Annotated in this window: 52 protein-coding genes (2 of these 52 running past the window's edge); 29 read left to right on the forward strand and 23 right to left on the reverse strand. The window is 70.7% G+C overall.

Features of this window, described 5'->3' with window-relative positions; genetic code table 11:
• The 4 genes from ASD35_RS10365 to ASD35_RS10380 all read left to right on the forward strand — a co-directional run.
• A protein-coding gene (locus ASD35_RS10365; RefSeq protein WP_056874989.1) for a TetR/AcrR family transcriptional regulator crosses the window boundary here: on the forward strand, positions 1–432 show its 3' portion. The gene continues 213 nt to the left of window position 1, outside the view; 432 of the gene's 645 nt are visible here — the last part of the coding sequence; the start codon falls outside the window, past its left edge; it ends in the stop codon at positions 430–432.
• A gap of 198 nt (positions 433–630) precedes the next feature.
• Positions 631–3228 (forward strand): TonB-dependent receptor, encoded by a 2598-nt coding sequence (locus tag ASD35_RS10370; protein WP_162254444.1) that lies wholly within the window; start codon positions 631–633, stop codon positions 3226–3228.
• Positions 3225–6617, forward strand: coding sequence for a response regulator (locus ASD35_RS10375; RefSeq protein ID WP_157275486.1), 3393 nt, complete (start codon positions 3225–3227; stop codon positions 6615–6617). The genes ASD35_RS10370 and ASD35_RS10375 overlap by 4 nt, the downstream gene beginning before the upstream one ends.
• Before the next feature lie 400 nt (positions 6618–7017).
• A complete protein-coding gene (locus tag ASD35_RS10380) occupies positions 7018–7281 on the forward strand; it encodes a hypothetical protein (protein WP_157275487.1) in 264 nt (87 codons plus the stop codon).
• Positions 7282–7313: 32 nt separating this feature from the next.
• Here ASD35_RS10380 and ASD35_RS10385 read toward each other — a convergent pair whose 3' ends face one another.
• Positions 7314–7784 (reverse strand): hypothetical protein, encoded by a 471-nt coding sequence (locus ASD35_RS10385; RefSeq protein ID WP_056874852.1) that lies wholly within the window; start codon positions 7782–7784, stop codon positions 7314–7316.
• Positions 7785–7863: 79 nt separating this feature from the next.
• Here ASD35_RS10385 and ASD35_RS10390 point away from each other — a divergent pair, with 79 nt between their 5' ends.
• From ASD35_RS10390 to ASD35_RS10400, 3 genes are read left to right on the forward strand one after another with little or no spacing between them, the layout of a single operon-like run.
• Complete coding sequence (locus ASD35_RS10390) at positions 7864–9168, forward strand: SDR family oxidoreductase (RefSeq protein WP_056874853.1); 1305 nt, start codon at positions 7864–7866, stop codon at positions 9166–9168.
• A complete protein-coding gene (locus tag ASD35_RS10395) occupies positions 9156–9620 on the forward strand; it encodes a DUF2269 domain-containing protein (protein WP_056874854.1) in 465 nt (154 codons plus the stop codon). The genes ASD35_RS10390 and ASD35_RS10395 overlap by 13 nt, the downstream gene beginning before the upstream one ends.
• Before the next feature lies 1 nt (position 9621).
• Entirely contained in the window at positions 9622–10191 is a 570-nt protein-coding gene (locus ASD35_RS10400) for a hypothetical protein (protein WP_056874855.1), read from the forward strand.
• On the opposite strand, the gene ASD35_RS10405 is transcribed toward ASD35_RS10400, so the two are convergent.
• From ASD35_RS10405 to ASD35_RS10415, 3 genes are all read right to left on the reverse strand, one after another.
• Entirely contained in the window at positions 10174–10689 is a 516-nt protein-coding gene (locus ASD35_RS10405; protein WP_056874856.1) for a DUF2231 domain-containing protein, read from the reverse strand. The two genes, ASD35_RS10400 and ASD35_RS10405, sit on opposite strands and share 18 nt — an antisense overlap.
• 109 nt (positions 10690–10798) lie before the next feature.
• Positions 10799–12544: an ABC transporter ATP-binding protein/permease gene (locus ASD35_RS10410; RefSeq protein ID WP_056874857.1), complete on the reverse strand. Its 1746-nt coding sequence runs from the start codon at positions 12542–12544 to the stop codon at positions 10799–10801.
• 110 nt (positions 12545–12654) lie between these two features.
• Entirely contained in the window at positions 12655–13149 is a 495-nt protein-coding gene (locus ASD35_RS10415; RefSeq protein WP_056874858.1) for a hypothetical protein, read from the reverse strand.
• Between the two features lie 231 nt (positions 13150–13380).
• Between ASD35_RS10415 and ASD35_RS10420 the strand changes: the two genes are divergently transcribed.
• Positions 13381–14160: a Crp/Fnr family transcriptional regulator gene (locus ASD35_RS10420; RefSeq protein ID WP_235538307.1), complete on the forward strand. Its 780-nt coding sequence runs from the start codon at positions 13381–13383 to the stop codon at positions 14158–14160.
• A gap of 54 nt (positions 14161–14214) precedes the next feature.
• On the opposite strand, the gene ASD35_RS10425 is transcribed toward ASD35_RS10420, so the two are convergent.
• Positions 14215–16269: a PAS domain S-box protein gene (locus ASD35_RS10425; protein WP_056874859.1), complete on the reverse strand. Its 2055-nt coding sequence runs from the start codon at positions 16267–16269 to the stop codon at positions 14215–14217.
• Between the two features lies 1 nt (position 16270).
• Positions 16271–17011: a winged helix-turn-helix domain-containing protein gene (locus tag ASD35_RS10430; RefSeq protein WP_056874860.1), complete on the reverse strand. Its 741-nt coding sequence runs from the start codon at positions 17009–17011 to the stop codon at positions 16271–16273.
• Between the two features lie 173 nt (positions 17012–17184).
• On the opposite strand from ASD35_RS10430, the gene ASD35_RS10435 reads away from it, so the two are divergent.
• Genes ASD35_RS10435 through ASD35_RS10445 form a run of 3 tightly spaced genes read left to right on the forward strand, consistent with a single transcriptional unit; the run spans position 17185 to position 21127 of the window.
• Positions 17185–19458 (forward strand): bifunctional diguanylate cyclase/phosphodiesterase, encoded by a 2274-nt coding sequence (locus tag ASD35_RS10435; protein WP_056874861.1) that lies wholly within the window; start codon positions 17185–17187, stop codon positions 19456–19458.
• A 60-nt stretch (positions 19459–19518) separates the two neighbouring features.
• The gene (locus ASD35_RS10440) at positions 19519–20295 is read left to right on the forward strand and encodes a class I SAM-dependent methyltransferase (RefSeq protein WP_056874862.1); all 777 of its coding nucleotides are present in this window, start codon (positions 19519–19521) and stop codon (positions 20293–20295) included.
• Between the two features lie 22 nt (positions 20296–20317).
• Positions 20318–21127, forward strand: a complete 810-nt coding sequence (locus tag ASD35_RS10445; protein ID WP_056874863.1) for a DUF2520 domain-containing protein — start codon at positions 20318–20320, stop codon at positions 21125–21127.
• Here ASD35_RS10445 and ASD35_RS10450 read toward each other — a convergent pair.
• Positions 21124–21945, reverse strand: a complete 822-nt coding sequence (locus ASD35_RS10450) for a zinc-dependent peptidase (RefSeq protein ID WP_056874864.1) — start codon at positions 21943–21945, stop codon at positions 21124–21126. The two genes, ASD35_RS10445 and ASD35_RS10450, sit on opposite strands and share 4 nt — an antisense overlap.
• Before the next feature lie 189 nt (positions 21946–22134).
• On the opposite strand from ASD35_RS10450, the gene ASD35_RS10455 reads away from it, so the two are divergent.
• The 3 genes from ASD35_RS10455 (at position 22135) to ASD35_RS10460 (ending at position 23954) form a co-directional block, all read left to right on the forward strand.
• The gene (locus tag ASD35_RS10455; RefSeq protein WP_056874865.1) at positions 22135–23310 is read left to right on the forward strand and encodes a YbfB/YjiJ family MFS transporter; all 1176 of its coding nucleotides are present in this window, start codon (positions 22135–22137) and stop codon (positions 23308–23310) included.
• 126 nt (positions 23311–23436) lie between these two features.
• The gene (locus ASD35_RS27720; RefSeq protein ID WP_164488630.1) at positions 23437–23613 is read left to right on the forward strand and encodes a hypothetical protein; all 177 of its coding nucleotides are present in this window, start codon (positions 23437–23439) and stop codon (positions 23611–23613) included.
• Entirely contained in the window at positions 23610–23954 is a 345-nt protein-coding gene (locus ASD35_RS10460) for a YXWGXW repeat-containing protein (RefSeq protein ID WP_082580075.1), read from the forward strand. Before ASD35_RS27720 ends, ASD35_RS10460 begins: the two co-directional genes overlap by 4 nt.
• On the opposite strand, the gene ASD35_RS10465 is transcribed toward ASD35_RS10460, so the two are convergent.
• The 3 genes from ASD35_RS10465 to ylqF all read right to left on the reverse strand — a co-directional run bounded on the left by ASD35_RS10465 (position 23951) and on the right by ylqF (position 27569).
• A complete protein-coding gene (locus tag ASD35_RS10465; protein ID WP_056874867.1) occupies positions 23951–25156 on the reverse strand; it encodes an acetyl-CoA C-acetyltransferase in 1206 nt (401 codons plus the stop codon). The genes ASD35_RS10460 and ASD35_RS10465 overlap by 4 nt on opposite strands.
• Entirely contained in the window at positions 25153–26550 is a 1398-nt protein-coding gene (locus ASD35_RS10470) for a wax ester/triacylglycerol synthase domain-containing protein (protein ID WP_056874868.1), read from the reverse strand. The genes ASD35_RS10465 and ASD35_RS10470 overlap by 4 nt, the downstream gene beginning before the upstream one ends.
• Positions 26551–26615: 65 nt before the next feature.
• Positions 26616–27569 (reverse strand): ribosome biogenesis GTPase YlqF, encoded by a 954-nt coding sequence (ylqF, locus tag ASD35_RS10475; protein WP_056874869.1) that lies wholly within the window; start codon positions 27567–27569, stop codon positions 26616–26618.
• Between the two features lie 125 nt (positions 27570–27694).
• On the opposite strand from ylqF, the gene ASD35_RS10480 reads away from it, so the two are divergent.
• Positions 27695–28069, forward strand: a complete 375-nt coding sequence (locus ASD35_RS10480; RefSeq protein ID WP_157275488.1) for a cold-shock protein — start codon at positions 27695–27697, stop codon at positions 28067–28069.
• Between the two features lie 4 nt (positions 28070–28073).
• Here the strand turns inward: ASD35_RS10480 and ASD35_RS10485 are convergent, their stop codons facing one another.
• The 5 genes from ASD35_RS10485 to ASD35_RS10505 form a co-directional block, all read right to left on the reverse strand.
• Positions 28074–28391 (reverse strand): energy transducer TonB, encoded by a 318-nt coding sequence (locus tag ASD35_RS10485; protein WP_056874871.1) that lies wholly within the window; start codon positions 28389–28391, stop codon positions 28074–28076.
• Between the two features lie 29 nt (positions 28392–28420).
• Positions 28421–29968: a methyl-accepting chemotaxis protein gene (locus tag ASD35_RS10490; protein ID WP_056874872.1), complete on the reverse strand. Its 1548-nt coding sequence runs from the start codon at positions 29966–29968 to the stop codon at positions 28421–28423.
• Positions 29969–30146: 178 nt separating this feature from the next.
• Positions 30147–31439: a c-type cytochrome gene (locus ASD35_RS10495; RefSeq protein WP_056874873.1), complete on the reverse strand. Its 1293-nt coding sequence runs from the start codon at positions 31437–31439 to the stop codon at positions 30147–30149.
• Positions 31436–32128 (reverse strand): c-type cytochrome, encoded by a 693-nt coding sequence (locus tag ASD35_RS10500; protein WP_056874874.1) that lies wholly within the window; start codon positions 32126–32128, stop codon positions 31436–31438. The genes ASD35_RS10495 and ASD35_RS10500 overlap by 4 nt, the downstream gene beginning before the upstream one ends.
• Positions 32125–32802, reverse strand: a complete 678-nt coding sequence (locus tag ASD35_RS10505) for a YggS family pyridoxal phosphate-dependent enzyme (RefSeq protein WP_056874875.1) — start codon at positions 32800–32802, stop codon at positions 32125–32127. Before ASD35_RS10505 ends, ASD35_RS10500 begins: the two co-directional genes overlap by 4 nt.
• Positions 32803–32829: 27 nt before the next feature.
• On the opposite strand from ASD35_RS10505, the gene ASD35_RS10510 reads away from it, so the two are divergent.
• The 3 genes from ASD35_RS10510 to ASD35_RS10520 all read left to right on the forward strand — a co-directional run bounded on the left by ASD35_RS10510 (position 32830) and on the right by ASD35_RS10520 (position 35980).
• Positions 32830–33873 carry a type IV pilus twitching motility protein PilT gene (locus ASD35_RS10510; RefSeq protein WP_056874876.1) on the forward strand — a complete coding sequence of 348 codons (1044 nt, stop codon included), beginning with the start codon at positions 32830–32832 and terminating at the stop codon, positions 33871–33873.
• 77 nt (positions 33874–33950) lie between these two features.
• Positions 33951–35087: a PilT/PilU family type 4a pilus ATPase gene (locus tag ASD35_RS10515; protein WP_056874877.1), complete on the forward strand. Its 1137-nt coding sequence runs from the start codon at positions 33951–33953 to the stop codon at positions 35085–35087.
• 2 nt (positions 35088–35089) lie between these two features.
• Positions 35090–35980, forward strand: a complete 891-nt coding sequence (locus ASD35_RS10520) for an NAD(P)-dependent oxidoreductase (protein WP_056874878.1) — start codon at positions 35090–35092, stop codon at positions 35978–35980.
• 65 nt (positions 35981–36045) lie between these two features.
• Here ASD35_RS10520 and ASD35_RS10525 read toward each other — a convergent pair whose 3' ends face one another.
• From ASD35_RS10525 to ASD35_RS10535, 3 genes are all read right to left on the reverse strand, one after another.
• Positions 36046–36654 carry a BON domain-containing protein gene (locus tag ASD35_RS10525; RefSeq protein WP_056874879.1) on the reverse strand — a complete coding sequence of 203 codons (609 nt, stop codon included), beginning with the start codon at positions 36652–36654 and terminating at the stop codon, positions 36046–36048.
• Positions 36655–36673: 19 nt separating this feature from the next.
• A complete protein-coding gene (locus ASD35_RS10530) occupies positions 36674–37252 on the reverse strand; it encodes an SIS domain-containing protein (protein WP_056874880.1) in 579 nt (192 codons plus the stop codon).
• Positions 37253–37429: 177 nt separating this feature from the next.
• Positions 37430–37822, reverse strand: a complete 393-nt coding sequence (locus tag ASD35_RS10535; protein WP_056874881.1) for a YraN family protein — start codon at positions 37820–37822, stop codon at positions 37430–37432.
• Between ASD35_RS10535 and rsmI the strand changes: the two genes are divergently transcribed.
• On the forward strand, positions 37815–38735 hold the full coding sequence (gene rsmI / locus ASD35_RS10540; RefSeq protein WP_056874882.1) for a 16S rRNA (cytidine(1402)-2'-O)-methyltransferase: 921 nt from the start codon (positions 37815–37817) through the stop codon (positions 38733–38735). The genes ASD35_RS10535 and rsmI overlap by 8 nt on opposite strands.
• Here the strand turns inward: rsmI and ASD35_RS10545 are convergent.
• Positions 38713–39885, reverse strand: coding sequence for a sorbosone dehydrogenase family protein (locus tag ASD35_RS10545; RefSeq protein ID WP_056874883.1), 1173 nt, complete (start codon positions 39883–39885; stop codon positions 38713–38715). The genes rsmI and ASD35_RS10545 overlap by 23 nt on opposite strands.
• A gap of 181 nt (positions 39886–40066) precedes the next feature.
• On the opposite strand from ASD35_RS10545, the gene tldD reads away from it, so the two are divergent.
• Both tldD and ASD35_RS10555 read left to right on the forward strand, forming a co-directional pair.
• Positions 40067–41530, forward strand: a complete 1464-nt coding sequence (tldD, locus tag ASD35_RS10550; protein WP_056874884.1) for a metalloprotease TldD — start codon at positions 40067–40069, stop codon at positions 41528–41530.
• A 276-nt stretch (positions 41531–41806) separates the two neighbouring features.
• Positions 41807–42946 carry a 3-deoxy-7-phosphoheptulonate synthase gene (locus ASD35_RS10555; protein WP_056874885.1) on the forward strand — a complete coding sequence of 380 codons (1140 nt, stop codon included), beginning with the start codon at positions 41807–41809 and terminating at the stop codon, positions 42944–42946.
• Here the strand turns inward: ASD35_RS10555 and ASD35_RS10560 are convergent.
• A complete protein-coding gene (locus ASD35_RS10560; protein WP_056874886.1) occupies positions 42936–43946 on the reverse strand; it encodes an NAD(P)-dependent alcohol dehydrogenase in 1011 nt (336 codons plus the stop codon). The two genes, ASD35_RS10555 and ASD35_RS10560, sit on opposite strands and share 11 nt — an antisense overlap.
• 96 nt (positions 43947–44042) lie before the next feature.
• Here ASD35_RS10560 and ASD35_RS10565 point away from each other — a divergent pair, with 96 nt between their 5' ends.
• From ASD35_RS10565 to ASD35_RS10575, 3 genes are all read left to right on the forward strand, one after another.
• Positions 44043–44978 carry a LysR family transcriptional regulator gene (locus ASD35_RS10565; protein WP_056874887.1) on the forward strand — a complete coding sequence of 312 codons (936 nt, stop codon included), beginning with the start codon at positions 44043–44045 and terminating at the stop codon, positions 44976–44978.
• Positions 44979–45060: 82 nt separating this feature from the next.
• The gene (gene htpG / locus ASD35_RS10570; RefSeq protein ID WP_056874888.1) at positions 45061–46944 is read left to right on the forward strand and encodes a molecular chaperone HtpG; all 1884 of its coding nucleotides are present in this window, start codon (positions 45061–45063) and stop codon (positions 46942–46944) included.
• Complete coding sequence (locus ASD35_RS10575) at positions 46941–47180, forward strand: DUF167 domain-containing protein (protein ID WP_056874889.1); 240 nt, start codon at positions 46941–46943, stop codon at positions 47178–47180. The genes htpG and ASD35_RS10575 overlap by 4 nt, the downstream gene beginning before the upstream one ends.
• Here ASD35_RS10575 and ASD35_RS10580 read toward each other — a convergent pair.
• On the reverse strand, positions 47177–48235 hold the full coding sequence (locus ASD35_RS10580; RefSeq protein ID WP_235538308.1) for a PHB depolymerase family esterase: 1059 nt from the start codon (positions 48233–48235) through the stop codon (positions 47177–47179). The genes ASD35_RS10575 and ASD35_RS10580 overlap by 4 nt on opposite strands.
• A gap of 17 nt (positions 48236–48252) precedes the next feature.
• Positions 48253–48675 (reverse strand): hypothetical protein, encoded by a 423-nt coding sequence (locus tag ASD35_RS10585; protein ID WP_056874991.1) that lies wholly within the window; start codon positions 48673–48675, stop codon positions 48253–48255.
• 238 nt (positions 48676–48913) lie between these two features.
• Here ASD35_RS10585 and ASD35_RS27570 point away from each other — a divergent pair, with 238 nt between their 5' ends.
• Positions 48914–49474, forward strand: a complete 561-nt coding sequence (locus tag ASD35_RS27570) for a GNAT family N-acetyltransferase (protein WP_162254445.1) — start codon at positions 48914–48916, stop codon at positions 49472–49474.
• Between the two features lie 4 nt (positions 49475–49478).
• Here the strand turns inward: ASD35_RS27570 and ASD35_RS10595 are convergent, their stop codons facing one another.
• Complete coding sequence (locus ASD35_RS10595) at positions 49479–50198, reverse strand: Crp/Fnr family transcriptional regulator (RefSeq protein WP_056874892.1); 720 nt, start codon at positions 50196–50198, stop codon at positions 49479–49481.
• 50 nt (positions 50199–50248) lie between these two features.
• Here ASD35_RS10595 and ASD35_RS10600 point away from each other — a divergent pair, with 50 nt between their 5' ends.
• The 4 genes from ASD35_RS10600 to ASD35_RS10615 form a co-directional block, all read left to right on the forward strand.
• Positions 50249–52261 carry a long-chain fatty acid--CoA ligase gene (locus ASD35_RS10600; protein ID WP_082580076.1) on the forward strand — a complete coding sequence of 671 codons (2013 nt, stop codon included), beginning with the start codon at positions 50249–50251 and terminating at the stop codon, positions 52259–52261.
• Entirely contained in the window at positions 52258–53037 is a 780-nt protein-coding gene (locus tag ASD35_RS10605; RefSeq protein WP_056874894.1) for an ABC transporter ATP-binding protein, read from the forward strand. Before ASD35_RS10600 ends, ASD35_RS10605 begins: the two co-directional genes overlap by 4 nt.
• The gene (locus tag ASD35_RS10610) at positions 53037–53966 is read left to right on the forward strand and encodes a branched-chain amino acid ABC transporter permease (RefSeq protein WP_056874895.1); all 930 of its coding nucleotides are present in this window, start codon (positions 53037–53039) and stop codon (positions 53964–53966) included. The genes ASD35_RS10605 and ASD35_RS10610 overlap by 1 nt, the downstream gene beginning before the upstream one ends.
• A gap of 113 nt (positions 53967–54079) precedes the next feature.
• Positions 54080–54306, forward strand: partial view of a branched-chain amino acid ABC transporter permease gene (locus ASD35_RS10615; RefSeq protein ID WP_056874896.1) — the 5' end (the start) only. Its footprint extends 838 nt past the window's final position; 227 of the gene's 1065 nt are visible here — the first part of the coding sequence; the start codon lies at positions 54080–54082; its stop codon lies beyond the right edge, outside the window.

The following is a 54306-nucleotide window of genomic DNA, read 5'->3' on the forward strand; positions in this document are numbered from 1 at the left end:
GCCGCACTGCTGCTCGAGCTGGCGTTGCGCGGCTTCGATCAGTTGGGCCAAGAGTTGCAAGCGGCGATAACTCCTCGGCCGCGGTCCGCGCGCAAGGAGTTCCTGGCAGTCGGCGGCGCGTACATCGCCTTCGGCGTGGCCAACCCAGCGCTGTACCGCCTCATGTTCAGCGGCGACGCGGGCGACCCCCGCGTCGCGCACCTCAGCGAGCGCGCCTTGTCGGCGCTGGGGGTGTTGCTGGACATGCTGACGCGCGGCCAGGCGTCCGGCGCCTTCAGGCGACGGCCCTTGCAGGGCCAGGCCGCGGCCTGCTGGGCGCAGGTGCACGGCATCACTATGCTCAGCATCGAGGGCCTTCTCATGCCCGAGAAGGTTGGAACCACGCCGGCCCAGGATGCGCTGGAGACGCTGCTCGACGGCGTCCTGGCCTGAGCCGGCTGCGTCCGATGGGCCTGCCCGTGTTGACTCATGCTCTTCCCTAGCAGCGCCCATCCGGGCCGGACCGAACTGGTCGCAAATCTGATCTGCGGGGATCAAAAATGATCGAGCCGGCACTGTCGAGATCGCAAGATTCGGGATAAAAGACGGCGAAGCGCCACCTCCGAGGCGCCAGAACAGATGGAGGGCCTCATGAAGCAGCTCGCCCTGATCGTTCCGACCGCCGTCGCCCTGCTGGCGCCGACCACACCATCCGCGCAAAGGCTGGAGCCGGTGGTCGTCACCGGCACCCGTGCCAGCGTCGAATCCGCGGCGGAACGCAAGCGCCGCAGCGACGACATCGTCGACGCCATCCTGGCCGAGGAGATCAACCGCCTGCCCGATCTCAGCGTGGCCGATGCGGTGCAGCGCATCACCGGCGTGCAGATCACGCGCGACCGGGGGGAAGCGTCCGTCGCGTCGGTGCGCGGGCTGGTGCAGGTCGAGACCACGCTGAACGGTCGCGAGTTGTTCACCGCGGGCTTCGGCCGCGCGCTGGACTATGCCGACGTGCCCAGCGACATGCTGGCCGGCATCGACGTCTACAAGAGTTCGGCGGCCTCGCGCATCGAGGGCGGGCTGGGCGGCACGGTGGATCTGCGCACCCGCCAGCCGTTCGATTTCCGCGCGCCCACGCTGGCGCTGTCGGCGCGTTACCTGCGCGGTGACCTCGTCGACAAGGGCGCCGGGCAGTTCTCGCTGCTGTATGGCGGCCGCACGGCCGTGCTGGCAGGCGAGGCCGCCGCGCTCGTGAACCTGGTGCTTCAAGACCGCGCCTACCGCGAGGACCTGAAGGGCACCAGCGCGCCGATGCGCTGCAGCGCCCGCGCAACCTCGGGTTGCCGGCTCGACCTGGTGCCGGGCGAGGACACCGTCGTCCCCGGTGGCACGAGCGAGAGCGCCAGCCTCGGCCGCCGCCGGCGCAGCGCGGCCAGCGTGATGCTCGGTTGGCGGCCCGGCGCGGCGTTGGACCTCTATGCCGAGGCCCACCTCGCGGAGCTGCGCACCACGCAGCACACGCAGCAGGTCAACACCGGGCCGAACTTCGCGGCCGGCAGCGGCTTCGACCCGGCGAGCGTGGTGCTCTTCCCGGGCACGCACGACGTGCAGCGCATCACCTGGACGAACACGCCGGTCTCCATCCTCGGCTTTGCGCGCGACACCATCGACCGCACGCGCCAGCTCGCCGCCGGCGGCGCGTGGACGGCGGGCGACCTGCGCGTGAGCGCCGACCTCAGCCACACCCGCAGCCTCAACCGGCTGTTCTTCTCCGGCCCGACGCTGGCCGGCACGGCGGCGCGCTTCACGCACGACCTGTCGGGCTTGGCGCCAGCCACCTCGGTCGAAGGCACCGACCTGGCCGACCCGGCGAAGCTGCGCTACGTGTCGCTGGCCTACCGGGTGCGCCCGCTGCGCGGCAGCCTGCTCGCCGGCCGCGTCGATGCCGAATGGCAGCTGGACGGCGGTGTGCTGGAGCGCGTGGCCATCGGCTGGCGGCATGCGCGCCGGCATGCCGACAACGCGGACAACCTGATCTTCGGCGACATCGCCGTGCCGGGCGCTTCGGCCGCGGTCCCACCAGGCCGGACTGCCATCTACCCCTACGCGCCCTTCCTGGACGCCCGCGCAGGGAGCATCGTCGGCTACCTCACCGACACGCTGGCCGATGCCCGCGACCCGGTCGCGCTGCGCCAGGCCTTCGGCATCACGGCGGCGCTGCCCACGGCGGGCGGGCCGCTGGGCGTGTGGCGTATCCATGAAGCTACCGAGGCTGCCTACGCCGAGGCGGGCTGGCGGCTGCCCGCGCTGGCGCTCGACGGCCAGGCCGGCCTGCGCCTGGTGCGCACGCGCGCCACGCTGTCGGGCAACCAGAGCGTGCCTTCGGGCGGCAGCATCGCGCCGCTGGACATCGACACGACGACGACCGACTGGCTGCCCAACGCCAGCCTGCGCTGGCGCGCGGGCGGGCCGTGGCAGCTGCGGGCCGCGGCGTCGCGCACCCTCACCCGGCCGGACTTCAACCTGCTGTCGCCGTCCATCACGCTCACGCCCAACAGCACCAACCCGCAGCTCAACCAGGGCACGGCGGGCAACCCGGCGCTGCGGCCGCTGCGGGCGACCAATGCCGACCTGGCCGCGGAAGGTCACTTCGGTGCCGGCCACGCCGCCGCGCTGACGCTGTTCTGGAAGCGGGTGGACGGCTTCATCGCCACGCTCAGCCAGGCCGAGACCCACGACGGCCAAGTCTACCAGGTGAGCCGCCCCTACAACGCCGACACCGGCCGCATCCGCGGGGCCGAGCTGTCGTACCAGCGCTTCCTCGACTTCCTGCCGGGCGCCTGGCGCGGCCTGGGGCTGCAGGCCAACGCCACCTTCGTCGACAGCAGCACCTACGACCGCACGCTGCGTGCCAACGTGCCGATGCAGAACCTGTCGCGCCGCAGCGCCAACCTCGTGGGCCTGTACGAGCAGGGCGCCTGGTCGGCCCGGCTGGCGTGGAACTGGCGCAGCAGCTTCCCCAGCGGTGCAACGAGCGTGGTGGGGCTGGGCGCCTTGCAGACCACCACGCACGCCTACGGCTGGCTCGATGCCTCGCTGCGCTGGCGCGTCTCGGAGCAGCTGACCTGGTCGCTGGACGGCGGCAACCTGCTCGGCACGCTGCGCCGCTCCTATTTCGGCGTCGAGACGCGGCCGCAGAATGCCTGGGTCAACGACCGCCAGATAGGCACCAGCCTGAGCCTCAAGATATGACGCCAACCGGGATTCGATGGCGGGCAGTGCTCGCGGCGGGCCTGCTCCTGCTGGGTGCGGCGGCGGCGGCCCCCATCGATGACTGGCGGCAGCGCGCCGTCGCCGTGCGCAAGCTGGCTGACAACGACGCCATGGCTGCCTACACGCAGGCCCAGCGCCTGCAAGCCGAACTGCCGGCGGACGCGCCGCCCGCCGACCGCACGCGCGTGCTGAACCTGCTGGCGCGCATCGAGGTGCATCTGGCCCGCACCACCGAGGCCATGGCCCATGCGGAAGAGGCTTTGCGCGAGGCCACCGCCGCCGGCGACCGGGCCGCCCAGGCCGAGGCCAACATGAACATCGGCCTGGCGGCCGTGAACCGCAACGACGTCGGTCGGCTGGTGGAAGTGACCTCGCAGACCGTGGCGGCCCTCGAAGGCGTCGACCGGGCGGACCTGCTGGCCGAAGCGCTGTTCCGCGGCGCGCTGGTGTACCGCCGCGTCGGCCGGCTCGAAGAGGCGGTGACGATGGCGCTGCAGGCGCTGGACGCGGCACAGCGCTCCGGCGACCCGCTGGTGATGGCCTATGCCCGCCACGGCCTGGCGATCTCGTACATGCAGAGCGGGCGCCTGGACGAAGCGATGCCGCAGCTGCAGGAGATGCTGCGCCAGGCCAAGGCGGCGGGTTCCCGGCTGCAGCAGGGCTATGCGCTGATGGCGTTGTTCGAGGCGGCCTACCAGCAGGGCAAGCGCGCGGAGGCCTACCCGTATCTCGATGAAGCCATTGCTGCCTTCACCGCCATCGGGTCGCCGACCGGGCTGGGCATCGCCGTCAACACGCAGGCGGAGTACGCGCTGAAGGAGGGGCGGTTGCAGGAAGCGCGGGCCGCCAATGAGCGGGGGCGGGAGATCCTCAAGATCACGCAGTTGCCGGCCGGCTGGTTCTTCTCCGCCCTGCAGCGCAGCAAGATCGAGCAGCAACTGGGCCACCCGGCCGAGGCGCTCGCGGAGGCCGATGATGCCTACCGCCGTGCCCTGGCGCTCGGGCAGCCGCTGCACCAGGCGCTGGCGACGCGCCGGCTGGCCGAACTGGCGGCCGCCGCGGGCGACCCGACGCGCGCCTACCGCCTGGTGGTCGAATCCGCGGACCTGCAGGCCAAGGCCACTGCCGAGCGCAGTGCCGATCGCCTGCTGCAGGCCGCGCAGCACCGCCGCGACGAGGCGCGGCGGCTGGAGCTGGCCGAGTTGCAGCGCCGCGGCGAGCAGCAGGCGGCCGAGTTGCAGGCGCGCGGCCTGCAGGAGCGCTGGCTGTGGACCGTGCTGGCCGGCAGCCTGCTGGCGCTGGGCGGCGCGGTGTTCTTCCTGCTGCGGCTGCGCCGCTCGCGCGCCGAAGTGCGCACGCTGGCCGACACGCTGGAGCAGCGCGTGCGCGAACGCACCGAGCAGCTGGAACGCGCGCAGCATGCCGCCGAGGCGGCCACGCGTGCCAAGAGCGAGTTCCTGGCGAACATGAGCCACGAGATCCGTACGCCGATGAACGCCATCCTCGGCATGTCCTATCTGGCGCTGCAGAGCGGGCTGGACGCCAAGCAGCGCAACTATGTCGACAAGGTGCACCGCGCCGCCGAGTCGCTGCTGGTCGTCATCAACGACATCCTCGACTTCTCGAAGATCGAGGCCGGCAAGCTGGAGATCGAGTCCATCCCGTTCCAGCTGGCCGACGTCTTTGACCAACTGGCCAACCTGCTGGGCATGCCGGCCGAGGAAAAGGGGCTGGAGCTGCTGTTCGCGCTGCCGCCGGGCCTGCCCACCGGGCTCGTGGGCGACCCGTCGCGGCTGGGGCAGATCCTGCTGAATCTGGGCAACAACGCCGTCAAGTTCACCGAGCGTGGCGAAGTGACGATGGCGGTCACGGTCGCTGAGCGCGGTGCGGAGCGGGTGGTGCTGCGCTTCGAGGTGCGCGACACCGGCATCGGCCTGAGCCCCGAGGCCTGCAAGCGGCTGTTCCAGCCTTTCACGCAGGCCGACGCGTCGACCAGCCGCCGCTTCGGCGGCACCGGCCTGGGCCTGGCCATCTGCCGCCACCTGGTGGAGCGCATGGGCGGCACGATAGGCGTGGACAGCGAGCCGCGCCGTGGCAGCTGCTTCAACTTCACGCTGCCGTTCAGCCTGCAGCCGGGCCTGCAGCCGGCCGCGCAGCCCACCGAGCTGCGCGGCACGCGGCTGCTCATCGTCGACGACCACCCGGCGGCGCGCGAGCTGCTGAGCACGCTGGTGGCGTCGCTGGGCCTGAATGCCGAAATGGCGGCGGATGGCGAGGCGGCGTTGGCCGCGGTGGCCAGTGCCGATGCGGCCGACCGCCCATTCAGGCTGGTGCTGCTCGACTGGCGCATGCCCGGCATGGACGGCATCGAATGCCTGGCGCGGCTGACCCAGGGCAGCTCCGGCCGGCACGCGCCGCCGACGGTGCTGATGGTCACCGCCTTCGGCCGCGAGCAGGCCGAGCGCCAGCTGCAGGCGCGCGGGCTGCAGGTGGCGGCGCTGCTGCCCAAGCCGGTCACGCCGTCGGCGCTGCTCGACGCCTGCATCACCGCGCTGGGCCAGCGTGCCACGCTGCCGCGCCGCAGCGAGCAGCGCCTGGAGCTGCTGCAGGCACGCCAGGCCAGCCTGGGCGGCGCCCGCGTGCTGCTGGTCGAGGACAACGCCATCAACCAGGAGCTGGCCTGCTCGCTGCTGGAGCGCGCGGGCGTCGTCGTCACCGTCGCGGCCAATGGCCGGGAGGCGCTCGCCGCGCTCGACCGCGACAGCTTCGACGCCGTGCTGATGGACTGCCAGATGCCGGTGATGGACGGCTACGAGGCCACGCGGGCGCTGCGGCAGCGCCCCGCGCTGCAGGGCCTGCCGGTGATCGCCATGACCGCCAACGCGATGGCAGGCGACCGCGAGAAGGTGCTGGCGGTGGGCATGAACGACCATGTCGCCAAGCCGTTCCAGGTGGACGAACTGTTCGCGACCCTCGCGCGCTGGGTCGGCGCCAAGCCGGGCCGGCCCGCTGGGCTGGTGGCGATGCCGTCGGAGCTGGACACGCGGGCGGGCCTGGAGGCGGTCAACGGCAACGAGATGCTGTACCGGCGGCTGCTGGGCATGTTCCGCGAGCGCGAGGCCGATTTCGAGACCCGCGTGCGCGAGGCCTGCGCGCGGGGTGATGGCGCGGGCGCGCTGCGCTGCGCACACGACCTCAAGAGCGTCGCGGGCACGCTGGGCATGCCGGCGCTGCAGCAGGCGGCCGGCGCGCTGGAGGCGGCGTGCGGCCAGGGCGCCGACGCCGCGGCCATCGAGCCGCTGCTGGCGGACGTCAGCCGGCAGCTGGCCGTCTTGATGCACGCATTACCGGAGACGGCCGCGGCTTGAGATCGCCGCCGGGCGCCGGGCGAGGCCGTCCGACGCCAAGCCCGCACGCCTCCGACAGGCTCCGCGCGTCGGCGTGCTTCGCCTGATCCAGGAGCCCAACCAGCGCTCCCTCGGGCGGGATGTCGGCCCGCGGCCGTGCAAAGAAAAGGCCCGATACCTCGGTACCGGGCCTTCTGTCGGTCTGCCAATAGAGCAGCTGCTTCAGCTGCAACTCTGGCTCGCGACGATTCAAATCTAGGCGAGCGACCGCGAGGCCGTCCCTTCACCAAGGCCACGCCGTCCCGTAGGCGATGTCCTATGTTTCGACCGCTGAAGCCGCGGCCCCGGCTTTTCCGGCATGGGGCGGGTGTGATGTTTGCCCCCAGTGGCGCAGGCCGCGAGGCTGCAAAAGGAGACAAACATGAACCTTGTTCTGTGGTGCATCACAGGCACGTTGATCGCCGTGCTGTCCAGCTTCCGCACGACGACGCTCGGACGCCTGCGCCTGCTGGTCGAGGTCGCCTTCAGTGGCCTGGGTGCGGTGGTGGGCGGCATGCTGGCGGTGCCGCGCGAGCACTGGCTGTCCGCCGACACGCATTGGCCCGGCATCGCCGCCGCGATCATCGGGGCGGTGATGCTGCTGGGCGTGGCGAACCTGCGCGCGATGCGCAGCCAGATGCCCTGAGCCCGGAGCCGACAGCCGGGGGGCAGGGCCCCTTAGCGGCGGCGCAGCGCGGCCAGCCCGGCTAGCGCGAGGCCCGCGCCGAAGGCGGTGTAGACCATCACGAGGCTGCGGTTGGACAGGCGCCGCTCGAACCCCGGCGTCAGCCGTTCGGGCACGCAGGCCAGGTCGACGACCGCGGCCACCGCGCTGACGGCGACGGCGTCGGCCACCGCATGCGCCGGTGTCGCCGCGCCGCGGCGGGCGCGCAGGCGCTCGTAGAAGCCGCACCACAGCAGCGCCGCGGCGAAATGCACAGCCGTGCCGGCCAATGTGTAGCGGGCCGACACGCCGTCCTGGCGCAGCGCCTTGCGCGCCCACAGCCAGTGGCTGATGGCGTTCACCGGTGCGGCGGCGCTGCCGGTCTCGGCGCGGCCGCGCCAAGCCAGCACGGCGGCCGACAGGCTGCTGGACAACAGGTCGCTGACCAGCAGCCGGCCGGCCAGATGGGAAAGCAGTGGTTTCATCGCGGTTCCGGTGCAGGGTCTGGATACGCCGCTGTCGGCAAGCGCCGTTCCACGGCATGCGCTTTGCCTGCTGGCGGGCATGAAGATCCTGCTGACGGGTGCGACCGGCTTCATCGGCGGCCGGCTGCTGCGCGAGCTGCTGGCCGCTGGCCATCGCGTCGTCTGCGCGGGGCGCCGCCCGCCGCCCCTCGAGCATGCGCGCTGCAGCTGGCTCAAGCTGGAGTTCACGGCCACGCCGGCCGACGTGTGGGTGGTGCACCTGGAGGACATCGACGCGGTGGTCAACGCGGTGGGCGTCTTCCGCGAGTGCGGCCGCGCGGCCAGCTTCGCCGCGGTGCACGTGCGCGGGCCGCAGGCACTGTTCGACGCCTGCGTCAGCGCGGGCGTGGTGCGCGTCGTGCAGGTGTCGGCGCTGGGCGCCGATGCACGCGCGCAGACGCCCTTCCTGCTCACCAAACACGAGGCCGATCGCCACCTGCTCTCGCTGCCGCTGGATGCCTGCGTGGCGCAGCCGTCGCTGGTCTTCGGGCCGGGCGGGGCCAGCTCGCAGCGCTTTCTCGCACTGGCCAGCCTGCCCGTCGTGCCACTGCCCGCGGGCGGCGGGCAGCGCATCCAACCCATCCACGTGGACGACGCGGCCGAGGCGCTGCGCAGCCTCGTCGAGGCACCGGCGGGCCAGTGGCGCGGGCGCCGCGTGGCCCTCGTCGGCCCGCGGCCGCTGACGCTGCGCGACTACCTGCTGGCGCTGCGCGGCGCGCTGGGCCTGCGCCAGCGCGTGCCGCTGCTGTCGGTGCCGGCCGCACTGGTGGGTTTGGCGGCGCGCCTGGGCGACTGGCGGCGCGACGCGCTGCTGGACCGCGCGGCCTCGGCCATGCTGGCGCGTGGCAACACCGCCGACCCCGCGCCGCTGGCGCGCCTGCTGGGCCGCATGCCGCGTGCGCCGGCTGACTTCATCGCCCCCGACCACCGCGCCGCGCAGCGCGTGCTGGCGCAGCTGGGCTGGCTGCAGCCGCTGCTGCGCGGGTCGCTCGCGGTGGTGTGGCTGGCCAGCGCGGTCGTCTCGGTGGCGGTCTTTCCGCGGGCGCAGAGCTTGGAGCTGCTGGCGCGCTCCGGCGTGCCGGCCGAGCTGCTGGCACCGGCGTTGTGGGGCGCGGCCGGGCTGGACCTGCTGCTGGGCCTGCTGACGCTGGCGCCGCTGCGCTCGCGCCGCTGGCTGTGGGCGGCGCAGATCGGGCTGATCCTGTTCTACAGCGCCGTCATCGCGCTGCGCCTGCCGGAGTTCTGGCTGCATCCGTATGCTCCCATGGTCAAGAACCTGCCGATGCTGGCGCTGCTGATGCTGCTGTGGGTGCTGGAGCCGCGGAGGCCCGCATGGAGTACCTGATCGTCAAGTGGCTGCACGTGCTGTCCTCGACGCTGCTGTTCGGCACCGGCATCGGCTCGGCCTGGTACCTGCTCTTCACCAGCGTGACGCGCCAGCCGGCGGCCACCGCCATCGTCGTGCGGCGCGTCGTCTGGGCCGACTGGTGCTTCACGGCCACCACCATGGTGTTCCAGCCGCTCAGCGGTGCCTACCTGGCCCATCTGGCCGGCATGCCGCTGTCGACGCGCTGGATCGCCTGGTCCTTCGCGCTGTACGCGTTGGCCGGCCTGTGCTGGCTGCCGGTGGTGGGGCTGCAGATGCGCATGCGCGACCTTGCCGAAGCCGCCACCGCCGCGGGCGAGCCGTTGCCGGCGCGGTACTTCCGGCTGCTGAAGGTCTGGACGGTGCTGGGCGTGCCGGCCTTCCTCGCGCTGGTGGCGGTGTTCTGGCTGATGGTGGCCAAGCCGGCGTGACATGAACGACAGCGCCGCCATCGTCCAGGGCCTGCTGGCCTTCGTCTGGGCTCCGCTGCTGGTGCTGGCCGGCGTGCTGGACTGGGCCTGCCACCGGCGGCTGCGCATCGAGCACACGTCGGGGCTGCGCGAATCGCTGCTGCACCTGCTGATGCTGGCGCTGCTCGGCACGGCCATCCTGGGCGGGCTGTTCCTGGCGCCGACGGCCGGGCTGTTCGCGCTGGTGCTGGCGGCGCTGCTGTTGCACGAGGCCGCCTACGCGACCGACTTGCAGGTGGCGCTCGCAAGCCGCCGCATCCCGGCGCTGGAGCAGTGGGTGCATGGCTTCCAGCATCTGCTCCCCTGGGCAGGTCTCGCGGGCCTGCTCGCACTGGCACCGGGGCAGACGCTGGCGCTGATCGGCCAGTCGAGCGAGGCGCCGGACTGGGCACTGCGGCTGAAGTCGCCGCTGCCGCCCTGGCCCTACACGATCGCGCTGCTGGCAGCGGCGCTGTTGTTCAACGGGCTGCCCTTCCTCGCGGAAGCGTGGCGCAGCGCCCGCGCTGCGGCACGGTCAGCGGATGGTGCGTGAGCCGCCGCTGGCCAGCGGGCGCGCGTCGCGGTGGCTGAGCGAGCTCGGCGCATCCAGGTGCGCGCCGTCGGAGACGCCCACGCCCAGCCGGTCGACCAGCTCGCCGCCGAGCCAGGCCGTCACCAGCGACAGGCCGGCGCCGCCGAAGGACAGCACCAGTGCCAGCGCGGGCGGCGCGCCGGGGTCTGCGCTGCGCAGCCAGGCGCTGGCGGCGAACAACGCCAGCACGACGACATTGCCCGTCGCGTGCATGGCGCCCACCGACTTGGCGCGCGTGCCGGCCGGGATGGCCAGCCAGTCGATGGTGCCGAAGGGCGCGGCCACCAGCCCGGCCACGACGCCGGCCAGGATGAGGTAGTAGGCGACCACGGCCATCAGGCTGAAGTTCATGCCCAGGGCCAGCAGGTCGAAGACCACCGAGGCGCCGAGCAGGCCGAGCGGGAACACGACCAGCATCTGGTGCACCGGATGGCCGAGAAGTCGGGCTTTGCTTTCCATGGAGATCCCCAGTTGAACCGGCCAGGGCGCCGGCCTGAACCAGCGGCAAGAACGGCACCCGGCGGCACCCGTGTGCCGACTGCAAATCTGACGCGCCCCGCGGCAAGGATTACGTGTTCTTCAGCTTGGACGGCGGGTTGGCGGCCGCCGGCTTGCCGTCCGCGGGCGCGTCGGCCGGCGCGGCCGGCGGCGTCTTGGAGAGTTTCCAGCGCCCGCCGCCGGTGAGCTGCAGCACGCGGCGGTGGAAGCCCGCGACGGCGGCGCGGTGGGCGATGCTGATCAGCGTCGTGCCGCGCTGGGCCAGGCGCTCGTACAGGCGCTTCTGGTTGGCATCGTCCAGCGCGCTGGTGGCCTCGTCGAGGATGGCCACGCGTGGCGCATGCACCAGCAGCCGCGCGAAGGCCAGGCGCTGCTGCTCGCCGCCGCTGAGCAGCTTCTCCCAGTCCTCGCTGCGGTCCAGGCCGGCGTCGCCCTCGGCGAGGTGGCGCAGCTGCACCTCGTCCAGCACCTTCAGCAGCGCCGCGTCGTCCTTGTCGGTGTGGGTGCTGGGGTAGATGAGCTGGCTGCGCAGCGAGCCGGTCTGCAGGTAGGGGCGCTGCGGCAGGAAGAACACGTCATCCTGCGGCGGGTGCTCGATCCTGCCGCCACCCTGCGTCCACAACCCGGCGATGGCGCGCAGCAGCGAACTCTTGCCGCAGCCGCTGGCGCCCGTGATCAGCAGCGATTCACCGGCCGGCACGCTCAGCGACAGGTCCCGCACCAGCACCCGCTCGCTGTCGGGCGCCTTCACGGTCAGCTTGGACAGCTTGAGGTCCTGCGCCGGCTGCAGCTCGATGCCCGGCTCGGGCGGCGCTTCCTCCAGCTTGGCGGCCATGACGTGCAGGCGGTCGATGCCGGCGACGAAGCGCGACAGGCTCTCGAAGTTGTCGACGATCAGCGACACCGCGCTGAGCACCGCCGCGAAGGCGCCGCCGGCCTGCACCGCCTTGCCCACTTCCAGCTCGCCCGACAGCACCTGGCCGGCCAGCACGACGAAGGGCACCAGCAGGCTCAACTGGCTGAAGGAGCGCTGGAACAGGTTCAGCATGAACTGCGCGCGGATCATCTTCTTGGTGTTGAGCAGCGCCGCGCGCAGGCGCTGGTCGAGCTGGTGGCGCTCCTGCTTCTCGCCGCGGTAGAAGGCGATGGACTCGGCGTTCTCCCGCAGCCGCATCAGCCGGAAGCGGAAGTCCGCCTCGCGCTTGAGCTGCCAGAAGTTCAGCCGGATCAGCGGCCGCCCGAACAGCAGCATGGACAGCCCAGTCCCCACCAGCGCGTAGACGATCAGGAAGGCCACCAGCATCTTCGACAGCGACCACAGCACGGCACTGAAGGCCACCAGCTGCATGGCCGAGCCGAGGAGGATGAGCAGGAAGTTCAGCGAGCGGCTGGTGAAGGTGTTGACGTCGTCGGCGATGCGCTGGTCGGGGTTGTCGACGCCGGCCAGCCGGAAGTAGGCGCGGTCGCCCAGATAGGCGTCCAGGAAGCGGTGCGTCAGCCAGCGGCGCCAGTCGTTGGCGTAGGCGTCGCGCGAGGCGTAGTACAGCGCGTAGACCGGCACCGCGATGCCCACCACCCACAGCATGCCGCGCACGGCCTCCCAGAAGCGCTCCTCGTCACGCGCCGACAGCGCCGACGTCAGCTCGCCGGTCTGCCGGTTGATCAGCACCGCGAGATGCGTGTCCAGCAGCATCAGTGCGATGAGACCCACGAGGACGGCCCAAGCGACCCGCTTGCGGTCGCCTTTCCAGTAGGGCTTCGCGACGATCAGAAAGCGGCCCCAGGCAGAGGGCGCGTTGGCGGCGGAGGAGGTCATGCGCGATGGCCGGGAGAAGGACAGCCAAGACTAGGCCCGCGCCGCCGCGCAGGGTTGTCGGACGGCATGCCGAGGCCGCGTCGCCTTTCGGCGCTTCCCCTGCCGTGTGCTCAGGCGAGCACGCTGCACAGCAAGGCTTGCAGCAAACGGTGCCGGCGGCTGGTTTCTTGTGCGGCATCCGGCTCGGCCGTCATCGGCACGGCGCCGGCATACAGCCGGTGGGCGGGGCTGCCGATGCCGTCGAACACCGGCACGCCGGCATCCCGGCTCAGCTGGCGCAGCTCGGCCTCTGCCAGCCCCTGGCATTCGATGGCGTCATAGAGCTGGCCGAGCAGTGCGGCGCGGTCACGCCGGCCGGCTTCCGGTGGGCTGTCGTTGCGCACTCGCGCGACGTGGGCGCCGAGTTCGGTGGCTGCTGCGATGAACGCGGCCGCGGCCGGGCTGTCGTGGTCGGCGGTCAGCAACGCCAGGCGCTTGCCGCGCAACGGCTGCGGCAGGCCGGCGCCAGCGGCGGCACGGCCGAGCCGGTCGGCGCCGGCCGCGAGGGCGAGCAGGCCGCCGGGCGTGAGCGCGTCGATGGACCAGGGAAGGGCGAGTGTCGGCATGGATGGGATTCCGGTCCGGCAGTCTGCAGCCCGGGCCGCGCCGGGCCGCTGACGCAGATCAAGCCGTTGCCAGGGCGCCCCACGCGCCGCAAGCCCCGCGACGGCGCCGTTTACCCACCGTTTACCGAGCATTACCGAGCCGTGCCGTCCATTGCCGGAGCGTTGTCCACCCGTTGTCGGCCGCTCCCTAAGCTTCTCCCCATCGAATCCAGCGCCCCAGGGAGCCCCCAGATGATGACCGCCACCGCCACCGCCACCACCGCCCGCACCCCGATCGCCGCAACCCTGTTGCCGCCGCAGCGTCCGGCCGCCGGCCAGTCGGTCGTGGCCCAGCGCATCGCCGACACGCTGCGCCAGCTGCAGGAGCATGTCGCCATCACGCGCCGCGTGCTGCATGCCGGCGACAGCCTGTACCAGGCGGGCGAGGACTTCGGCAGCCTGCATGTCGTGCACTCGGGCTTCTTCAAGACCATCAACCAGGCGGCCGATGGGCGCGAGCAGGTCGTCGGCCTGCACTTCAAGGGCGACTGGCTGGGCTTCGACGGCATCGCCGCCGGCCGCTACGGCTGCGACGCGGTGGCGCTGGACACCGGCGAGGTCTGGACGCTGCGCTACGACGCGCTGCTGGCCGCCTGCGCCCGCCACGCGCCGCTGCTGGGCCTGCTGCACGAGGCGATGAGCCGCGAGATCACCCGCGACCGCGACTCGCTGCTGTCGCTGTGCACGCTGTCGGCCGACGCCCGCGTGGCCGACTTCCTGCGTTACTGGGCCGAATCCATGGGCCAGCGCGGCCTGCGCAACGACCAGATCACGCTGCGCATGACGCGCGCCGAGATCGGCAACTACCTGGGCATGACGCTGGAGACCGTGAGCCGGGCGCTGTCGCGCCTGTCGCGCGACAAGCTCATCGCCTTCCCCGAGCGCGGCCGCCGCGACGTCAGCATCCCCGACGTGCAGGCCCTGCACGCCTATGTGCAGCGCAGCCTGACGCCCAGCACGATGCTGCAGTGACCCTGGGCACCGCCCCGGGTGCGAGCGCAGCGGACCGGCCGGGCACGCCCGCGTTCAGCGCGGCGGGACTGGGCGAGGGGCGTTGAGGACGCGCGCTATGGCCCGCGCCAGATCCTCGCGCGTGAAGGGCTTGCGCAGCAGCTCCCAGGCCGACGCCTCGTTGGCATCCAGCAGCTCCGACGAATAGCCCGACATCAGCAGCACGGCCAGCGCCGGCTGGCGCTGTTGCGCAAGTGCCGCCAGCTGCGTGCCGCGCAGGCCCGCGCCGAGCGCGATGTCCGACAGCAGCAGCCTGTAGCCGGCATCCGCCGCCAACTCCTCCAGCGCCGCCTCGGCCGTCGCCAGCGCCTGCACCTCGCAGCCCAGCGTGCGCAGGAAGTTCATCACGACCGCGCGCACCTCCGGTTCGTCCTCCACCAGCAGCACGCGCAGCCCGGCCGGCACGGCGTCGCCCGCCGCCACCGTGGCCGCCTCGGCGCCGGCGGCGTCCGGATGGCAGGGCAGCAGCAGCGACACCGTCGTGCCCTCACCGAGCGTGCTGTCCAGCAGCGCCGCGCCGCGTGACTGCTTCGCAAAGCCGTAGACCGTGCTCAGGCCCAGGCCCGTGCCGCGGCCGGCTTCCTTGGTCGTGAAGAAGGGCTCGAAGGCGCGCTCCTTGACGATGTCGGGCATGCCGGTGCCGGTGTCGCCGATGGCGATCTGCACATAGGCCTGCGGGCGGCTGTCCTGCAGCTCGGCCAGCACGGCGGCGGGCAGCGCCTCGCAGCGCTGCGCAGCGAAGTTGAGCGCGCCGCCGTCGGGCATCGCGTCGCGGGCGTTGATGGCGATGTTGAGCAGCGCCGATTCCAGCTGGCCGGGGTCGGCCAGGCAGGGTGGGCAGCCGGGCTGGACCTGCACGGTGATCTGGATGCGCTGGTCCAGCGTGCGGCGCAGCATGTCGGCGAGCGATTCGAGCAGCGCCGGCACGTCCACGCGCGTGGGCTGCAGCACCTGGCGGCGCGAGAAGGCCAGCAGCTTGCCGGTCAGCTCGGCGCCGCGCTTGGACGCGCGCATCGCCGCGCCGACCAGCTGCGGCGCGTTGGCGTCGTCGGCGACGGCCGGCACGTCCTCCAGCACCTGCAGGTTGCCCTGGATGATGGTCAGCAGGTTGTTGAAGTCATGCGCGATGCCGCCGGTCAGCTGGCCGACGCTCTCCAGCCGCTGCGCATGCTGCAGCGCCTCCTCGGTCTGGGTGCGCTGCAGGCTGGCGGCCAGCAGGTGGGCCAGCGACTGCAGGAAGCGCATCTCGTCGTCGCCGAAGCGACCGGCCTGGCGCGAGCGCACCGTCAGCGCGCCGACGCTCTGGCCGCGGTCGGTCAGCGGCACGGCCAGCGCGCTGACGAGGCCGGCATCGACATAGGCGCTCGGCACGGCGAAGCGCTGCTCCGTTGCGTAGTCGGTGACGAGCACGCCGCATCCCTGGGCGACGACGAAGCCGGGCGGCGTGTCCGGCCGGTTGGGCACCTGTGCGCCGAGATGCTCGGGCAGCAGGTCGCCGGCGCAGCCGGCCACGCGGAAGGCCTGGCGGTCGGTTTCGAGCAGGAAGACGACGGCGGCGTCGGCCTGCAGCGCCTCAGCGGCGACCTGCGGGATGCGCTGCAGCAGCTGCTGCGGGTCGCGTGTGTCCACCGCCATCGCACCGACCTCGGCGACATGTTCGGCATAGCGGGCGCGCTTGAGGGCCTGCTTCACGCGCGGGTAGGCACCGATGTCGCGGATCGCCGCCACGACATACGGCAGGCCCTGGCCCTGCAGCGGGCTCAGCGCGATCTCCACCATCACCTCGGAGCCGTCCTTGCGCCGCGCCACCAGCTCCATCTGCGTGCCCATCGGCCGCGCCCGCGGGTGCTTGGCATACCCCTCGCGGTAGGCGGCGTGGCGCGGGCGGATGGCATCGGGCACCAGCGCATCGACCGACAGGCTGACCAGCTCCTCGGGCGAGTAGCCCAGCAGTTCGGAGGCGGCCGGGTTGGCCAGCACGATGCCGCCGCCGGGCTCGACGAGCAGCAGCGCGTCGGCATAGGCTGCGAACAGCGAGCGGTAGATGGCAGCGGCTTCGGCGGCGTCCATGTCAGCCCTGCGCGACGCCGGGGACGAAGAGATAGCCCGCGCCGCGGACCGACTTGATGAGTTGCGGCTCGTCCGCGTTGTCGCCCAGCTTCTTGCGCAGCCGGCCGATCAGCACGTCGATCGTGCGGTCGAACGGCGCCGCCTCGCGGCCGCGGGTCTGCTCGAGCAGGAAGTCGCGCGACAGCACGCGGCCGGCGTGGCGGGCCAGCACCTGCAGCAGCTCGAACTCGCCGGTGGTCAGCACGACTTCGGTGCCGGTCGCGTCGACGAGGCGGCGGGCGGCAGTGTCGAGCGTCCAGCCGGCAAAGCGCAGCAGCGGCCGTTCCGCCGGCCCGGGGGCTGTGGCGGCCGGTGCCGCCGCGGGTGGTTCGGCCGGCACCAGGCGGCGCAGCACGGCCTTGATGCGGGCGAGCAGCTCACGCAGGTCGAACGGCTTGGTGACGTAGTCGTCGGCGCCGATCTCCAGCCCCACCACCTTGTCGATGGCGTCGCCGCGCCCGGTCAGGATGACCAGGCCGCAGCGCCAGCGTTCGCGCAGCTGGCGGGCGATGGCAAAGCCGTCCTCTCCCGGCAGGCCCAGGTCCAGTAGCACCAGGGCCGCGGGGTCGCTGGCCATCAGTTCGAGCAGCGCCCGGCCGTTGTGCACCTGGCTGACGCGGAAACCCTGCATCTGCAGGTAGTTGGCCAGCAGCTGGGTGATGTCGACTTCGTCGTCGAGGACGGCAACGTGGGGCAGGCTCATGCGGAAGGCGGTCGAGCGGGAGCGCAATGGGTCGCCGCACTTTAACTGCCGCCATGGCGGCGCCGGGCACGCGCCTTCCTGCGCATAACGCACCGGCCGAGCGGTCGAGGCCTTGATGCAGGTCAATTCGCGGTGACGGGCGCTGCCCAGAATCCTCTGCCTGGGAGAAACACATGGCGCGAGACCTGGCGAGCAAGACCTTCTGGCGGCCCACCGGCGCGGCCATGCTGCTGGGCATGGCCGGCGGCCTGGCCTGGCTGCTGGCGTCGGGCCGCCTGCAGCCCGGGCTGGCGTCCGGCGTGGCGGCGCTGGCGGTGGTGACCGTCGGTGTGTTCGGGCTGCAGCAGCGCCGTGCGCTGCGGGCGGCACGGCGCGAGCGGGCGGAGCAGGCCGAGAAGCTGCGTGCGCTCAACCTGCTCGACGCGATCAGCAACAGCACGCCCGACATCATCTTCACGGAGGACCTGCAGGGCCGCTTCACCTTCGTGAACCAGGCCACCTGCCGCGCGCTGGGCCAGCCGGCCGCCGCGGTGCTGGGCCGCGAGGCGGGGGCATTCTTTTCGAACCCGGACCGCGCGCGCATCGCGGCGCTCAACGCCGCGGTCATCGAGTCGGGCGGCATCGTCGCCAGCGAGGGCGAGATGACGACGGCGCTGGGGCGGCGCTGGTACCTGTGCACGCTGGGGCCGCTGCGCGAGCCCGACGGCCGCCTCAGCGGCGTGTTCGGCGTCGTGCACGACATCACCGAGCGGCGCCGCCAGCAGGAGCATCAGCGCCAGTGGGCCCAGGCCTTCGAGAGCACGCGCGACGGGGTCATCATCTGCGACGCCAGGGCGCACATCGAGAGCGTCAACCGCGCCTTCACCGAGATCACCGGCTACACGCCCGACGACGCCATCGGCCACACGCCGGCGCTGTTGCATTCGGGCCGGCACGACGCGGCCTTCTACCGTGAGTTGTGGGCGGGCGTCGCCCGCAGCGGCCATTGGCGCGGCGAGATCTGGAACCGGCGCAAGGATGGCGAGATCTACCCCGAGTGGCTGACCATCAGCGCCGTGCGCGACGAGGCCGGGGTGGTCACCAACTACGTCGGCGTCTTCACCGACATCACCCGGGTCAAGCGCGACGAGGCCGAGCTGCAGCGCCTGGCCAACTACGATCCGCTGACCGAGCTGCCCAACCGGCGCCTGCTCCACACCCGGCTGGAGCATGCGCTGGCCCGCGCCGCGCGCCGCGGCGGGCGCCTGGCGCTGTTCTACATCGACCTCGACGGCTTCAAGACCGTCAACGACAGCCTGGGCCACCCGGCCGGGGATGAGCTGCTGATCGGCATCACGCGCCGTTTCCAGGACCGGGTGCGGGCCGGCGACACGTTGGGCCGGCCCGGCGGCGACGAGTTCCTCGTCATCGCCGAGTTGCTGCATGGCCCGCAGGACGCCGCCGTGCTGGCGCAGGACCTGCTCGCTGCCGTCGCCCGCCCGCTGGCGCTGGCCGGCGGCCAGGAGGTCTATGTGACGGCCAGCATCGGCATCAGCATCTTTCCCGACGACGGCTGCAGCGACGCGACCGCGATGCTGCGCGACGCCGACGCGGCGCTGTACCGGGCCAAGGAGCAGGGGCGCAACGGCTTCTGCTTCTTCACCCACGAGCTGAACCGGCAGGCCGTCGCCAAGCTGGAGACCGAGGTGGCACTGCGCCATGCGCTGCAGCGCGGCGAGCTGCTGCTGCACTACCAGCCCAAGGTGTGCGCGGCCAGCGGTCGCATCGTCGGAGCCGAAGCACTGCTGCGCTGGCAGCGCGGCGACGAGCTGGTGCCGCCGGGCCGCTTCATCCCGATCGCCGAGCAAAGCAGCCTCATCCTCGACATCGGCGCGTGGGTCATCGACGAGGCCTGCGCCCAGCAGGCGCGCTGGCAGGCGCTGGGGCTGGCGATGCCGCGCATCGCCGTCAACGTGGCGGCGCGCCAGTTCGCCGCGGGCAACCTGGACACGGTCGTGGACGAGGCCCTGCGCCGCCACGGCGTCGCGGCCTCCAGCCTGGAGCTGGAAGTGACCGAGAGCATGCTGGTCGACACGCCGGCCGCCGGCATCGATATGCTCGGGCGCCTGAAGGAGACCGGCGTGCGGCTGTCGCTGGACGACTTCGGCACGGGCTATTCCAGCCTGGCCTACCTGCGCCAGTTCCCCATCGATGCGCTGAAGATCGACAAGTCCTTCGTCGACCAGATCGACGCCGGCCCCCAGGGCAGCGCCATCGTCGATGCGGTCATCGCACTGGCGCACCGGCTGGGCCTGACGGTCGTGGCCGAGGGCGTCGAGACGGCTGCGCAGCAGGCCTACCTGCGCCGCCAGGGCTGCGACGAACTGCAGGGCTTCCACCTCGCGCGGCCCATGCCCGCCCATGCCTTCGAGGCGTTGTGGGCCGGGGGAGAGGTCGCGGTCGGCTGACCTTTGTCAGGGGCATCGGCGCGGCTGGATACTGGCCGCCCCACAAGGAGACCCCCGCCCATGAAGACCTGGCTCACCGCTGCCCTCGCCACCGCCTCGATGGCCGCTGCCCTTGGCGCCCACGCCCAGGCCGCCGACCCGCTGAAGGCGGCCGTCGCGGCCGACCACCGCAGCGTCGGCAACGTCGCCCGCGATGTGTACCGCCACCCCTACGAGACGCTGAGCTTCTTCGGCATCAAGCCGACCGACACCGTCGTCGAGCTCGCGCCCGGCGGCGGCTGGTACACCGAGATCCTGGCGCCCTACCTGCGCGAGCAGGGCCAGCTCTACGCCGCCGACGGCGGCAGCGCCCGCTTCAAGGCCAAGATGGAATCGTTGGGCGTCTACGGCAAGGTCAGGATCACCGCCTTCGACCCCGCCAAGGGCCTGCTCGACATCGCACCGCCCGGCAGCGCCGACGCGGTGCTGACCTTCCGCAACGTGCACAACTGGATGGGCCAGGACAAGGCGCAGGATGTCTTCAACGCGGCCTTCAAGGCGCTCAAGCCGGGCGGCGTGCTGGGCGTGGAGGAGCACCGCCTGCCGGCCGCGCGCACGCAAGACCCCAAGGCGCCCAGCGGCTACGTGCAGGAGGCCGCCGTCATCAGGTTCGCCGAGGCCGCCGGCTTCAAGCTCGCGGGCAAAAGCGAGGTCAACGCCAACCCCAAGGACACGGCCGACCACGAGAACGGCGTCTGGGCGCTGCCGCCCACCTACACGAACAAGGACAAGGAGCGCGCCAAGTACCAGGCCATCGGCGAGAGCGACCGCATGACGCTGAAGTTCGTCAAGCCGTGATGGCCAGCAGGGCCGGGCGCCGGTGAAGCACGCCGTCATCGGCCACGGCCGGCTGGCGCGGGCGCTGGTGCCGGCGCTGCGGGCGGCGGGCGAGGATGTCGCCATCGGCCGGCGCGAGCCGGGGGCGGGCGAGCTGGTGGCGGCCGATGCCGCGCGGGCGGCCGACTGGGTCTGGCTGACCGTGCCCGACGATGCCATCGCCGCCACCGCCGCCGCGCTGCCGTGGCGGGCCGGCCAGCTGGCCTTGCACTGCAGCGGCGCGACACCGCTGGCGGCCCTCGCACTCGCGCCCGCCGCGGCCGGCTTTCATCCGCTCAAGCTGCTGGCCGGGGACACGGGCCTGGCCGGCGTGCATGTCGGCATCGAGGCCGGCGCCGCCCACCGGCCGGCGTTGCGCGAGCTGGCGCAGCGGCTGGGCCTGCTGCCGCTGGACCTGCCGTCGCCGATGACGGCGCAGGCGCGGGCGGCCTATCACGCCGCGGCCAACCTGGCTGCGAGCGGCGTGCTGGCGGTGCTGTCCGAAGCCGGCGCGCTGTGGGCCGCGGCCGGCCTGCCGCCCGGCGAAGCCTTGGCGGCGCTGCTGCCGCTGACCCGCGGTGCGCTGGATACCGCCGCGGCGCGCGGCCTGGCAGGCGCCGTCTCCGGCCCCATCGCGCGTGGCGATGCCGGCGTGCTGGCCCGCCATCTCGACGCCCTGCTCGCCGCCGGGCTCGACGCCGACCTGCTGCTGGCCCTGGGCCGGCGCCAGCTCGCGCTGGCGGAGGCGGCGGGGCGACTCGATACGGCGCAGGCGGCGGCGTTGAGTGGCTTGCTCGCGACCGGCAGTTGCTAGATCCAGGAAGCCGGATCGAGCCGGTAGTAGGCGCTCAGCTCGGTGTACAGCGCCGGATGGCCGGCGGCCAGTTCGATGGGCCGTTCGAAGAACAGCTCGCTGATCACCGCGAAGAACTCTGCCGGGTCGGTCGCTGCGTAGGCGTCGATGAGGCCGGGTTCCCCGCCCGCCAGCCGCCAGCGCAACGCATCGAACTCGTTCTGCATCACCGTCGACCAGCGCCAGTAGGCCGCGGCGCTCGCCAGCGCGGGCGCACCGTTGGCCGGGCCGTTGTGCTGGTCCAGCTGATGGGCGAACTCGTGGATGACGACGTTGTGGCCGTCGCCCGGCGTGGCCGCGCCGCGCCTGACCTCGTCCCACGCCAGCAGCACCTGGCCGTGGCTCCAGCTCTCGCCGGCCAGCACGCGGCGCTGGTCCGACAGCACGCCGCCGGACTCCGTCACCGGCCGGTCGACGACGAAGGCGCCGGGATAGACCAGCACCTGGCGCAACTCCGGGTAGACGCCGCGGGCTGCGCCCAGCAACGGCAGGCAGGCCAGCGCCGCGATGGTGACGCGCACCTCGTCGGTCACGCGCAAGCCGCGGCAGCCGAGGATGGGCTTCTCGGCGAGGAAGACCTGCATCAGCCCCTTGAGCCGCAGCTGCTGGCGTGCCGGCAGCCGTGACACCAGCGGCACATGGCGGCGCAGCAGGCGCCGCCAGGCGGGCGGGAACGGCCGGTTCGCGATGCGCTCGCGGCGCCGGCGCACCCACAGCGGCCACAGCGCGATGCCGGCGGCGGCAAGCAGGACGAGGGCGAAGCAGATCAGCAACGGCATGAGGGGCAACTGGGTGTGGCCGGACGGTTTGCAAGCCCGGCTCCGGGCAATCCCCCAGGATCGGCGGCTCGCGTAACCTGCGGGCATGCCAGAGCCCGTGCCGCCGTCCTGTCTGAATCCTGATCCGGCCCCTCGGGCCTGCGGCGCCGTGGACCTGCATGGTGAACGTCGTGAAAGACGAGGCCTTCGATGAATGGCGAACCGTCCACTGCCGGATCGAGGTTGAAGGCCTGGCAGGTGCTGTTCGGCGGCATCTGCGCCCTGGTGCTGACCATCGGGCTGGCGCGCTTTGCCTACACGCCGCTGCTGCCGCAGATGCAGTCGCAGGCGGGCCTGGGCGTGGCCGACGGCGGCCTGCTGGCCGCCATCAACTACGCGGGCTACATGAGTGGCGCGCTGCTGGCGGCCTGGATCGAAAGCCCGGTGTGGCGCCAGCGCCTGTACAGCTGGGGTCTGCCCCTGGCGCTGGTCATCACGGCGCTGATGGGCTGGAGCACCTCGTTTGGCGCCTGGGCGTTGTCGCGTTACGTCGGCGGCCTGTGCGGCGCGGCCGGCATGCTGCTTGGCTCGGGGTTGGTGCAGGGTTGGCTCATCCGCGCCGGCCGCCGCCCCGAGCTGGGCCTGTACTTCATCGGCCTGGGCCTGGGCATCGTGGTGTCGGCCCTGGGCGCCATGGGCATGACGCGGCTTGAACTCGACTGGGCCGCGCAGTGGGAGGGCTTTGCGCTGTTGGGGCTGGCCTTCCTGGTCCCGGCGTGGGTGTGGCGCCCGCCGGTGCCGCCGCCTGCGAGCAAGGCAGCGGCCGCGCAGGCGCCGAACCGACGCTGGATGGCGCTGATGGTGGCCGCCTATTTCTGCGCCGGCTGGGGCTTCGTCATCAACGCGACCTTCACGGCCGCGATCGTCGAGAAACAGCCGTTGCTGGCCGGACAGGGCCCGTGGGCCTGGCTGTTGGTGGGCCTGGCGGCGACGCCGGCGGTCTTCATCTGGGACCGCATCGCGCGGCGCACCGGTGACGTGCAGGCGCTGCTGATCGCCTTCGGCGTGCAGATCGTCGGCGTGCTGCTGCCGGCCGTGGCCGACGGCCTGGCAGCGGCGCTGCTCGGCGCGCTGCTGTATGGCGCGACCTTCATCGGCATCGTCAGCCTGACGCTGGCGCTGGTCGGCCGGCGTTCACCGGCCAACCCGGGCCAGGCGATGGCCAGGCTGACGCTGAGCTACGGCGTGGCGCAGGTCAGCGCGCCGGCACTGACGGGGCTGATGGTCGAGGCCAGCGGCAGCTTTCGTGCGGCGTTGTGGCTGACGGCAGGCGTCATGGCACTGGGCATGGCCTGCCTCGCTGCAGTGCTGCGCGAACCGCGTTGAATGGCGGGCGCTTCGAAAGCACAGACACACTCCGCCACGGAGTAACTCTGTGTGTCGCGGTCATCCGCCGGTCGCACCGGGGGGTTAGAGGCGTGCGGCCGCGCTTGTGCGGTCCGGAGTTGCCTCATGAAACGTCTGTCCCTGGCCATTGCGCTGATCTCTTCCGTGGCCCTGTTGTCGGGCTGCATCATCGTGCCCCATCGCCATGGCGGCTATCGCGGCGGTGGCGGCTATGGCCACTACCAGGACGGCGGCCGCTACCAGAGCGGCCCGGTCTACGTGCAGCCGGTGCCGCGGCGATGAGACGGCCCGGCCTCGCGCTGGCGTTGACCGCGTCCGCGCTGCTGTCCGCCTGCGTGGTCGTGCCGGCCCACCGTGGCGGCTATCACGGGGGTGGCTACGCGGCGGAGCCGGGCATCGTCGTCGACGCACCTCCGCCGCCGGCCTATGCCGAGGTGCAGCCGGTCATGCCTTATCCAGGCGCCGTCTGGATCGGCGGCTACTGGGGCTGGAACGGCGGGCGGCACCAATGGGTGCCGGGCTACTACGACCGCCCGCGGTCGGGCTACCGCTATGAACCCAACCGCTGGGAGAACCGCGGCGGCCGCTGGCATCTGCGCCTGGGCGGGTGGATGCGCCTTTAGAACCGTTCAATGACGGTGGCGATGCCCATGCCACCACCCACGCACAGCGTCACGCAGCCGGTGCGCAGGTCGCGCCGCTCCAACTCGTCGAGCAGCGTGCCGAGCAGCATGGCGCCGGTGGCACCGAGCGGATGGCCCAGCGCGATGGCGCCGCCATTCACGTTGACGCGTTCAGGGTCCAAGCCGAGGTCGCGGATTGTCTTCAGCGGCACGGCGGCGAAGGCCTCGTTGATCTCCCACAGGTCCACGTCGGCTGCCTGCATGCCGGCCTGGCGCAGCGCCTTTCGGCAGGCCGGGGTCGTGCCGGTCAGCATGAGGGTGGGCTCGCTGCCCGTCACGGCCGCCGCGCGGATGCGGGCGCGGGGCTTCAGGCCCGCTGCTTCACCGCCCGCCTTGGAACCGACAAGCACCAGCGCCGCACCGTCGACGATGCCGGATGAATTGCCGGCATGGTGGCGGTGCTCTATCGCTCCGGCCTGCGGGTAGCTGCGTAGCGCGAGGGGGTCGAACCTGGCGCCAAGCTTGACGAAGCTGGGGTTCAGCGCGGCCAGCGTCTCGGTGGTGGTCTGTGGGCGGATGGTTTCGTCCTCGGCCAGCAGCAGCGCGCCGGTCTCGTCATGCACCGGCACCAGCGCCTGCCTGAACCGGCCTTCGGCGCGGGCCGCCGCGGCGCGCTGATGCGAGCGCGCGGCCCAGGCGTCAAGTTCGTCGCGTGAGAAGCCTTCGAGCGTGGCGATCAGGTCGGCGCTGATGCCCTGAGGCACGAAGCCGATGGCCTGCACGACGCGCTCGTCCAGCAGCCAGGCGCCGCCGTCGCTGCCCATGGGCACGCGGCTCATGCTCTCCACGCCGCCGGCCACCACCAGCCGCTCGAAGCCGCTGGCCACCTTGGCCGCGGCGAGGTTGACGCTCTCCAGCCCCGAGGCGCAGAAGCGCGACTGCGTGACGCCGGCCACCGACTGCGCCCAGCCGGCGTCCAGCACGGCGATGCGTGCGATGTCGCCGCCCTGCTCGCCGATGGGCGTGACGCAGCCCAGCACGACGTCGTCGACGAGGGTCGTGTCCAGTCGCGCGCGTTCGCGCAGCGCCTGCAGCAGCGTGCGGACCAGCCAGATCGGCGTGGCCGCGTGCAGCGCGCCATCGGGCTTGCCCCGGCCGCGCGGCGTGCGGCAGTGGTCGTAGAGGTAGGCGTCGAAACTCATGCCGCGATCCCCACGGCCTGCTCCAGCGCCGCGATCTCCTCGTCCACATAGGCCGCCAGCCGGCCGAGGTTGGGCAGCGCGTCGGTCGCGATCAAGCCGACATACAGCGTGCCGGCGTAGCTGAACAGCGTGATGTTGAGCAGGTGCGTGGCCGGCAGCGTCGAGACCGGATGCATCTCCAGCAGCGGCGCTCCTTTCAGATAGAGGCGGTGGTCGGGCCCAGGCACGTTGGAGACCAGCGTGTTGCCCATGGGCGTGATGACGTCGGCGAGCTTGAAGGTGCCGGCGATCTGGCCCAGCAGGCCGGTGAGGATGGTGTAGGTCTCGACCGCCTCGGGTGCGACCGAGTCGATCATGGCGCGCACGTTGCGCAGCGAGTAGCCGACGTTGCGCAGCCGCACGTAGGCGTCGTCGGTGGGCGGCGACAGGTCCACCAGGATGATGCCGATCTTGTTGCCGCCACCCTTCTCGCCCTCGCGGCGCAGGTTGACCGGCATCTGGATGGTGATCGGACGGTCCAGCGCGATGCCTTCGTCGGCCAGGTAGCGGTGCATGGCACCGTCCAGGCAGGTCAGCGCGACATGGTTGAGCGTGGCGCGCGCCACCTTGCGGATCGCATCGATGCGGGCCATCGGCACGGCGGCGGTGGCGAACTGGCGCCCCGGCGTTGCGTTGCCGGTGAAGGGCGTGTCGCCGCTGGCCTTGAAGGGCAGGGCGATGGCGTTCTTGGTCAGCTTGACGGCCTCCAGCGCCAGCATGGCCGTGAGCCTGCCGATGCCCACGGCGCGCTTGCTGTTAGCAGTGAGCTGCTTCCAGACCGTGCCGGCCACGGCCTGGTCCAGACGCTTCTTGCGACCCAGGCCGCCGCTGCGGCGGGTGTGGTCCAGGGTCCAGACCGGCGTGACGCGGTCGTCGTCGGGCGTCGTGCGCAGCGATTCGACGCCCCAGCGCGTCATCGTGATGCCGTCGGCCACCGCGTGGTGCATCTTGTAGTAGATGGCGAACTGCTTGTCCCACAGGCCGGCGATGACGTGCACCTCCCACAGCGGCCGGCTGCGGTCCAGCATGGGCTGGTGCAGCTCGGCGGTCAGCGCGTAGAGGGCCTCGCGGTCGTTGTGGCCGGCCTTCATCTTGTGGAAGAAGACGTGCTCGCTCAGGTCCACCGCGTCGGCCGTGGCCCAGCTCGGCATCAGGCCGGCGGAGAGGAAGTGGATGACCTGGTCGAACGGCGGCTGGACGTCGGTGTGCTCGAGGAACTCCTCGTACAGCTGCTTGGCGAAGTTCGCGCCGCCGCCCTTGGGCACCTGGTGGATGTGCAGGCCGGCCACGTGCTTGGGGCTGGCCTCGGTCTCGGCGATGAAGAAGGCGAGGTCGAGCAGGGACAGGCGGGTCATGACGGCGCGTGGAGTGGCGGCCGGCCCAGCATAGGCGGCCCTCCCGGCCGGTCAAGGCAGGGGAATCACGCGTCGCCGCTGGACGACTTGCGCTTGCCGCTGCGGCGTTCCTTGTCGGCCAGGCGGGCGGCTTCCGCTGCGTCGGCCTTGCGCGCCTCCTCGTCGGCGGCGGCCTGGCGCCAGGCCGCCATCTCCTCGGGCGTCTCCAGCGTGATGCGGCCCAGCAGCCCCTGGCGGTAGTCGATCAGCAGCGCCTCGGCGGCCTTGTGCATCTGCACCGCACCGCCGCGCACCTTGGCGCCGCGCTTGATGCCGATGGCCTCCAGCACGGCGTCATCGGTGCCCAGCTCCACCAGCCCGTAGCGCTGTTGCAGCCGCTCGGGGTAGCGGCGCTTCAGCACGGCGATCAGCTCCAGCGCCACCTCGGCCTCGTCGAAGGCGTTGCGGCCGATCGCGCCGCTGGCGGCGAGGTGGTAGCCGCTCTGCTCGATGGCGATGCGCGGCCACAGCATGCCGGGCGTGTCGAACAGGTAGAAGCCGTTCTCCAGCACGAACTTCTGCTCGAGCTTGGTGATGCCCGGCTCGTCGCCGGTCTTGGCGGCACGCTTGCCGACGAGGGTGTTGATCAGCGTGCTCTTGCCGACGTTCGGGATGCCGCAGATCAGCACGCGCAGCGGCTTGTGCATGTCGCCGCGCAATGGCGCCAGCTCGCGGCAGGCCTTGATGAGGGCGCGGGCGGGGGTCTTTTCGCCGGCGTCCAGCGCCATCGCGCGGGTGTGCGGCTGGGCGCTGTAAAAATCCAGCCAGGCGGCCGTGACGGCCGGGTCGGCCAGATCCTGCTTGTTCAGCACCTTCAGCGACGGCCGGCCGGTCGTCAGCGCGGCCAGCAGCGGGTTGCTGCTGGACCCCGGCAGCCGTGCGTCCAGCAACTCGATGACCACGTCCAGCCCCGCCTTCACGCGATCCTTGATCGCCTGGCGGGTGGAGTTCATGTGGCCGGGAAACCAGTTGATGGGCATGCGGTGACGAGCTTGCGGGGTTGCGGAGGCGGGATTGTCGGGCTTACATCCGGCTGCTGCCGCAGCGACGGCGGGGGCAGGATCAGTGCGTTGGGTCAGAGGACGGTATGCGATTTGAAGGAGTGTTGAGCGCCTGGAACCCGGAGGCCGGGTACGGAACCCTCAGCCCGCAGGGCGGCGGGGAAGAGGTGGCCGTCGGGCTGGCCGCCTTCCCGACCGACGGCGAGGGCCCGCGGCTGGATGAGGCGTTCAGCTTCGAGGTGGTGATCGGCCGCGACGGCCGCAAGCAGGCCGTGAACCTGAAGCGGCTGCCGCCCGCGCAGGTCAGCTCCGCATTACGCGAGGCCACGGGCGGCGGCTGGCAGCGGGTTCGGCAGGCGCAAAGAAAACGGCGCCTGGCCTGGGTGGCTGGCGCCGTCGTCGTGGGCGTGCTGGCGGCGGGTGGCGTATCCCTGTGGCAGGCCAAGCAGGGCGAAGTGCCGGCCGCGATGAGGCGCTAGCCGTTCAGTCCTCGTTCTTGAAGACCAGCTTGACCTCGTGGCTGGTCTTCTCGCCCGGCTCGAACTTCCACTCCATCAGCGCCGCCTTGACGGCGCGGTCGAAAACCCGCTTGGGCTCGGCCTCGACGATCTCGACGTCGCTGACCTTGCCGTCGGCCTCGATGACCAGCTTGGCCTTGACCACGCCGGTGGAGATGCCCTTCTTCGAGGCCTCGGCGGGGAAATCCGGCGGCACCTTCTTTACGATCTTGGGCGCGGCGTGGGCCGCCAGGGCGATCATCAGGCTGGCGGCCAGGACGGTGGCGGAACGCAGGAATGACATGGCTACCTCGGCAAGTTGGGGGTTGAGGCTCAGGCGGCGCGGAAGAAACCGACCGCTTCGATCAGCCGGGTCGAACTGTCGCGCAGCGCATCGGCCGAGCGGCTGAGTTCGCCGACCAAGCTGGTGTTCTGCTGCGTCGCGCGGTCCAGTTCGTTCATCGCGCCGTTGACGACGCCGACGCCGGCGGCCTGCTCATGGGCCGAATGCGAGATCTCCTCGATCAGCTGGCCCATGTTGTTGACCTCGTCGACGACGCTGCGGATGGTCACGCCGGCGTTGTTGACCAGCGTGGTGCCGTTCTCGACCTTGACGGTCGATTCCTGGATCAGCACCTTGATCTCCTTGGCGGCGCCGGCGGAGCGCTGGGCCAGCGCGCGCACCTCGGCGGCCACGACCGCGAAGCCGCGGCCATGCTCGCCGGCACGGGCGGCTTCCACTGCGGCGTTCAGCGCCAGGATGTTGGTCTGGAAGGCGATGCCGTCGATGACGCCGATGATGTCGCCGATCTTCTTGGAGCTGGCGCTGATCTCCTCCATGGTCTCGACGACCTTGGAGACGACCGAGCCACCGTTGCTCGCGGCCTGGCGGGCCGTCACGGCGATGCCGGCGGCGCGGCGGGTCAGGTCGCTCGCGCCCTTGAGCGTCGAGGCGATCTGCTCGACCGAGGCGGCCGTGTTCTGCAGGCTGGCCGCGGAACGCGTCGTGCGCTCGGCCAGGTTGGAATTGCTGTCGGCGATGTTGCCGGAGTTCTGTGCCACCTGGCTGGCGGCGGTCGACACGTCGCGCACGACGCCCGACAGCGCGGCCTGCATGTCCTTCATGGCCTGCAGCATCTGGCTCAGCTCGTCGCGGCCGTCGACCTGGATGTCGCGGGTCAGGTCGCCGGCGCGGATGGCTTCGGCGGCGGCCTGGGCGCGGCGCGCCGGGCCGACGATGGAGCGGGCGATGACCAGGCTGCCGCCGATGCCGATGGCCACAGCCACGGCGACGAGCACGGCGGTCAGCAGCACCGAGGAGCGTGCCAGCTCGCCGCCGGAGGTGGCCAGCTGCTTGCCGCCGTCGAACTGAATGTCGACCAGCTTCTTCAGGCCTTCCTGCAGGGCCGCCTGGGCCGGGCGCAGGTCGGTGATCAGGCTTTCACGCGCCTCGTCGGGGCTGCCGTCGGTCTGGATCTTCTGGAACTTGTCCAGCGCGGTCAGGAACTTGGCTTTGCGCTCGCGCACCTGGCCGACGGCGGATCTCTCGTCGTCGCCCGTGGCGGCGGATTCGAGGCTGGCCAACTGCTTCTCGGCCTCTTCCAGCGCGCCGGTGATGGCGGCCTTCTGCTTCTTGATGGCGCCGGCGGTGTCCAGCAGCAGCAGGTCGCGCACGGCGCGCGAAATGATGTTGACCTGGCTCTCCAGCGCGTTGGCCGCGGCGATCTTCACCAGGCTGGAGTTGGCCGTGCGGTCCAGGTCCTTGGCCAGGCGGTTGGCATTGGAGGCGCCAAAAACGCCGATGGCCACCAGCAACACGATCAGCAAGCCGAAGCTCACGTACAGGCGGGGGCCAATGCGCAGTTGCGTCAGGAAGTTCATTGCAGTTCAGGTCCTTGCGGTGATCTTCGATATGGGCGGCAGGCTGCCGCACTGGAAACCAACGGCCCTCATTGAGCGCCGGCGCGCAGTGTGGCGCGACATGTCACCATTTGCTTCCTGCGCCGGAGGGCAGCGTGAAAACGTTCACGTCGCCCTACACGCCCCCGGGTTTGGCGTGTCAATGTGCCGCTGCCGCGGCCCGCAAACGCAACACTTCAACGGCATCGACCTCGCCGGCGCGATGGCCGAAGGACGTGCGCAGGTGGCTGGCGAGCGCGGCCAGGTCGTCGGCGCCCAGCACGCCGGCGAAGGGCGGCATGCCATAGGGCCTGGGGTGGCCCGGCGTCGCCGGCCCGAAGCCGCCGCGCTCGATGACGCGGATCAGGTTGGCCGCGCTGGCCTGCGCAACCATGCGGCTGCCGGCCAGGGCCGGGTAGGCGAGGGCGCCGGCCTGGTCGCGCCGGCCCTCGCCCTGGGCGCCATGGCAGGCGGCGCAATGCTCGCGGTACAGGCCAGCGCCGCGCTCGCGCCGGCGCGGGTCGGGCTGGGCGGCTTCCGGCCGGGCGGCCGGCTGCTCGGGCAAGCTGCGCAGGTAGCCGCTGACGGCGGCGAGGTCGGTGTCGTCCAGCGCCGCCGTGCTGCCCAGCACGACCTCGGCCATCGGCCCTTGCGCCGAGTGGCCCTCCGCATGCCCGTCGCGCAGCCAGCGTTGCAGCGTCGCATCCGGCCAGCGCTGCACGCCGGCCTCGGTGGGGTCGTGCAGCGAAGGCGCCTGCCAGCCCAGGCCGGCCAGCAAGCCGCCGCGGAAGTCGGTCGCGCCGCTGTCGCCGCCCAGCGCGTTGCGGCCGGCATGGCAGGCGCTGCAATGCGCCAGGCCCTGGCTCAGGTAGGCGCCGCGGTTCCAGGCGGCGTCGTGCTCGGTGTCGGGCTGGTAGACGCCGGGCTTGAAGTACAGCGCCCGCCACGCGGCGATGGCCAGTTGGCTGCCCAGCTCGCTGTTCATCGGCCAGCGCAGTTCGTGCCCGCGGCGCGGCGCGTCCACCGGCGGCCTGGCCTGCAGCCAGGCGTGCAGCGCGTCGGCGTCCGAGCGCGTGACTCGCGTGGTATTGGTGATCGGGTGGGCCGGCGTCAGCAGCCGGCCGTCGCGGCCTTGCCCGAAGTGCAGCGCACGCCAGAAGTCGTCGGCGCTCCAGCCGGCCAGGCCGGTCGCATGCGGCGTCAGGTTGGACGAGAACACCGTGCCGAAGGGTGTCGGGATGGGCCGGCCGCCGGCCAGGCGCTCGCCGCCGCGGGCGGTGTGGCAACCGGCGCAGTTGCCGACTGCGGCGAGGTAGGCGCCGCGTTGCAGGTCGACCGGCGCGGTGAATGGCGGCGTCGCGTCGGAGAGGTTGCGCTGCCAGGCCAGCAGCCCGAAGCCGATGGCTGCGGCGAGCGCGACCAGCAGCAGAAGCCCGACGGCCAGCCGCCTCATGGCTGCAGCCCGCCGCAGCGCATCGGCGCCGGCGCGGGCAGGGCGGCGGCGGGATGCGCGTCGGCCGGCAGGGCCTGGCCGGCGAGGAACTGCGTCACCGCGTTGATCTCGGTCGCGGTCAGCGCCTTGGCGATCTGCGCCATGCAGTCTGGCGCCTGCGCGCGCCGCTGGCCGCTGCGCCAGGCGCCGAGCTGGCCGTTCAGGTAGTCGCGTGACAGGCCCAGCAGGCCGGGTACCGCGGGCTGGGTGCCGGTCAGGCGCTCGCCGTGGCAGGCGGTGCAGGCCGGCAGGCGGCGCGCGGCGTCGCCGTGGCGGATGAGCTGCTCCGCGCGTGCCAGCTCGGGCGCGGGCAGTGTCGGCTTCTGCGGCGGCGGATAGGGCAGGTCCAGCGCGGCGAAGTGGCCGGCGAGCTCCTGCAGGTAGGCGTCGGACAGCGGCGTGACCAGTTCGCTCATCAGCCCGTAGTCGCGCCGGCCGTCGCGGAAGTTCAGCAGCTGGTTGTAGAGATAGCCGGCCGGCTTGCCGGCCAGGCGCGGGTAGTAGCCGTCGGGCGCGGCGCGGCCCTCCTTGCCGTGACAGCCGGTGCAGGCCAAAGCTCGCTGCGCGAGCGTGTCGGGGACGGGCTGGGCCTGCGCGGCAAGCGCGTCCAACGTGGCAAGCGCGGCCAGGGCCAGCAACCAGGCCTTCATCCGCGGGCGCCGAAGATCGCGCTGCCGACGCGCACCATCGTCGATCCCGCCAGGATCGCGTCTTCCAGATCGGCGCTCATGCCCAGGGACAAGGTGTCCACAGCCAGGCCCTCGGCCTTCAGCGTCTCGAACAGCGCGGCCATGGCCTGGTGCTGGGCGAGGGCCCCGGGGCCCGGCTCGGGCACGGCCATCAGGCCGCGCAGCCGCAGCCGGGGCAGGGCGGCCACCTGGTGGGCCAGCGCGGCGACGTCGGCCGGCGCCAGGCCGCTCTTGCTGGCCTCGCCGCTGATGTTGACCTGCAGGCAGATGTTCAGCGGCGGCAGGCTGTGCGGGCGCTGTTCGGCCAGGCGCTCGGCGATCTTGAGGCGGTCGACCGAGTGCACCCAGTCGAACTGCTCGGCCACCGGCCGCGTCTTGTTGGACTGCAGCGGGCCGATCAGGTGCCACTCGATGCGGCCGCGCAGGTCGACGAGCGCCTCGACCTTGGCCAGGCCCTCCTGCACATAGTTCTCGCCGAAGGCGCGGGCGCCGGCGTCGAAGGCTTCGCGCACCGCCGCGGCGGGGAATGTCTTGCTGACAGCGAGCAATTGCACCGAAGCCGGCGCGCGCCGGGCTGCGACACATGCCGCATCAATGCGGCTTTTGACGGCTTTGAGGGAATCCGAGATGGCCATAATGGTCCGAGCACTCCACCGAACACCATGGACATCACTCAGCTGCTGGCATTCTCGGTCAAGAACAAGGCGTCGGACCTGCACCTCTCGGCCGGCCTGCCGCCGATGATCCGGGTGCATGGCGACGTTCGCCGCATCAATGTCGAGGCGCTGGACCACCGCGCGGTCCACGACATGGTGTACGACATCATGAACGACTCGCAGCGCAAGGTGTACGAGGAGACGCTGGAGGTCGACTTCTCGTTCGAGATCCAGGGCCTGGCGCGCTTTCGGGTCAACGCCTTCAACCAGAACCGCGGCGCGGGTGCCGTGTTCCGGACGATCCCGAGCAAGATCCTGTCGCTGGAGCAGCTGGCCGCGCCCAAGGTGTTCGCCGACCTCGCGCTCAAGCCGCGCGGCCTGGTGCTGGTGACCGGCCCGACCGGCTCGGGCAAGAGCACGACGCTCGCGGCCATGGTCAACCACCTCAACGAGAACGAGTACGGCCACATCCTCACCATCGAGGACCCGATCGAGTTCGTGCACGAATCGAAGAAGAGCCTGATCAACCAGCGCGAGGTCGGCCCGCACACCCACTCGTTCGCGAACGCGCTGCGTTCCGCGCTGCGTGAAGACCCGGACTGCGTGCTGGTCGGCGAAATGCGCGACCTGGAGACCATCCGCCTGGCGCTGACCGCGGCCGAGACGGGTCACTTGGTGTTTGGCACGCTGCACACCTCGTCGGCCGCCAAGACGGTGGACCGCATCGTCGACGTCTTCCCGGCGGCCGAGAAGGAAATGGTGCGGGCGATGGTGTCGGAGTCGCTGCAGGCCGTCGTCTCGCAGAGCCTGTGCAAGCTCAAGGACGGCACCGGCCGCGTGGCGGCGCACGAGATCATGCTGGGCACCTCGGCCATCCGCAACCTGATCCGCGAAAACAAGGTGGCGCAGATGTACTCGGCCATCCAGACCGGCAACGGCCAGGGCATGCAGACGCTGGACCAGAACCTCACCGACCTGGTCCGCCGCAACATCATCTCGCCCGCCGAGGCCCGTTCTAAGGCCAAGTTTCCGGAAAATTTCCCGGGCTAGCCCGGGAAATTTGACGGTACTCATGCGGCTTGCCGCGTGAGCACCGGCAAAACTTCTTCCTATCAAGCAGGACCCTCATGGAACGCGACCAGGCCTCGAAATTCATCAACGACCTGCTGCGGCTGATGCTGTCGCGCAAGGGCTCCGACCTGTTCCTGACCGCCGAGTTCCCGCCGGCCATCAAGGTCGACGGCAAGCTGACCAAGGTGTCGCCCCAGCCGCTGACCGGCCAGCACACGCTGCAGCTGGCGCGGGCCATCATGAACGACAAGCAGGCCGCCGAGTTCGAGCGCACCAAGGAGTGCAACTTCGCGATCTCGCCGCACGGCATCGGGCGCTTCCGCGTCAACGCCTTCATCCAGCAGGGGCAGGTCGGCCTGGTGCTGCGGACCATCCCGTCCACGCTGCCGACCATCACGTCGCTGGACCTGCCGCCGGTGCTGCGCGAGGTGGTGCAGCACAAGCGCGGCCTGGTCATCGTCGTCGGCGCCACCGGCTCGGGCAAGAGCACGTCGCTGGCCGCCATGATCGACGAGCGCAACGAGACCACCTATGGCCACATCGTGACCATCGAGGACCCGATCGAGTTCGTGCATCCGCACAAGAACTGCATCGTCACGCAACGCGAGCTGGGCCTGGACACCGACAGCTGGGAGGCCGCGCTGAAGAACTCGCTGCGCCAGGCGCCCGACGTCATCCTGATGGGCGAGCTGCGCGACCGCGAGACGATGGAGCACGCCGTGGCCTTCGCCGAGACCGGCCACCTGTGCATGGCCACGCTGCACGCCAACAGCGCCAACCAGGCGCTGGACCGCATCATCAACTTCTTCCCCGAAGACCGCCGCCAGCAGCTGCTGATGGACTTGTCGCTGAACCTGCGCGCGCTGATCAGCCAGCGCCTGTTGCCGCGCCGCGAGGGCAAGGGCCGTGTCGCCGCCGTCGAGATCCTGCTGAACTCGCCGCTGATCTCCGACCTGATCTTCAAGGGCGAGATCAGCGAGATCAAGGAGCTGATGAAGCGCTCGCGCGAGCAGGGCATGCAGACCTTCGACCAGGCGCTGTTCGACCTCTACGAGGCCGGCAAGGTGACCTATGAAGATGCGCTGCGCAACGCTGATTCGGTGAACGACCTGCGGCTGCAGATCAAGCTCAACAGCGAGCGCGCCCGCAGCGGCGACCTGTCCACCGGTACCGAACACCTGACGATACTTTGAGCATGAGCACCCGCAGCTACGACCCTGTTCCGCCCCGCCGCGTCGCCTTCCTGGGCCTGGGCGTCATGGGCCATCCCATGGCTGGGCACCTGGCGCGTGCCGGCCATCAGGTCACCGTCTACAACCGCACCGCGGCCAAGGCCGAGGCCTGGGTCAAGGAACATGGCGGCGCCTTTGCGAAGACGCCGGCCGAGGCCGCCAAGGGCGCGGAGTTGGTGTTCTGCTGCGTCGGCAACGACGATGACCTGCGCTCGGTCGTGCTGGGCGACGCCGGTGCCTTTGCCGGCATGGCGGCGGGTGCGGTCTTCGTCGACCACACGACCGCCTCGGCCGCGGTCGCGCGTGAGTTGCATGCCGTGGCAGCCGAACGTGGCCTGCATTTCATCGATGCGCCGGTCTCCGGTGGCCAGGCGGGTGCCGTCAACGGCGCGCTGACGGTGATGTGCGGCGGCGATGCCGCGCCATTCGACGCTGCCAGGCCCATCGCGCTGGCCTTCGCCAAGGCCGTCACGCTGCTCGGCGGACCGGGCTCGGGCCAGCTGGCCAAGATGGTCAACCAGATCTGCATCGCAGGCGTCGTGCAGGGCCTGGCGGAGGCGGTGCGCTTCGGCCAGAACGCGGGCCTCGACATGGCGCAGGTGCTGGACGTCATCGGCAAGGGCGCGGCGCAGAGCTGGCAGATGGACAACCGCGGCAAGACCATGGTCGAAGGCAAATTCGACTTCGGCTTCGCGGTGGACTGGATGCGCAAGGACCTGGGCCTCGTCCTCGACGAAGCCCGCCGCAACGGCTCGCGGCTGCCGCTGACGGCGCTGGTGGACCAGTTCTACGCCGACGTGCAGGCGCTGGGCGGCAACCGCTGGGACACGTCCTCGCTGATCAAGCGTCTTTGACGCCAGCGCGCCGCCGCGCCCCCTCGGGGACCGATCGGCGCCGTAGACGCTGGACGAGGGGTTGATTACTTCTTGGGAAGCGTCTGCGCGAGCTCTTCCTCGCTGATGATCTCGAACGCCCGCACGACCTTCTTGACGCCGCCGACCTGGCGCGCAATCTCGGTGGCGCGTGCGGCTTCGCGTTCGGTGACGCGGCCCATCAGGAAGACTTCGCCGCGCTCGACGACCACGTAGAACGCGTTGCTGTGCAGGTCGCGCGCGTCAATCAGCTGAGCCTTGACCTTGCTCTTGATGACGACGTCGTTGGAGCGGGTGCTCAGCGAGCTGTGCATCGTGACCGCGACTTCGTTCAGCACCTTGCTGACGTTCTCGACACCGCCGACGATGCGCTCGACGGCGGCCTGGTCGGCCTCGTTGCGGGCTTCGCCGGTGATGAGCGCGACACGGTTGTAGCTGTTGACATTGATGTGCACCCGGTCGCCCAGCTGCTCACGGATGCGGGCGGCGGCCTTGACCTCGATGGTCTCGTCCTCGATCTGCGTGCCGGAGGTGCGGCGGTCGGTGGCGACGGCGACGCCGCCCACCATCGCGCCGCCGATCAGCAGCGGCGCGCAGCCGGTGAACAGCGTGCTCGCAAGGACGGCGGCGGTCAGGGTCAGGGTGAGTTTCTTCATCAGGTCTCCAATTCGGGGTTCACTCGTCGCTGCCGAGCAGTTGCAGGTCGACGGCGTCGGCCAGCGCATGCAGCAGCACGCGCTGGGCTTCCACAACGCGCGGCTCGCGGCCGTGGCTGACGCGGATCTGGATGTCGGTGTCCTGCAGCACGCCGCGCCATTCGTCGGCGGCGCCGGGCGGCTGGGCCGTCAGCGCGATGATGCTCATCTCCTGCGCGTGGGCCACGGCCAGGGCGGGCTGCCAGGCGTCGCGTTGCTCGCGCAGCGGCTCGATCATGATGAGCACGTCGCCCGGGTGACCATGGGCCTGCAGCAGCCGCGCCAGGTCGAGCCCGGCGGCCTCGCGGGCCTGTGCGGCCAGGCTCCAGGCGGCCAGGCCGGGGCGCTCCTGCTCGAAGCGGCCGGCCAGGCGGGCGGCGAGGTAGTCGGCGTCCATGCTGGCCAGGCCTTGCCCAGCGCAGAGGATGCGGTTGCCGCCGGTGATGGCGTCCACCACCATCTGCGCGGCCATCGCCAGGGGCCGGGCAAGCTGCTCGGCGGCTTGGTAGAGCAGGTCGGCGCTCTCGAAGAACTGCTGCTGGATACGTTGTTCAATCATTCGGGCCGGATCATAAGAGCCCCTCGTCCAGCCTTGCGGCGCAACGCGCGCAAGTCCGGCCGGTCCCCCGAGGGGACGGCGATGCTTGCGGCATTGAGCCGCAAGCACATCGCCTGCGGGCCGGCTTGGGGCGGCCCGGCGCCGGTCCGCATCAAGGCGGGCGCTCTGGGTTCCGACTCATTCTGCGTCGAAGGCGCCCTGCAGCCAGGTGAGCTGGTCGCCATCCAGTGCGACGACGTCGAAGCGGCAGGGCGGCGGGCTGGCGTGGCGCAGCAGGTAGTGCTGGGCGGCGTAGATCAGCCGCTGCTGTTTCCTGCTCGTGACGCTGGCTGCCGCGCCGCCATGGGAGGCGTCGGCCCGGGCGCGCACTTCGACGAACACCAGCGTGCCGTCGCGTGCCTGCAGGATCAGGTCGACCTCACCCGCCCGGCGGCTGGGGCCGGCGCCGACTCGATAATTCCGCTCCAGCAGTCGCAGGCCCGCGCGCTGCAGATGTGCCAGCGCCGCGTCCTCGGCCGCAGCGCCGCGCGCCGTGGTGTCCGGTTTTGATCGAGAGCCCCAGTTGAACATTGACGCTTCCCTGCTTCTCCAGGCCGCCCAGGCTGCAGCCGGTGGCCAGCAGTATCCGGCTGCCACGCTCTACCTCGTCGCGACGCCCATCGGCAACCTGGCCGACCTGAGCCTGCGCGCCATCCAGGCCTTGAGCCTGGCCGATGCGCTGGCCTGCGAGGACACGCGCCAGGGCGGTGGCCTGTTGCGTCACCTGGGGCTGCACAAGCCGCTGATCGCGCTGCACCAGCACAACGAGCGCGAGGCCAGCGCGGCCGTCATCGCACGGCTGGCTGCCGGCGAGCGGGTGGCCTATGCATCGGACGCCGGCACGCCCGCCATCTCCGACCCCGGCGCCGTGCTGGTGCAGGAGGTGGTTTCGGCCGGCTACCGCGTGCTGCCGCTGCCCGGGCCCAGCAGTGCGGTGACGGCGTTGAGCGTGGCCGGCGACACCGCGGCGACGGGCTTCGCCTTCGCCGGTTTCATGCCGACCAAGGCGGGCGAGCGCCGCATGGCCTTGCAGGCGGTGTTGGCGGCCGAGCGCCAGAGCCAGGTGGTCTTCGAGGCGCCGCATCGCATCGTGGACTTGATCGCGCTGCTGGCTGAGCTGGCGCCGATGCGCAGCGTGACGGTCTGCCGTGAGCTGACCAAGCAGTTCGAGAGCATCCACACGGCCGAGGCGGCGGCGCTGCCGGCGTGGCTGGCGGCGGACGCGCAGCGCCAGCGCGGCGAGTTCGTGCTGGTGCTGCATGCCGCCGCACCCCAGGCAGCGGCTGAAGACGACCTGCCGGCCGAGGCCTTGCGGGTGCTCGCGTTGCTGGTGGCCGCACTGCCGCTGAAGCAGGCCGTTGCGCTGGCCGCGCAGATCAGCGGCGCGCCGCGCAACCGGCTTTATGACGCCGGGCTCAAGCTCAAGAACGGCGGCGACGAGTGAGAAGGCCGGCCGCCAGGCCCAGGGCCAGCAACAGGGCCGACGCCGGCTCCGGCACCGCGGCGGCCAGCAGGTAGATGTTGCCGTCGATGCCGACTGCATACAGCGAGCCGTCGCCGCCCTCGCCGAAGCTGGTCAGCTGGAAGCCCCCGAAGGGCGAGTCCAGCGCGGTCCGCGTGCCGCCGCTGTAGCTCCAGATGTCGCCGGTGACGTAGTCGCCGAAGACGTACTTGCCGTTCAGGCTGGCATCCGCGCCGCGGTAGACGTAGCCGCCGATGACGGTGCCGCCCACGTCGCGGCCGTAGTCGAACAGCGGCTCGGTCAGGTTGGGCGGCGTGGGGTCGCCGATGCCGGGCGTTGCGATCGTGCCCTCGCGCACGCGCCAGCCGTAGTTGGCGCCACGGCCCAGGCCCGACGCCGCGGCGGCGAAGTTGACCTCCTCGCGCGCGCCCTGGCCGACGTCGCCGATCCACAGGTCGCCGGTCTGGCGGTCGAAGCTGTTGCGGTAGGGGTTGCGCAGGCCGTAGGCCCAGATTTCGTCGTTGCCGGCCACGCCGACGAAGGGGTTGTCCGTCGGCACCGTGTAGCCGCCGTTCGCGCCGGGCGTCACGCGCAGCAGCTTGCCGAGGTTGCTGTCCAGGTTCTGGGCGTTGTTGTCGGGGTCGTTGCTGCTGCCGCCGTCGCCAGTGGCGATGTAGAGGTTGCCCGGGTCAGTGGCGTTGAAGCCGATCCAGCCCGCCTTGTGGTTGCTGCGCCCGGCCGGCTGGGCCACGGTGAGGATGGTCTTGGCGCTGCCCGTGTCGACGGCGCCGGACGCGTTCACCGTGTAGCTCGCCACGACGGTGTTCAGCGTCGTCTTGTCGATGTAGTCGACGTAGAAGCGGCCGTTGCTGGCAAAGCCGGGGTCGAAGGCCAGGCCCAGCAGGCCGCGTTCGCCGGCGGTGTCGACCTGGGTCGAGATGTCCAGCCAGGTGGACACGCTGCCCCCCTGCTGCACCTTGATGAGGCCGGCCTTCTCGACGACGAAGAGACGCGAGTCGCCGGTGGGTGCGGTCAGAAAGACGGGTTGCGTGTAGCCCGAACCGACCGGCGTGGCGGCGGCCGCGGTACCGACGCCGAGAACCAGGGACAGCGAGACGAGCAGGGGCTTCATGCGGGTTCTCCAACGGGTGGGGTGTCAGATGCTCGGGCTCGCCTTCCCCGCTGAGCCACCCCTAGATGGGCCACCTTTGTGAAGACTTGTAATTGACCCGCGTGCGCATTCCGGCGCCGCCCCTTACGCGGTCAGGGTCGGGCGTTCGGCGCTGGCGGCTCCGGCTTCCTAGAATCGCCCCATGATCGCCGTCGAACCCACCCTGGCCCGCCTGGCCACCGCCCGCTCGCAACTGCTGGAGCCCTTCGGTCTGACCGAGGCCTCGCTCTCGCAGGCGCTGCGCCTCATCACGGAGCACCGTGTCGACGACGCCGACCTCTACTTCCAGACCACGCGCGCCGAGGGCTGGAGCCTGGAGGAGGGCATCGTCAAGAGCGGCTCCTTCAGCATCGACCAGGGCGTGGGCGTGCGCGCCGTGGCCGGCGAGAAGACGGCGTTCGCCTATTCCGACGACATCTCGCTGGACTCGCTGCTGGACGCCGCGCGCACCGTGCGCACCATCGCCGCGGCCGGCCAGAGCCGGCGCGTCAAGGTGCCGTCGCAAGGCCGCGTCGCCGGCAGTCGCGAGCTGTACGGCGTGGCCGACCCCATCGCCAGCCTCGACAGCGCCGCCAAGGTCGCGCTGCTGGAGCGCACCGAGAAGATGGCCCGCGCCCGCGACCCGCGCATCGCCCAGGTCATGGCCGGCCTGGCCGCCGAGCACGAGGTCGTGCTGATCGCCCGTGCCGACGGCACCATCGCGGCCGACGTGCGGCCGCTGGTGCGCCTGTCCATCACGGTCATTGCCGAGAGCAACGGCCGCCGCGAGATCGGCTCCGGCGGCGGCGGCGGGCGTTTCGGCCTCGCCTACTTCACCGACGAGATGATCGCCACCTACGTGGAGCAGGCCGTGCATGCGGCACTGACCAACCTCGACAGCCGCCCCGCGCCGGCCGGCGAGATGACCGTCGTCGTCGGCCCCGGCTGGCCCGGCGTGCTGCTGCACGAGGCCGTCGGCCACGGCCTGGAAGGCGACTTCAACCGCAAGGGGTCGAGCGCCTTCTCCGGCCGCATCGGCCAGCGCGTGGCGGCCAAGGGCGTGACGGTGCTGGACGACGGCACGCTGCCGGACCGCCGCGGCTCGCTGAATGTCGACGACGAGGGCTGCGCCAGCCAGCGCAACGTGCTCATCGAGGACGGCATCCTGAAGGGCTACATCCAGGACGCGATGAACGCGCGGCTGATGAAGGTGGCGCCCACCGGCAACGGCCGCCGCGAGAGCTACGCCCACGTGCCGATGCCGCGCATGACCAACACCTACATGCTGGGCGGCCAGGACGACCCCAAGGAGATCGTCGCGTCCATCAAGAAGGGCTTGTACGCCACCAACTTCGGCGGCGGCCAGGTCGACATCACCAGCGGCAAGTTCGTGTTCTCGGCCAGCGAGGCCTATTGGGTGGAGAACGGCAAGATCCAGTACCCCGTCAAGGGCGCCACCATCATCGGCAACGGGCCGGACGCGCTGACCCGCGTCAGCATGATCGGCAACGACATGGCGCTAGACACCGGCGTGGGTGTCTGCGGCAAGGAAGGCCAGAGCGTGCCGGTGGGCGTGGGGCAACCGACGATGCGGATCGAAGGACTCACCGTGGGCGGCACGGCCTGAAAGCCTGGCTTGGCGTCTCGCGAAAGCCGCCATTTGCCAGCGTGCTAGATTCCGCACCCATGTCCCGCGCCGCATTTTTTAGCTTTTGGTTTTTTCCCCGCCCCGGCGGTGGAGAGTCCTGAGCGCGCGCGCTGAACCCAGACTCCCTACGAACCGCCGGGCCCCCAAAGCCCGGCGGTTTTTTGTTTTCGGCCGGCGCTTTGCGCCTTAACTTTGCTCCGCAAAGTGAGCCTGCAACGCAACGGCAAGCCGTTGTCATTTCCTGAGGTAACCACGATGAACGCCAAAGTCTCCTCCGTCGAACCCGAAGCCCAGCGCTGGTACTCCCAGGACGACAAGACCAGCGCCACCGACGACGAGCGCATCGTCGACGTCACGCCGCTGCCGCCGCCGGAGCACCTGATCCGCTTCTTCCCCATCCGCGGCACCGCGATGGAGGCGCTGATCGGCCAGACCCGCCAGCGCATCCGCAAGATCATGAGCGGCGAGGACGACCGGCTGCTGGTGGTCATCGGCCCCTGCTCCATCCACGACCCGACCGCCGCCATCGAATACGCCCGCAAGCTCAAGGAGCAGCGCGAGAAGTACGTCGGCACGCTGGAGATCGTCATGCGCGTCTACTTCGAGAAGCCGCGCACGACGGTGGGCTGGAAGGGCCTCATCAACGACCCCTACCTGGACGAGAGCTACCGCATCGACGAGGGCCTGCGCATCGCCCGCCAGCTGCTGCTGGAGATCAACCGCCTGGGCATGCCGGCCGGCAGCGAGTTCCTGGACGTCATCTCGCCGCAGTACATCGGCGACCTGATCGCCTGGGGCGCGATCGGTGCGCGCACGACGGAGAGCCAGGTGCATCGCGAGCTGGCCTCGGGCCTGTCGGCGCCCATCGGCTTCAAGAACGGCACCGACGGCAACATCAAGATCGCGACCGATGCCATCCAGGCCGCGGCGCGCGGCCACCACTTCCTGTCGGTGCACAAGAACGGCCAGGTCGCCATCGTCGAGACGCGCGGCAATGCCGACTGCCACGTCATCCTGCGCGGCGGCAAGGCGCCGAACTACGACGCGCAGAACGTCGCCGCGGCCTGCGCCGACCTGGCCAAGTCCAGGCTGCCGCAGCGGCTGATGGTGGACTGCTCGCACGCGAACTCCAGCAAGCAGCACCAGCGCCAACTGGACGTGGCGCGTGACATCGCCGGCCAGCTGCGCGAGGGCGGCAAGAGCATCTTCGGCGTCATGGTGGAAAGCCACCTGAACGACGGCGCCCAGAAGTTCACGCCGGGGCAGGACGATGCCAGCAAGCTGGAGTACGGCAAGAGCATCACCGACGCCTGCTTGGGCTGGGATGACTCGCTGGCGGTGCTGGACGTGCTGGCCGGCGCCGTCCAGGCGCGCCGGGGCGCCGCTACGGCGTGACGACCACCTTGCCGAAGGCGCCGCGCTCCAGGTGGGCCAGCGCCGCCGGCAGTTCATCGAAGCCATACGTGGCCGCGATGACGGGCCGCAGGTCGGTGGCGTCGACGGCGCGCACCAGGTCCTCCAACGCGCGGCGGTGCCCCACGCCGATGCCCTGCACCGTCACACGGCCCAGTGCCATCGCATAGAACGACGCGCTGAGCGTGGCGCCGCCCAGCATGCCGACCACCGAGACGCGGCCGCCCTGGCGCGCCGCCTGCAGCGAGCGGTCGAACGCCGGGCCGCCCGCCAGCTCGAGCACCTGGTCCACGCCGCGCCCGCCGGTCAGGCGGCGCACCTCGGCCGGCCAGTCGCTGTCGCGCAGCAGCGCCGCCTCGGCGCCCAGCGCCAGCACCTGCGCGCGCTTGTCCTCGCTGCCGGTGACGACGATGACCCGGGCGCCGTGCAGGCGCGCCAGCTGAAGGCCGAACAGCGCCACGCCGCCCGTGCCGTGGATCAACACGGTGTCGCCCGCGCGCAGCCCGCTGGTCTCGACCAGCGCGAACCAGGCGGTGAGTCCGGCGCAGGGGAGGGTGCTCGCTTCGGCCAGGCTCAGCGTCGCCGGCGCCGCGACGGCCCAGCTGGCGTCGATCAGCACGTGCGTGGCCAGCATGCCCGGGCCGGGGCCGCCCATCAGCACCGTGTCGCCCTGCCAGGCGCCGTCGATCCAGCCGCCCCAGAAGGTGTTGATCACGCGGTCGCCAGCGGCAAAGCGCGTCACGCCGGGGCCGGTGGCCAGCACCGTGCCGGCCATGTCCGAGCCGGGCGTGAAGGGCAGCGGCACGTCCAGGCCCATGCCGTCCTGGACCATCAGCAGGTCGCGGTAGTTCAGGGCGACGGCGCCCACCTGCACCAGGATCTGCCCCGGGCCGGGGTCGGGCAAGGGGGCGGCGGTCTGTTCGAGATGGTCGCGGCCGAAGGCGGCGAGTTGCCAGCGGCGTGGTGCGGTCGTGTGTTGCATGGATGCCTTTCGCGAGGGAGAGGCGGTCATGTTATTGACGATGTTATGGACGCAGTGGTGGATAATTTTCTGATCACAGTCGCCGAAATGTCGCCAATGGGTCAGCGTTTGCAAGGTATCGAGGAATTCGTCGCCGCGGTCGAGGCGGGGAGCTTCGCGCTGGCGGCGCAGCGGCTGCACGTGACCCGCTCGGCGGTGGCCAAAAGCATCGCGCGGCTGGAGGCCCGGCTGGCCACGCGCCTCTTCCAGCGCACCACGCGCAGCCAGAGCCTCACGCAGGAGGGCCACTGCTACTACGAACGCTGCCGGCGCGTGCTGGCCGAGCTGGACGCCGGCGAGGCGCTGGCCGACGCCGCGCGAGACACCGCCCGGGGTGTCGTGCGCGTCAGCATGCCGGCCATGCTCGGGCGGCTGAAGGTCGGGCCGCTGCTGATCGCGCTGGCACGCCAGCATCCGGGCATGACGCTGGAGCTCGGCTTCACCGACCGCCATGTCGACCTGGTGGAGGAGGGCATCGACCTCGCGCTGCGCAGCGGCGAGCTGCCCGACACCGCCCAGCTCGTCGCCCGGCCGGTGGCCATGCAATGGATGCTGCTGTGCGCCGCGCCCGCCTACCTGGCCCGGCATGGCCACCCCGCGGACCTCGGTGCCTTGCAGGCCGGCGGCCACGAGGCCGTCATGTACGCGCGCGACGGGCGGCTGTCGGCCTGGCGCTTCCACGATGCGGCGGCCCGGTTGGTCGAGGTGAGCCTGCCCTCGCGCATCCGCTGCGACAGCGCCGAGGTGCTGCTGCAGGCCGCCATCGGCGGCATGGGGCTGGCGCGGCTGCCGGCGTGGCTGGCGGCCGAGGCGCTGGCCGAGGGCACGCTGGTGCGGGTGTTCGACGAGCCGCAGCCCTTCGGCTTCCCCTTGCACCTGATCCGCCCGCAGAGCCGCTACCTGCCGATGAAGACGCGCGTTGTCATGGACTGGCTGGCCGCCGAGCTGCCGCCGCTGCTGGCCGGCGCGAAACCGTCGCCCGCCACCCCTTGAAACCACCGGCGCCCGTCCTCATCTGGCGCCGGTCGCCCGCGGCATGCGCCGCATTCCTGTTTTTCCTGTCCTTCAGCAAGCCATGAGCCAAAAACAAACCCACGCTTTCCAGGCCGAAGTCAAACAGATCCTGCACCTCGTCACGCACTCGCTGTACTCCAACAAGGAGATCTTCCTGCGCGAGCTGGTGTCCAACGCCAGCGACGCCTGCGACAAGCTGCGCTTCGAGGCGCTGGACAACGCCGCGTTGTGGGAGGACCAGCCCAACCTGGAGGTGCGCATCAGCTTCGACGAGGACGCCAAGACGCTCACCATCAGCGACAACGGCATCGGCATGAGCGCCGAGGAGGCCGCGGCCCATCTCGGCACCATCGCCAAGAGCGGCACGCGCGAATTCATGGCCAAGCTGGAGGGCGACCAGAAGAAGGACGCCCAGTTGATCGGCCAGTTCGGCGTGGGCTTCTACTCCGGCTTCATCGTCGCCGACCGCATCACCGTCGAGACCCGCCGCGCCGGGCTGCCGGCCGACCAGGGCGTGCGCTGGAGCAGCGAGGGCACGGGCGAATACGACATCGAGACCCTCAGCAAGCCGGGCCGCGGCACCGATGTCATCCTGCACCTGCGCGAGGGCGAGGAAGAGTTCCTGAAGACATGGCGCGTCAAGTCGACCATCGCCAAGTACAGCGACCACATCTCCCTGCCCATCCTGATGAAGAAGGAGACCTGGGACGCCGAAGCCGCCAAGCAGGTCCTCACCGACGAGTGGGAGCCGGTCAACAAGGCGTCGGCATTGTGGAGCCGCAGCAAGAGCGAGATTTCCGAGGAGCAGTACCAGGAGTTCTACAAGCAGATCAGCCACGACAGCGAGGCGCCGCTGGCGTACACGCACAACCGCGTGGAGGGCCGCAGCGAGTACACCCAGCTGCTCTACATCCCGGCCAAGGCGCCGTTCGACCTGTGGAACCGCGACAAGCGCGGCGGCGTGAAGCTGTACGTGAAGCGCGTCTTCATCATGGACGACGCCGAAGCGCTGATGCCGGTGTACCTGCGCTTCGTCAAGGGCGTCATCGACTCGGCCGACCTGCCGCTGAACGTGAGCCGCGAGCTGCTGCAGGAAAGCCGCGACGTGAAGGCCATCCGCGAGGGCTCGACCAAGCGCGTGCTGGGCATGCTGGAAAGCCTGGCCAACAGTGAGGACGAAGCCGAGCGCGCCAAGTACGCCGCCTTCTGGAAGGACTTCGGCCAGGTGCTGAAGGAAGGCATCGGCGAAGACCACCAGAACCAGGAGCGCCTGGCCAAGCTGTTCCGCTTCGCGTCCACGCATGCCGACGAGAACGTCAGCCTGGCGGACTACCTGTCGCGCATGAAGGAGGGCCAGGAGGTCATCTACTACATCACTGCCGATTCGCTGGCCGCGGCCAAGCACAGCCCGCAGCTGGAGATCTTCCGCAAGAAGGGCATCGAAGTGCTGCTGCTGGTGGACCGCGTTGACGAGTGGATGCTCAGCCACCTCTACGAGTTCGAGGGCAAGCAGTTGCAGTCCGTCGCCAAGGGCGCGGTGGACCTGGGCAAGCTGCTGGACGAGGACGAGAAGAAGAAGGCCGACGAGACCGCTGAGAACCTGAAGCCGCTGCTGGACAAGCTCAAGGACGCGCTCAAGGACCGCGCCAAGGACGTGCGCGTGACGACCCGCCTGGTCGACTCGCCCGCCTGCATCGTGGTCGAGGAGGGCGACATGAGCGGCCACCTGGCACGCCTGCTGAAGCAGGCCGGCCAGAACGCGCCGGAGTCCAAGCCCACGCTGGAGATCAACGCCGAACACGCGCTGGTCAAGAAGCTGGATGGCAACGCGCATTTCGACGACCTGGCCCAGGTGCTGTTCGACCAGGCCGTGCTGGCCGAGGGCGGCCACCTGGAAGACCCGGCCGCCTACGTGAAGCGCGTCAACGCGTTGCTGACGGGTTGACCACCACGACGCTACAGCTCAAGGCCAAGCCCGGATCGTCGCGGTCCGAGCTGGTCCAGGAGCCGGACGGCACCTGGACCGCCTGGCTGAAGTCGCCGCCGGTGGACGGCAAGGCCAATGCCGAACTGATCGCGCTGGTGGCCAAGCGCTTCGGCTGCGCGAAGTCCGCCGTCAGCATCCACAGCGGCGGTGGCTCGCGCTTCAAGCGCGTGCGTGTGGAGACGCCCGCGGCCTAGCCGGCCAGGAAGAAGCGCAGCATCTCCGCGCTGGCGTCGGGCCCGCGCGCATCCGCATAGGAGCCCGCCGGGTCACCGCCCGACCAGGCGTGGCCGGCGCCATGCACCAGCCACTGTTCGGTCACGACCCGGCCTTGCGCATCCTTGTGCAGCCGGCGCGTGCAGCTGCGCCCGCCTGACGTCACGGACGGCTGTTCGTCGACGCTGATTGCGTCGGCGCCATGGCCCGCGGCCACCTGGTCGGCGTTGCGGGGGTGGACGGTCGCATCGGCATCGCCGTGAAAGACGATCAGGCGGACGCCGGACTTGGCCTTGCCGGCCGGGGCGCCGCCGCCCTGGCCCTGCATCGCCGCCAGTGCACCCGGCAGATCGCGGGCGGCACCGGCAGCAAGGCCCGAATGGACGCCGGCCGCGGCGAACACGTCGGGATGCGTCGTCGCGAGGATGGCCGCCATCGCGCCGCCCGCCGACAGGCCGGCCACGAAGATGCGGGAAGGATCGACGCCGTGGCTGGCCGCGATGTGCCTGGCCATCGCGGCCAGGATGGCCGGCTCACCGCGCTCGCGCCCCTGATGGTTGTGCTTGAACCAGTTCCAGCAGCCCTGGGCATTCGCCTGGCGCACCTGCGCGGGGTAGAGCACCAGCACGTTGTGCGCCGCCGCGAGCGTGTTCATGCGTGTGCCGCGCGCGAAGTCGTCGGGATTTTGCGTGCAGCCGTGCAGCATGACGATCAACGCTTGCGGCCTCTGCGCCTGTGCTGCCGGGATGAACAGCCGGTAGTCGCGCGCGCCGGCCCGGTGGGCGAAATGGCCGGCGATGAACTGCGCCGCGGTCTGAGCCTGCGGCGCCGCCGCCGCCGCCGGCACGTCGCGTTCAATGACGCGGGCCTCGACATCGATGACGCCATCGTCCGTCCTGGGTACCGGCGCAGGGGCGGCGCTGCGCTCCAGCGCAGCGGTGATGGCCGCCATGGCGGCCTGGAGGTCGCCGGCGCGCGTGTGCGCCGTGGCGTCTTTCATCAACTGGCTGAACTGGGGATGCATGGGAACTTTCATGGTGTTGCCGGGTGGCGTCAGAGCAGGCGCCCGACAAGGGCCGTCTTCACGGCGGGGCTGGCATGGAGGGCGCCCAGCACGGTGAGCGATTCGATGGTCGCCAGCGCCAGCTCGGGCGTGACGTCGGGTGCGATGACCGCCAGGCCCAGCACGCGGATCTGCAGCTTCTGCCCCGAAGCCAGCACCTCGCCCAGGTCTGCGGCGCTGAACTGCTGGATGCCCAGCACGATGCGCTTGCGCGTGACGACCTGGCGCACGACATCCGCATGCGTGGCGATCTGGTTGCGGATGGCCGTGCGGATCAAGTCGGTCCGGTTGGCATAGAAGCCTTCCTGGACCAGCAGGTCGATCTGGCCCAGGTCGACGCAACCGATGTTGATGGTCAGCTTTTCGTCGACCGGTTTGGCGGCCTTGGGTGAGAGCAGGGGTGAAGCAGGCATGGCGCCATCATGCGCCATCCAAGTGGAATCCAAGAATATTATTTTTAGAAGGCGCGCCGGTTCGCCCTGGCTTTACGCGCGCTTTGCACGGATTTGTGACAGCAATGCGACAACACCCGCTGTTGCGGACTTCCGCCCGCGGGCACTCGCGGCTACCCTCCTAGGGTTTTTACCGAGCCGCCGTCATTTCATGGTTCTGAGTGAGTCCTGCGAGCCTGTTGCCCCCGTGCCGGCAGCCATGGTCACCCGTCGCCTGGTGTTGCGTCCGCCCAGGGAGGGCGATCTCGACACGTTGATGGCGCTGTACGCCGACCCCGCCGTGACGCGCTTCTGTGCCGCCGCGACGCCGCACGGCCGCGCGGCGACCGAGGCGCAGTTGCAGGCGTGGATCACGCATTGGCAGGCTCGCGGCTTCGGCCACTGGGCGATCGCCGAGCGCGAGCAGCCTGAGCAGCTGATCGGCTTCGGCGGGCTGATGCACCGCAGCGTGGCGGGCCATGGCGGCCTCTATCTCTACTACCGCATCACGCCGCAGGCCTGGGGCCGCGGGCTGGCGTCCGAGATGGCGCTGTACGGGATCGCCCAAGCCTTCGAGCAGCGCCACGAAGGTTCGGTCGTTGCCGCCGTGCTGCCCAACAACGTGCCCACGCGCAAGACGCTGGAAGGCCTGGGCCTGCGCCTGAAGGGCACGCTGGCCGATGGCCCCGGCAGCGCTGCGGCGCTGTTGTACGAGCTGACCGCCAACCGCTGGGCCACGCTTCCCCGCGTCGAGCCCGAAGCTGTCGCCTTCGCGGCCTGAGCCTTCAGCCGGCCGCGTCCGGGAAGCGCCGCAGGCCGGCAAGGTCCAGCACCCGCAGGCCGCCGTACTCGATGCGGATCAGCCCGGCGGCGTCCAGCCGGTGCAGCGCCTGGTTCACGCGCTGGCGTGACAAGCCCACCAAATAGCCCAATTCCTGCTGCGTGATGCGCAGCCAGTTCCCCACGCCTGGGTACAGCGTCGGGTGAAAGAGGGCGGCGAGGTTGCGTGCCACGCGCACGTCCGGGTCGTGGATGCGATCGGTCTCCCGCGCGGCGATGAACTGGCCCAGGCGCTCGTTCAGCTGGTCCAGCACGAAGCGGTTGAAGGCGATGCTGCCGTCCAGCAGCGCGTGGAAGCTGGTGATGGGCAGGCCGGCGACGACGCTGGGGCGCAGCGCCTGGATGTTGTAACGGTAGACCTCGCGCTTGAGCAGCGTGCCCTCGCCAAACCAGCCGCCCGGCGGCACGCCGGTGAAGGTGACCGCCTGGCCCAGCGAGTCGTCGTTGTTCATCTTCAGCAAGCCGTCGACGACGCCGAACCAGAACGTGGCCGGCCGGCCGATGCGGCACAGGCGCTCGCCGGGTTCGGCATCCGCCACCTCCAGCGTGCTGACGGCGAGTTCGCGCTGACCGCCGTCGAGCAGCCTGAGCCAGGGGATGGCATCGAGCTCGGTCGGCGTCGGCCGGCGCGCGCGCTGGCGCAAAGGCACTGGGGTGTCGGCCATGCGGGAAAGTCTGGGCCGTGAAGACCCGTAAATTGTCGTCGTACCGACAGATGGGCGTCAAAGTCCTGCTCAGAATCGGCGCACAGACGCGGGCTCCAGCCCGCGCAACGGAGACAGGCTTGACGACCTTTCCAAGGCTCTTGCTCGACCACGCGGCCCGCCGGCCCGACGCGCCCGCGTTGCGCGAGAAAGCCTTCGGCGTGTGGCAGACGCTGACCTGGGCGGAGCTCGCCGCGCTGGTGCGGGAGCTGGCGCTGGGCCTCGCGGCCGCGGGCCTGCGGCGTGGTGAGCATCTCGTCGTCGTCGGCGAGAACCGCCCACGGCTCTACGCGACCATGCTGGCCGCGCAATCCCTGGGCGCCATCCCGGTGCCGCTGTACCAGGATGCCGTCGCCGCCGAGTTCGTCTTCCCACTCAACAACGCGGAGGTCGCCTTCGCCGTCGTCGAGGACCAAGAGCAGGTGGACAAGATGCTGGAGCTGCGCGCGCAATGCCCGCAGCTCGGGCGCATCTGGTTCGACGATCCGCGCGGCCTGCGCAATTACGACGAGCCGGGCCTGGCATCGCTGGACGAATTGATCCTGCAGGGCCGCGCCGCCCACGATGAGCGGCCGGCGTGGTTCGCCGCCGAGGTCGAGGCCGGCCACAAGGACGATGTCGCGGCACTGTTCTTCACCTCCGGCACGACCGGCCATCCCAAGGGCGTCATGCACACGCATGCGACGCTGATCGACCGCGCCGAAGCGGGCATGCGCTTCGACCGGCTGACCGATCGCGAGGAGGTGCTGGCCTACCTGCCGCCCGCCTGGGTGGGGCAGAACATCTTCAGCTTTGCGCAGTGGCTGGCGGTCGGCTACGTCGTCAACTGCCCGGAATCCTCGTCCACGGTCAGCATCGACCTGAAGGAGATCGGGCCGACCTACTACTTCGCGCCGCCGCGGGTCTTCGAGGGCTTGCTGACGACGGTGATGATCCGCATGGAGGACGCCTCCGCCCTCAAGCGCTGGTTGTTCGACCGCTGCATGACGCTGGCCCGCTGGGTGGGCACGCGGCTGATGGACGGCCAGGCCGTGGGCCTGCTGGACCGCCTGGCTTACGCGTTAGGCAACGTGCTGGTCTACGGCCCGCTGCGCAACACGCTGGGCTTCTCGCGCGTGCGCGTCGCCTACACGGCCGGCGAGGCCATCGGGCCCGACCTGTTCAGCTTCTACCGCGCCATCGGCATCAACCTCAAGCAGCTCTACGGCTCGACGGAGACGGCCGTGTTCGTCTGCCTGCAGCCCGACCATGAGGCGCGCGCCGACACGGTGGGGGTGCCCATCGAGGGCGTGGAGATCAAGCTGACCGACGGCGGCGAGCTGCTGGTGCGTTCGCCGGGCCTGCTCAAGGGCTACTACAAGAACGATGCGGCGACCGCCGAGGCGTTGACGCCGGACGGCTGGTTCCACACCGGCGACGCCGGCTTCCTGACGCCGGGCGGCCACCTGAAGATCATCGACCGCGCCAAGGACGTGGGGCGCCTCGCAGGCGGCGCCTTCGACGGCGCGATGTTTGCGCCCAAGTATGTGGAGAACAAGCTGAAGTTCTTTCCGCACATCAAGGAGGCGGTCTGCTTCGGCGATGCGCGCGAGAAGGTCTGCGCCTTCATCAACATCGACTTCGAGGCGGTGGGCAACTGGGCCGAGCGGCGCAACCTGCCGTACGCCGGCTACACCGACCTCGCGCAACGCGCCGAGGTCTATGCGTTGATCCTCGATTGCGTGGAGAAGGTCAATGCCGACCTCGCGCAGGACGAACTGCTGGCGGGCAGCCAGATCAGCCGCTTCCTCATCCTGCACAAGGAGCTGGACGCCGACGACGGCGAGCTGACGCGCACCCGCAAGGTCAGGCGCGGCGCGATCGCCGAGAAGTACGGCGTGCTGATCGACGCGCTCTACGGCGGCAAGGCGTCGCAGTACATCGAGACGCAGGTGAAGTTCGAGGACGGCCGCACGGCCATCGTGGCGGCGGACCTGCGCATCGCCGAGGCGCGCACGTTTCCGGCCGTGAGGAGCGCCGCATGAAGCGCATCGGCGACGTCGTCCTCGACGTGAAGAACATCTCGCTGGCCTTCGGCGGCGTGAAGGCGCTGACCGACATCAGCTTCGACGTCCGCGAGCACGAGGTGCGGGCCATCATCGGCCCCAACGGCGCGGGCAAGAGCTCGATGCTGAACTGCATCAATGGCGTCTACCAGCCTCAGCATGGCGCCATCACGCTGCGTGGCAAGACCTATCACGGCATGAGCCCGCGCCAGGTCGCCGAGATGGGCGTGGCGCGCACCTTCCAGAACCTGGCCTTGTTCAAGGGCATGAGCGTGCTGGACAACATCATGACCGGCCGCAACCTGCGCATGCGTCGCGGCCTGTTCTGGCAGGCGCTGCACCTGGGCCCGGCGCGGCGCGAGGAGACCGAGCAGCGCGCGGCGGTGGAGCGCATCATCGATTTCCTGGAGATCCAGGCGCACCGCAAGACGCCGGTCGGCCGCCTGCCCTACGGCCTGCAGAAGCGCGTGGACCTGGGGCGCGCACTGGCGATGGAGCCCAGCCTGCTGCTGCTGGACGAGCCCATGGCCGGCATGAACGTGGAGGAAAAGCAGGACATGTGCCGCTTCATCCTCGATGTCAACGACGAGTTCGGCACGACCATCGTCTTGATCGAGCACGACATGGGCGTGGTCATGGACATCTCGGACCGCGTCGTCGTGCTGGACTACGGCAAGAAGATCGGCGACGGCGCGCCGGACGACGTGCGCAAGAACGAAGACGTGATCAAGGCCTATCTCGGAGCGGCGCACTGATGGGCCCTTTTATTGAAACCCTGATCGGCGGCCTGATGGCGGGCATGCTGTATTCGCTGATCGCGCTGGGCTTCGTGCTGATCTTCAAGGCCAGCGGCGTCTTCAACTTCGCGCAGGGCGCGATGGTGCTGTTCGCGGCGCTGGCGATGGCGCGCTTTGCCGAATGGCTGCCGAAGTTCACGGGCCTGGACGGCAAGCTGGTCGTCAACGTGATCGCTTTCCTTGGCGCGCTGGCCGTGATGGTCGTCGTCGCGTGGCTGGTGGAGCGGCTGGCGCTGTCCAAGCTCGTCAACCAGGAGGGCGTGACGCTGCTGATGGCCACGCTGGGCATCGCCTACCTGCTCGAAGGCGCCGGCCAGTTGATCTTCGGCAACGACATCTACAAGATCGACATCGGCCTGCCCAAGGACCCGATGTTCCTGTTCGAGCAGCAGTTCGAAGGCGGCATCCTCGTCAGCAAGGAAGACCTCTATGCCGCGTTGATCGCCGCGGCGCTGGTCGCGGCGTTGTCGCTGTTCTTCCAGAAGACCGCCACCGGCCGCGCGCTGCGCGCCGTGGCCGATGACCACCAGGCCGCGCAGAGCATCGGCATCCCACTGTCGCGCATCTGGGTCATCGTCTGGAGCGTGGCCGGCTTCGTCGCACTGGTGGCCGGGATGATCTGGGGCAGCAAGCTGGGCGTGCAGTTCTCGTTGTCACTGGTGGCCCTGAAGGCGCTTCCGGTCGTCATCTTGGGCGGGCTCACGAGCGTGCCGGGCGCCATCGTCGGCGGGCTGCTGATCGGTGTCGGCGAGAAGCTGTCGGAGGCGTATCTCGGACCGATGCTGGGCGGGGGCATCGAATACTGGTTCGGCTATGTGCTGGTGCTGGTCGTGCTGTTGGTCAGGCCCCAGGGCTTGTTCGGGGAGAAGATCATTGATCGCGTCTGAAGCCGATTCCGCAAAGCCACAGAGGCGCAGGGGCACGGAGGGGCGCCAGGTGCAGTTGGCCGCTGTGACGCTGTGCCCGCGTGGCCGTGTGCCTTCGACGCCGGAGGACTGACATGCTCTACCGCGAGAACGGCCAGTTCAAGACCACCTACGCCGCGGACAGCCAGATCCTGCCGATCCGCCAGGATCGCATCGCCTTTGCCGTGCTGACGGCCGCTGCCTTCGTCGTCGTTCCGATGGTGTCCAGCGAATACCTGCTGCGCGCCATCTTCATCCCCTTCCTGATCCTGTCCCTTGCCGCGCTGGGGCTGAATGTGCTCGTCGGCTACTGCGGCCAGAT

Source organism: Pelomonas sp. Root1444 (assembly GCF_001426885.1).
Lineage (GTDB): Bacteria > Pseudomonadota > Gammaproteobacteria > Burkholderiales > Burkholderiaceae_C > Pelomonas.

Excerpts from the sequence above, each read along its gene's own strand:
- ASD35_RS10370 (WP_162254444.1), top strand. The coding sequence starts at position 631 with ATGAAGCAGCTCGCCCTGATCGTTCCGACCGCCGTCGCCCTGCTGGCG.
- ASD35_RS10375 (WP_157275486.1), top strand. The coding sequence starts at position 3,225 with ATGACGCCAACCGGGATTCGATGGCGGGCAGTGCTCGCGGCGGGCCTG.
- ASD35_RS10380 (WP_157275487.1), top strand. The coding sequence starts at position 7,018 with ATGAACCTTGTTCTGTGGTGCATCACAGGCACGTTGATCGCCGTGCTG.
- ASD35_RS10385 (WP_056874852.1), bottom strand. The coding sequence starts at position 7,784 with ATGAAACCACTGCTTTCCCATCTGGCCGGCCGGCTGCTGGTCAGCGAC.
- ASD35_RS10390 (WP_056874853.1), top strand. The coding sequence starts at position 7,864 with ATGAAGATCCTGCTGACGGGTGCGACCGGCTTCATCGGCGGCCGGCTG.
- ASD35_RS10395 (WP_056874854.1), top strand. The coding sequence starts at position 9,156 with ATGGAGTACCTGATCGTCAAGTGGCTGCACGTGCTGTCCTCGACGCTG.
- ASD35_RS10400 (WP_056874855.1), top strand. The coding sequence starts at position 9,622 with ATGAACGACAGCGCCGCCATCGTCCAGGGCCTGCTGGCCTTCGTCTGG.
- ASD35_RS10405 (WP_056874856.1), bottom strand. The coding sequence starts at position 10,689 with ATGGAAAGCAAAGCCCGACTTCTCGGCCATCCGGTGCACCAGATGCTG.
- ASD35_RS10410 (WP_056874857.1), bottom strand. The coding sequence starts at position 12,544 with ATGACCTCCTCCGCCGCCAACGCGCCCTCTGCCTGGGGCCGCTTTCTG.
- ASD35_RS10415 (WP_056874858.1), bottom strand. The coding sequence starts at position 13,149 with ATGCCGACACTCGCCCTTCCCTGGTCCATCGACGCGCTCACGCCCGGC.
- ASD35_RS10420 (WP_235538307.1), top strand. The coding sequence starts at position 13,381 with ATGATGACCGCCACCGCCACCGCCACCACCGCCCGCACCCCGATCGCC.
- ASD35_RS10425 (WP_056874859.1), bottom strand. The coding sequence starts at position 16,269 with ATGGACGCCGCCGAAGCCGCTGCCATCTACCGCTCGCTGTTCGCAGCC.
- ASD35_RS10430 (WP_056874860.1), bottom strand. The coding sequence starts at position 17,011 with ATGAGCCTGCCCCACGTTGCCGTCCTCGACGACGAAGTCGACATCACC.
- ASD35_RS10435 (WP_056874861.1), top strand. The coding sequence starts at position 17,185 with ATGGCGCGAGACCTGGCGAGCAAGACCTTCTGGCGGCCCACCGGCGCG.
- ASD35_RS10440 (WP_056874862.1), top strand. The coding sequence starts at position 19,519 with ATGAAGACCTGGCTCACCGCTGCCCTCGCCACCGCCTCGATGGCCGCT.
- ASD35_RS10450 (WP_056874864.1), bottom strand. The coding sequence starts at position 21,945 with ATGCCGTTGCTGATCTGCTTCGCCCTCGTCCTGCTTGCCGCCGCCGGC.
- ASD35_RS10455 (WP_056874865.1), top strand. The coding sequence starts at position 22,135 with ATGAATGGCGAACCGTCCACTGCCGGATCGAGGTTGAAGGCCTGGCAG.
- ASD35_RS27720 (WP_164488630.1), top strand. The coding sequence starts at position 23,437 with ATGAAACGTCTGTCCCTGGCCATTGCGCTGATCTCTTCCGTGGCCCTG.
- ASD35_RS10460 (WP_082580075.1), top strand. The coding sequence starts at position 23,610 with ATGAGACGGCCCGGCCTCGCGCTGGCGTTGACCGCGTCCGCGCTGCTG.
- ASD35_RS10465 (WP_056874867.1), bottom strand. The coding sequence starts at position 25,156 with ATGAGTTTCGACGCCTACCTCTACGACCACTGCCGCACGCCGCGCGGC.
- ASD35_RS10470 (WP_056874868.1), bottom strand. The coding sequence starts at position 26,550 with ATGACCCGCCTGTCCCTGCTCGACCTCGCCTTCTTCATCGCCGAGACC.
- ylqF (WP_056874869.1), bottom strand. The coding sequence starts at position 27,569 with ATGCCCATCAACTGGTTTCCCGGCCACATGAACTCCACCCGCCAGGCG.
- ASD35_RS10485 (WP_056874871.1), bottom strand. The coding sequence starts at position 28,391 with ATGTCATTCCTGCGTTCCGCCACCGTCCTGGCCGCCAGCCTGATGATC.
- ASD35_RS10490 (WP_056874872.1), bottom strand. The coding sequence starts at position 29,968 with ATGAACTTCCTGACGCAACTGCGCATTGGCCCCCGCCTGTACGTGAGC.
- ASD35_RS10495 (WP_056874873.1), bottom strand. The coding sequence starts at position 31,439 with ATGAGGCGGCTGGCCGTCGGGCTTCTGCTGCTGGTCGCGCTCGCCGCA.
- ASD35_RS10500 (WP_056874874.1), bottom strand. The coding sequence starts at position 32,128 with ATGAAGGCCTGGTTGCTGGCCCTGGCCGCGCTTGCCACGTTGGACGCG.
- ASD35_RS10505 (WP_056874875.1), bottom strand. The coding sequence starts at position 32,802 with ATGGCCATCTCGGATTCCCTCAAAGCCGTCAAAAGCCGCATTGATGCG.
- ASD35_RS10510 (WP_056874876.1), top strand. The coding sequence starts at position 32,830 with ATGGACATCACTCAGCTGCTGGCATTCTCGGTCAAGAACAAGGCGTCG.
- ASD35_RS10515 (WP_056874877.1), top strand. The coding sequence starts at position 33,951 with ATGGAACGCGACCAGGCCTCGAAATTCATCAACGACCTGCTGCGGCTG.
- ASD35_RS10520 (WP_056874878.1), top strand. The coding sequence starts at position 35,090 with ATGAGCACCCGCAGCTACGACCCTGTTCCGCCCCGCCGCGTCGCCTTC.
- ASD35_RS10525 (WP_056874879.1), bottom strand. The coding sequence starts at position 36,654 with ATGAAGAAACTCACCCTGACCCTGACCGCCGCCGTCCTTGCGAGCACG.
- ASD35_RS10530 (WP_056874880.1), bottom strand. The coding sequence starts at position 37,252 with ATGATTGAACAACGTATCCAGCAGCAGTTCTTCGAGAGCGCCGACCTG.
- ASD35_RS10535 (WP_056874881.1), bottom strand. The coding sequence starts at position 37,822 with ATGTTCAACTGGGGCTCTCGATCAAAACCGGACACCACGGCGCGCGGC.
- ASD35_RS10545 (WP_056874883.1), bottom strand. The coding sequence starts at position 39,885 with ATGAAGCCCCTGCTCGTCTCGCTGTCCCTGGTTCTCGGCGTCGGTACC.
- tldD (WP_056874884.1), top strand. The coding sequence starts at position 40,067 with ATGATCGCCGTCGAACCCACCCTGGCCCGCCTGGCCACCGCCCGCTCG.
- ASD35_RS10555 (WP_056874885.1), top strand. The coding sequence starts at position 41,807 with ATGAACGCCAAAGTCTCCTCCGTCGAACCCGAAGCCCAGCGCTGGTAC.
- ASD35_RS10560 (WP_056874886.1), bottom strand. The coding sequence starts at position 43,946 with ATGCAACACACGACCGCACCACGCCGCTGGCAACTCGCCGCCTTCGGC.
- ASD35_RS10565 (WP_056874887.1), top strand. The coding sequence starts at position 44,043 with ATGGGTCAGCGTTTGCAAGGTATCGAGGAATTCGTCGCCGCGGTCGAG.
- htpG (WP_056874888.1), top strand. The coding sequence starts at position 45,061 with ATGAGCCAAAAACAAACCCACGCTTTCCAGGCCGAAGTCAAACAGATC.
- ASD35_RS10580 (WP_235538308.1), bottom strand. The coding sequence starts at position 48,235 with ATGAAAGTTCCCATGCATCCCCAGTTCAGCCAGTTGATGAAAGACGCC.
- ASD35_RS10585 (WP_056874991.1), bottom strand. The coding sequence starts at position 48,675 with ATGCCTGCTTCACCCCTGCTCTCACCCAAGGCCGCCAAACCGGTCGAC.
- ASD35_RS27570 (WP_162254445.1), top strand. The coding sequence starts at position 48,914 with ATGGTCACCCGTCGCCTGGTGTTGCGTCCGCCCAGGGAGGGCGATCTC.
- ASD35_RS10595 (WP_056874892.1), bottom strand. The coding sequence starts at position 50,198 with ATGGCCGACACCCCAGTGCCTTTGCGCCAGCGCGCGCGCCGGCCGACG.
- ASD35_RS10600 (WP_082580076.1), top strand. The coding sequence starts at position 50,249 with ATGGGCGTCAAAGTCCTGCTCAGAATCGGCGCACAGACGCGGGCTCCA.
- ASD35_RS10605 (WP_056874894.1), top strand. The coding sequence starts at position 52,258 with ATGAAGCGCATCGGCGACGTCGTCCTCGACGTGAAGAACATCTCGCTG.
- ASD35_RS10610 (WP_056874895.1), top strand. The coding sequence starts at position 53,037 with ATGGGCCCTTTTATTGAAACCCTGATCGGCGGCCTGATGGCGGGCATG.